The following is a 57671-nucleotide window of genomic DNA, read 5'->3' on the forward strand; positions in this document are numbered from 1 at the left end:
TTCGCAAACTTGGTAAATACGGAAGCTGTTGCGTTGTTGGTTGCCGGCTCAAAACCATGATTGTACATGCTTTCAGTTAAATTTTAGCAAACATGAAAGCGCAAACTTGTTGCGTAGGGCGAGCACTTCGTTTTGTTGCGCTCTGCCCCCCGGCGCTACGCAACACTTTTTCTAGAGTTCCGCCGTTACCTGTTCCCTTTTGTTGCGTTGCTCCTTTGTAGTAGCGCTCTCAGCGGCAGTTTCTTATCCTGATAGCGCCGCCGCTGCTCCCCATAAGCGTGGATCGCGTACATAGCAAGTGGTGATACGCATATGCCATCAGCACCCCTGTTATGCGTGCGGATGTATGTGATGTCAGTCACCCAGGCTTTATTCGGTGCCTCCACGGTGAACTGGCGCTGCAGGTGGTTCGGCGCCACCACTGCCGGGCGGCCACGGTAATGCCCCGGGCGTCGGTGGTAGTCCGTCTGCGAACGCAGCCCCTCCTGTTTCATCAATCGTGCCACACGATGTTTGCCGCAGCGCTCGCCCAGCGCCCGCAGGTCGTCATGCACTTTGCGGTAGCCATAGACACCGCCACTTTCTAGCCAGGCTTGTTTGATTTGCCCCAGTAAACGCTGGTCTTCGCGAGCGCGGAGTGAATGCGGGGACGCTTTCCAAGCGTAGTAGCCACTGGGATGCACCGACATGACACGACACAGGCGTCGGACTGGAAACAGCTGCTCGTAGGCCCGGATGAAGGCATACCTTACCCGGACTCCTTGGCAAAGTATGCGGCGGCCTTTTTTAGGATGTCGCGCTCCTCGGTGACCCGTTTCAGCTCTGCCTTGAGGCGGCGAATTTCGGCTTGCTGGTCATCTGATTCGGCCGGTTTGGCCTGCGTGGGGTCGTAGCGTTTCAGCCATTGATACAGGCTGTGGGCAGATACGCCGAGACGGCTGGCGACTTCGGCGACGGGATAGCCGCGTTCAGTGACCTGTTTGACGGCTTCAATCTTGAACTCTTCGGGGAAACGCTGCCTGCTCATGACATCTCCTTGTCGGGCCTAGTGTGAGGCTCTTGAGGTGTCTAGGAAAGGAGGGGCGATTCACTTGTCAGCATCTGCTGCTGGAGGAAACCTTACGTGCCGAAAGCCGGCTAGATTGGGTGACGGGAAAGATGATTGAGCAGTTTCAGTACTACGATGTGCACCACGATCTGAGTCAGGTTCTGCAGATGGGTTTGGGTGTGAGGCAAGTGCCCATGATCCCATTTCATGTCGTGCGGGGACCCGTGCCGGCCTTTGTGCGCAGGGAAGATGGAACTCCGTACCCTGTTCAGGAAATGCTTAGTATTGGACTGTGTGAGCCGTTGGCAGCGCTGGCCGAGCCTGCCTGCCGGTGTAGGTCCGGCAGCTAATGTGGTGTTTGTATCAGGTTTTTGACGGTTCAGAGTCGCCACAAAAAATAGATTGGGCACTTGAGCGCTTGCATCGTGCCATGGCCTGGTCGCCCAGTGGTCCCTGGATGGTTGAGCTCCACCCGAGAGGTCTGAAAATTATCCATATGTTAAACCATCCACGACGATTCCCTCCTTGGCGTTATCGTTATCCAAGTCTGGCGGTGCACCGTCATGCAGTTGCCGACCGAATCGATCGAATTGATGCACGCTTGGCGAGCTTTTGTAAACGATGAGAAAGCTCGGGCGGCCCAACTGATTATAGTGAAACTGATGTTGTTGGTCGCTGATAGCGTTGGCCAGCATCGGTTGTATTGCTGCACGTGAGCCCCTTGGCCCTGGTTGCCCATCACCTGTAACATGGGGATGCGTTGCCATGGCATAGTAATTACTGCGATGATATCACCCACATACCCTTTTCAGGAGGAAATTAAATAATGTAGTAAGGTGTGAATGCATAATTTTCAAACATGAGTATGGATTCTTTCAGACGCAAGCAAAATGGACTGGCTGAGCGGACTGGTATAGAAGGTTTTAAATTTGGCTTTCTAAGCATTAAATTAATTCATTAACATAATTTTTAATTAAACTGACGCTTGTTATGATGTGAAGCTAGTCAAGGTAAGGTTGGAGTAAGTCTTCTGCCCAGTTGATAAAAGCATTTAATCGTGGGGAGTGATGATGTTTCTTTGGATAAACAAACGAAATCTTCATGGGTTGTGCTCTCGCATGTGGCATGATTTCAACAAGCTCACCTGTTCGTAATAGATCCTGGACATCAAATTTGGGTATTTGAATAAGGCCAAGACCAGACAAACAACAGGCGATGTAGCTTTCCGCATTGTTAACAGTTACTTTGCTTGGCATGATCAGGGTATGAGCTTGATCTGATGAAACATATTCCCATGGTAGTTCAATTCCCGTGGTGGGTGATGCATATCCAACCGCAAGGTGATTCTGATGCAATATGTCAGTTGATTTGGGCATCCCATATTTATTTAAATACTCGGGGCTGCAACAATTAATTAGAAGCAAATGTCCAATTGGCTTGATTTCCAAGCTGCTGTCACATGAGTTTCCAACACGAATTGCGCAATCAACTCCATCTTGAAACAGATTAATAAAACGATCGGAAGATCCTAATGAAATGCTCAAGTTGGGGTACTGTTCAAATAAAATTGGAAGCGCTGGTGCGATTAGTCTTCTGGCTATCCTGGAGGGGGCTTCAATATTAAGGCGCCCTGAGACCTGTTGCTGATTGGTGCGAAATAAAGTATTAATTGTCTCTGCATTTTCCAGCAGTGTGCATACATGCTCAAGGAGCATGGCACCATCTGTAGTTAAGCTAACTCTTCTTGTGGTGCGATAAAATAGCTTAGTGCCGATGTTTGACTCAAGACTTTGAATGGCAATAGAAATTGTAGCCCTAGGCATGTTCAATATGTGAGCAGCCTTTGTAAAGCTACTCATCTCTGCAACTTTTGCGAATATTCGAAACTGGTCAAGAGTGTCCATGTGATTGTGGGTGTGGTTTGATGTGTTAGTTCGTTAAACGCTTTAATTTAAGTTGGCATGTAAGTTTTCAATTTGTCCTGAGGTTAACTTACTATAAATTTATTCCATTCTCCAAAGAACTATCGCGTGAGATATGATAACAGCCTACTGCTTGTATGTTCAGCTCTAGGTTTGACTTTGTCAACAATGTGATCTACCCCCGTCAGCGATACCAGCAATAATGAGGAGAGAGGCCCTAAGTTCGCATGGTGGTGGGACTGGTTGATCAATGCCTGAACGAGCATGTCTTTAGACTCTCTGGCGGAGGCCAGGCAGATCATCGCGGCATGGGGATACGATTGCAATCAGGTCCGCCCCCGCAGTTCGATTGGCCGAATACCTCCAGAGGAGTTTGCTGCGCGTTATCGATAGGAACAAGCAGCAGCCAATTCATCATGAAACCTGGCATTGAAGCTTTCGACGTAGCCATTCTGCATCGGCCGGCCCGTTTGAATCAAAATGTAACAGATGCCAAGGGCTTGCGCGGGCGTGTACTGAATTTTGTGTAAACGGACATTTGGCAGGAAACTGCTACCTAGTCTGGAGACACAATGAGCTCGAAGAAACACGACGTACCTGACGCACTACTGGACCGTTTGCTGGCCAACTACCAGAAACCAGAAGACCTCATCGGCGATAACGGCTTGCTCAAACAGCTCACCAAGCTGCTGGTCGAGAAAGCGCTGGATGCCGAGATGGCCGCACACCTCGGCCACAGCAAGCACGAGCCAGTACTCAACCCGGCGGGCAACACCCGGAACGGTAAGAGCAGTAAAACCCTCAAGGGCGAGTTCGGCGAATTACCTATCGAGGTGCCACGTGACCGCCAGGGCACTTTCGAGCCACAACTCATCCCCAAGCACCAAACCCGCTGGACCGGCTTCGACGACAAAGTCATCTCGCTTTACGCCCGGGGCATGACTGTTCGGGAAATCCAGGCCCATCTGGAAGAGATGTACGGTACCGAGATCTCACCCAGCCTGATTTCCTCCATCACCGATGCTGTCAGCGAAGAGGTCAAAGCTTGGCAGGCTCGCCCCCTGGATTCGCTCAACCCGATCATCTACCTCGACTGTATCCACGTGAAGGTGCGCGAGGGGGCTGTGCGCGTGAAGGCCGTCTATCTCGCCATCGGCGTTACCCTGGCTGGAGAGAAGGAGGTGCTGGGGATGTGGCTGGCTCAGACGGAGGGAGCCAAGTTCTGGCTTCAGGTTGTGACCGAGCTGCGTAACCGGGGTGTACAGGACATCTTTATTGCCTGCGTCGATGGCCTGAAGGGTTTCCCGGAGGCTATCGAGGCTGTCTTCCCGAAAGCAGCTGTGCAGTTGTGCATCGTGCACATGGTGCGGCACAGCCTGAACTACGTGTCGTGGAAGCGGCGTCCTGAAGTGGCCGCCGACCTGAAACAAATCTACCAATCGTCCACACTCGACGAGGCTGAGCAAAGGTTAGGAGAGTTCGAGGCAAAGTGGGATGGGGAGTATCTGCCAATTGGCCAGTCCTGGCGGCGAAACTGGGCCCGGCTGACACCATTCTTCGACTACCCACCGGAGATCAGGAAAGTGATCTACACCACCAACGCTATCGAGTCGGTGAATATGAGCCTGCGAAAGCTGAGCAAGAATCGGGGCTCGTTCCCGAGTGATGAGGCGTTGTTGAAACTGTTCTATCTGGCGCTGAGGAACATCAGTCAGAAGTGGACCATGCCGATTCGGTATTGGAAGGCAGCGCTGACCCGCTTTACCATTCAGTTCGAGGAACGTATTCCACAGGCCTAACCCAAATCCCGTTTACACAAAAATTCGGACAGGCCCGCTTGCGCTCAACGTACTCGAAATCTACCGCTTTTGCACTGCTTCGTCGTTAAAAAACCATCCGCTACTGTTGGACATTTCAGGCGCCGGCTATTGGGCAGCTGGCCGCTAACAAAATCCATGTTCCACACTTCATTCAACTGCATAGCCGCTAACTCACCGGTATCCAAAGCGGTAACGAGTCTCGGCGATATCGGCGATGCGCTCTGCCAGCCGATGCGTGAACGCACCGGTTTGCGGCGGATGCCGCCAGGCATCCCGGCAAAGCCCCACAAGTCGACAGGCACGCGTTCGGATAACACCAATTCGCTGGTCTGCATGGTGTAGATGGCCTGTCGTTTGGCCTGCGGGGCTAGCGCTTTTCCCCTAAGGCGACCTTGAGCCCTTCGATTTCGAGATGGGCTTCTACCAGCAACTTCTTCAGACTAGCGTTCTCAGCCTCGAGATCGCGGGCGCGCTGCAGCTCAGTGACATTCATACCACCATATTTGTTACGCCATTTGTAGAAGGTGGCCCCGGAGAAGCCTCCTTGGCGGCAGACTTCCTTGATGGCCACGTCAAGTTCGGCTTATTTGAGGGCGCCGATGATCTGCTCTTCGGTGGGTCTGCTCTGTTTCATATCCATCACTCTCCTTCAGTAGCGGGCTTTTCTCTAGTGTCGATTGGCATGTACAGAGGGGGTGGATAAGCAATACTCGCCAGTTATTAATACAGAATGCCACTGCTGAATTTAATTGATTACAATGCAGATATTGTACTCATGGAGTATTGTGTGATTAATTATATTTGCAATTGTTTGGGATATATAAACAAACTATTATTGTATTGATGGACAATAATTATCTTGCAACCGCATCGACCATAATCTAACAATGAATACGTGGCAGCTTTGTCATTGATGGTTGTGTGGCATCCGTTGTGTTAATTTATTGGCACCACTCTAAGTAGGGCTAAAAAGACCGCTCAAAAAACCTGAGCCAAAGTGCGTCGATACAGGCAATGCAAACTAGACTCATGCTGGGCCAGGTTTTTTGTTTGCGGGTCCATAAAATTCACTCCCATCAACACCCGCACTCCTCGTCGTGAGTGTTTTTAAAATTGACGCGTCTTGGTTGGTCACCGACGCGAAGGAGATGTCTCGTGGATCTGAAATTTGAGCTGAACTTTATTGATGATGAAGTTAGTGCTTGGTACCACAAGGCCGAGCTCACCGAATTCAAAACCGAGTCTGGCGGTAGTGTTGATATCAACAACAAGCTTGTGATGAGATTTTTGGCACCTGGGAGAATTGAGAAAGGGGATATCACAGCTACATTCATGCCCACGTGGCATGAATGGTTTCCCAGTATTGAGGTAGATGATATTGGTGATGGTGTTTTTGAGTACAAAATTACTCTGACACCGAAAACTGGCGACACATTTGAACATTCACTTAGTAAAGTTCATATCGGTGTGAATAAGTCTTCCGAGAAAGCTCCTGTATGGTCTGCTTTCCGCGACTCATTCGTTGCGGCAGCAGACGCTGAGCCTTCTGTTGAGGGAGAACTGGTCGTTACGTGTGCTTTCGCTCCATCAGGGCTTGAGGATGCAGAGATGGGGTTGCGTTGGCTTCGCGGCAGCAAATCTGAGCCTCTGTCGCTGACGTTTGGAGAGTCGAAGTCATTTCCGCTTCCCGCCGGGACCTATCAAATACATGCAGAAAGTGAATTGAAAGCAAAAAATGGCACTTTACGCTCGAAGGTAATGTTAAGTGACAAGGAAATAACGGTAAAGAAAGGACAGTCTACCAAGTTGGATATTAAATTCGGTTCGATTGAGCGTAGTTCTACGGTTGATGTTCTCCTAGATATTGGCGAGTACCCTGAATTGCGTGATGAAGAAATAAAGATGTACTTCAAGGAAGAGAAGGGAAGTCCAAATTATTTTTCGCTGCATTCCGGTGATGTCCAGCATATTGAAAACCTCCCACCCAAAGGTGCATTAATTATTCACGCAAACGATATCCGGCTGAACAATAAGCACTACAAGTTTAAAGATATCCCTATAAATCTAGCCAACGACTATCACAAGGTAATTTTTGACAAGAAGATTCTGCATGTGGAGGATGACTCGAAGGCCGACGCCTCACTCAATATTACAGTTTTGACCGAGAAATCTGTCAACAAATTTTTCACCTTGAATTTAATTGATGAGCATAATTCTGAGGCGCCGAGGCAATATAGGTTCAGCAACGTCCCCGCAAAAAATGGTGACTACAAACAAACTATTCAGCTCGCTGAAGGTAGTTATCGGGTGAAATCTGGCTCATTTGTCTATGAGGGGGTTGTTTATCACATTGATGTTAGTCCTAACCCTTTGCGTGTGGCAAGCAACGCGCCGGCACGCCTGGAAATTACTGTTGTCGAAGGGGCCAATCTGTTCGTGAAAGGCTTTCCCAAGTTTCTCAGTTTTGGTGGCTGCGCTGATATGGTGCCGAGTGATGTGGAGGATTTTGTCGAGGCTCGCATTTCCTCGCTGTTCAAGTATGCTGGAAACGATGGTGCTGGGGATGAGAACGTTTTCTTGGAGCGAGAAAAAGAACCAACATCCAGAGCTATCAAGTTGGCGCAAGGGGTATCTGCGAAACTGAAGGATTCAACACCTGTTCTTCCGGTTATGGTGTCGTACACTTGCAATTTTTCTGGAGGTGATGCCGTAGGTAAACTAGGCAATGAGAGTGCACACAAATTCAGTTTTGCAAACTTTATTCAGGCATTGAGTATGGCGGAAGACGAGTATCACGAAAAAGACCATCCCGTTCCTGCCGGATTTATTGTTAATCCTGACTTTCTAGGTGAGTGTCAAAAACATGGCTTTTTACCAGAGCAAGAAGTGAAGGTAAGAAAACCACTCGAAGAAGCACTTTCCTATCACAAGGGTCATCCAACGCACAAGGTAAGTAAAGCTGATATAGAGATACCTGATGACATTACCGACACTCTCAAAGGCTATATTAAGGCTGTAAACTGGTTGGCGCGTATTATCGCTCCCCATGTGGTCATTGGCTGGCAAGTCAATTTATGGGGGGTGGCAAGCTCGAGCTGGATTTACGGAGATACTGAGTACGCAGAAGTCTATGATCCACGGGGTGGTGGACTTAAAAAGCTCAAGATGACCATTAACCCTCAGTTGGCGGGTGAGTTGATCGCTAAATATGCGCTGTACTTAGGTGTTTTTGAGGATATCAAATTCACACGCAAAAACGGTTCACCCGAAGTAGCCGAAGGCGCGGATTTTATGGCTGTAGATCGTTATGAGGCAGACGATTTCACAGATCGGGGCTATGGCAATGGATATTGCTATTCACCTTATGAGTGGGATCGATTGTTCGAGTTTTGTGCCAGCCTAAGCCGTCACTTGCGTAAACCAGTCATGCCCTGGCAGATTCCAGCAAGCCATCTCGCCACGAAGATGGATAACGTTGCCCGTTTTAGCAAAGATCCCAGTGAACCATTTGAAAAACAACATTGGGGTAGTGGGGGCAGTTATCTGATGGGGCATCCGGAGATCGGTGCAGATGCCAATAAGATACATGATACGCTGCTTGCTGTTAAATTCACTGCGCACCCGGAAATGGGAGAAGATGCGAAGGCCTTGTTCTCCCGTCATAAGTGGGATCTGTCTAAGCCAAAATATTTGGATTTTCCCACATACGGTATTTTCCACGTGCAATTAGGAGGGGGGATGACCACTGGAGTCGTTAGCACTATTGGTGATCCTAGCGATTGGATGCGCAAACGCCTCCATGACTATCGCGATATGCCAGTAATGTTCGAACCAGATAAACCGGCTAATTTTTCCTAGTCGACTGAATCATGGGGGTTCTAAATTAATCGAGCAAGCTATTTGAAATGGGATATGGGTGCATCGGCTTGGAGTGATGCACCTATATCGCATGTTTTAAGGGATTTCCTGAATCGGCGTTAACTAGTGATTGGTTAGTTATCGGTTGGTCAAGTCATTACTTTGATACATTGGTTGGGCATTGCTTTATTTGACTTTGTTAAATGTATTTTGTGCTTTGGGGGTGTGCTGTTGGTTGTGGTAGCTAAGTGAAAGTGATTTTGGTTTTACTGTGATGTCATTAAGTAATTGAGTGGATATTAATGGATCGCCGCAATTACTCGTAGCGATCAAATTGAAGGTTTACTTAATTGGAAGGTTTGGTCATGAATATCTATGTTGGCGGGTTGCAGTGCGCAACTGGCCCAAATAAAGATTTTCCAGTCAGAAGCAAGCTGCAGAGTGTTGTTGAGTATGCTCAAGCATGCCTAAACGATTCATGTCGGGTTGTTATGAATGCTATTTCCATTGCCTTAAAAAATAAAGATCAGTCGTGCCCGCTCTTTTTTACGCTTCCTGAGTTTTTCTGGAATGTAAGGTGGTCTGATGTTTATGATATAAATGAAATCTCTCTGTTGTCTGATTTTTATCTCGACAAGCTTTCCGACAAGGTCGGTTTTATATTGAGAGGAATGCCTGTAGATGTTTTTGGTAAAGTTATTTTGTTGGCTGGAACTGTTGCCACTCTTATTAAAACAAAAGAAGGGCTCTATGAGCCAATCAATTATTGCCTTGTTGTCGATAACTTTAGTGATGTTGGAGGTGCTCCTTCTGCGGTGTCAGCATTGCCAAAAAGAAACACATCAACGATAGATTTTGGAAAGCCTGATGCTGTAGATGTTGATTACTACATTGCCAAACTATCCGATTCACTTCACATTCCTATTTTAAACAAGAGCATGGTTGCTTCAGAGCATAACTCAGCCGAAGGCTACGGAGAGCAACTAAATAACAAGCTTCTTGATGGTTGCCCATTCAGCATCGACATCTGTTTAGATTACGAGCGCTTGAATTTTGACGAGCAAAAGAAAAGTTTAATGAATGCCAATACCAAGATTGATTTCTTGTTGGCATGCGGCATGCCTATAAATGAAAAGCATCGATATCCCGACTCGGTTCAGTATGCGGTGCGTAATGATGGTGCCAGCGATGGAACGGTTGAGTTTTTTTCTGTATCGAAGAATCGCATTTTTCAGAAAATCACCCCAGAGAGCTTGATTTTCCCTGCCAATTTGGAGAAAAGCGCCCTTGTTATGGCGAAGTTGGAAATTCGATGAATATCAAATTGGGTAGCAAGTGTTCCTTCAATGGACAATGAAAATTTTGTCCTTTACACCAGCTTTCGCACGCGAAAATGTATGGAGCGACTCTTTAAGCTAGAACGGAAAAGTCGCTCGGATTCGGCAGGCGATGTATCACGGATGCGAGTGAATGGAACATTAATCGCGATACTCCCCCTTGTGCGCACGCTTGTAAATGAGTGTCTGCTTGAGCGCTATCGTCGAGAATGCGGCGTAGCTAAGTTGGTAATATTATAACTTTCAAAACAATTCGCACAGTTAATTATTTGATTGATTTTTCAAGATTGCTTATAGAGAGCGCTATGAAAAACTTTAAATTATGGTTGCTGCTTGTGGGAGTATTGGTGTCATATGGCTCCTTCGCCGGCAGCTCTATCTTGTTTACAGATGATAGTTATTTAAAGCGATGTGAAAATAATGCAAGCATATGCTCCTATGACAAGGGGCAGGCTATAAGAAACAAATTTTGGGTTTGGTCGCAATGTCTATATTCGCAACCCTATCACATAACTATCAAGAGTGGTAAAGGCGATTTGTTTTTGAAAATGAACGGCCGTGTGTGGGGGTTCGGATCAGAGCATACCAATCCGATTGTGGAATCGAGAGATCCTAGTGTGGTTGTTCCATTGGAGTGGCCAAATTGGACTGATATTGATATATCGCTCGCTACAGCAGGTATATATATATTGGAATTCAAGGTCGATGCAATTTATGCTGACGCGGGTAATAGGTTGTGTGAGGCGAATGTTTATAAATACGGCATTGAAATTAAGCCAACCATATCCAAGGTGAGGTTGGAAGTGAAGTTACCACAAGATCATGCAAAAGGGGGTGGAGCAGCTGGTCATGTGTCGATCCCATATGGGAATAGGTCTGCAATTAAGGTAATGGCAAATGCTTATGAAAATGAGATGGACTTAAACGAAAGCAATATGCGTTCTTGCAATATAAATGCAGGTACAAACTCAGAGAAAACCAAGCGAGAAAAGGATGGGGAGTACTTTAGTTATGCAATAGGCAACAAAGAGGCGACGGTTTTCCCTGAGTATGTGGAGAGGGGAAAGTCTGTTACCTTGAGTGGTACATGCGAATACTCGTTAAATGGGTATGTTAAAACAGTTCAGATTGAAAGTTTAACACTGACGCGAGAGACACCAAATTTTGGATCGCCGCGCTTGCAATGGAGTGATAGTGATCGTGTATTGAGGCAATTTGACTGGGCCCGTGGGGCGGGAGATGAGGCAAAGAACCTCAAAATAAAAGTGGTGTCAACACAGCTCAATCAAAAAAATTTGAGCTGGGACTATTGCCAGATTGCTGGGACAGGAGTAGATGGCCAGTCGTATTCCTTTTCGGAAAAGATTACCGCGCCGACCAGCGAAACTCAGAAACCTCTTGACGTGGAGAGGTTAGGAAAAGGGCAAACAGCTCCGGGGGGATCCGGTAAGAGCGGAAGTGCCACATTTTCGGGAACTTGCTACGAGGACGAGAAGCATTGGGATTATTATTCCCAGCCTCTTGATCCGATTGCACTGCAGCGGCTGGCGCCTCGAATTATCACGCAAATGGCGGTTAATCAAGGGGAGGTGAAGGGGAAACTTGCGAACAGCCCTCGTGAAGTTCACCCTGGCGAGGTCTTCTCTGTTGACGCAAGCGCTTCGCTTACCAATTTTTATCCCGGCGTCAAATTTTCGGTGGCTTTGTCAGACAATTCCTTGGCTGAGATTACAAGCTGCGAAAAATTTGGCATGAGAAGCAATAATATTTGCCTTCTGGCAATGCCGGCAACCAAAACGGAGAGCGGTAAGGTTACTGGACGGGCCGCCTCGAAAGACAAGGTCAAAGTAAAAAAACTACTGGCGGTTAAGATGAACGTGGAAAGCCAGGATCTTAACGATGTCAGCGATGTTATCACGCTTGCTTCGACGCAAATCGAAATCGTGCCGCAAATCACGGTTCGTGGTCGCTCTAATGCCCTTGATGTCAAGATTGGAGATCATTCGGTAAATGCCAAAAATATTGTGTTGCATCAGGGGCGTGAGCTGGAGGTTACGCTGTCGAATTACCGACTGATTGGTGACATGCCGGGAGGGCGGGAGAACGGCCAGACGAGCGGTGAACTGAAGGCGTTGACGGTGGCTTTGCCGCCAGAGCTGGATAAAACCGCCAGACCAAAATGGGCGATTGCCGCCGCGGCATTAACAGACGCCGATGCCGCGTGGACAGGGCACGACACGGCAACGAAGCTGAATTCGCAGGCAGTGAAGTATGGTGAGGATCAGCCCCTTAAGGTGATCGTTCCTATCAAGGTGACTGGAGATGCTACGAAAAAGGTGGAATTGAAAATTTCGGGTCAATATGGCACGCCCCAGGCGGAGGTATTGAACCCGCTAGGCTCCGATGAAACGATGGTGACGATTGATATTGGCGATAAATTACTGCCGGCAGATAAGGTATTTTCGATGAACGTCAACCAAGCGGAGGCGTTGCAGCTAAGTCACAACCCGCCAAATAATCTTAACTATGTCGAAGTTCACTTCAAGGCGGCTAAAGATGTTTCTGGTGTCGATTTGCGGGTGGATTTGCCAGAGGGACTTCAGCGCGGTGTCCACGGCGAGTTGCAGCTCCTGAAAAACAATGTGATCTTTAAGAGCGAGAATTGTCCTAATTCTTGCTTGGTCAATGAGTGGAGAAAATCGGGGGCGGTGGTCAGTAGTTTGTCCATGAGCAAGGACGACGCATTTAACCTGAAAATCCCAGTTGAGTTAACTGCCAGTGCGCTTGCGACGCTGCATCCGATAGCCATCGCCATTGAGCAAAATGACGAGAGAGTGAATCAGGATACGAAAGAGCGTGTGGTGGAGTGGAAAACCGCTAACTCGATGCTTGAGATGAGCAAGCCAGTGATCGTGAAGTCGCGGGAGCAGGTTGATGTGCATGAGATGGATCCTGAATTACAAGTCGCTGATGAGAATGGGAAAACCTTTAGAGCCGTGGTGGACGTGATGAACGTGGATGCGACGGACAAGGTAACATTGAAAGGTGGAAACCAGGAGTGGGAGATGAAAGCAGTTGCTGTCGATCATGCTCCTTCTAATCAGAAGCGCTATGAAGCAACAAATGTACCGATGTTGAAGAGGCTTTCGGATACTCTGACGGTCGTCGTGAAACCGGGTGGCGCCGATCCAGTATTAAAGCGGGTGGTTGCGGAAGAGGATGTGAATCGTGCGTTAACGTGCAGGGCAGTGGAGAGTGATTGTACGTTGATATGGCGAGGTGCAAGGGTGCCTTATTTCCACTCGGCTAAAGATAATGCGCTGGAATTTAATCTATCCAACCTAGGGAAAGAAACATGGTTTGACAAACTGTATCAGCTCTCTGTAAGGGCTGATCCATGGACTTCCGTGTCTTTGTTCTTACCCAAAAATTATACGCTACCATTGCTGAATGAGGATTCTGGAAATAAAACGCAGAGTTTTATGTTGGATGGGACGCTTCCACAGGAAGGTGATTTCCACTTTGATTATGTGCATTAATAATGTGAGTTGGGACGTGTCGGAATCCGTTGTATGGAAAGGTTGGTATGGAAAATTTGGTGAGTGGTTGCCGCGGCGACTTCTCGGCGTGATTGTCTAGAGACAGTATTTGAAGAGGGCCGAGGTGAGGATCTCTCTCCCCCGGATTTCGATTGGGTATTGAGTTAGGAGACTGACGATGGGCGCCGCTTTCGATATGGATACATTACTCCCCTTTCCTGCCGATGTTGCTGCAGTATTGCGGAGCCTGGGTTTCGAGTCGGTATATGACATCAATATGATGGAAGCCGACCGCTTCCGGCTGGATTTTGATGTGCGCCTGAATGGCTGCGCGGCGGCTATTTATACTTATGCCCAAAGACAGGTTGCATTGTTGGACAACCAGTTCCGCCAGAATCTGATTCCGTTGATGGGTTCGAGCGCTAACGATGTGCTTTCTTATTCCTCCGGGCAGGTCGAGCAACTGCAGCAGAATGCGGTACCGCGAGTGGCGCGTTATCACGAACCGCTCTACCAGCAATTGTTTGATGACAAGGAAGAACGCTGCGTGGAACCTGGAGCGTTGCAGTCGCTCGATTCGCCGGTGTGCTACCTCGTGTATCTGGTGACATTATTGCGGGGGGTAAGCGGCGGGGAAGCATTACGGCGGTTGGTAGCGCAACGGCCCGATCTGACGCAATTGTTGTTGGACGAGAGTGCGTTCAAAAGCACGCTGGCCAGTAGCGAACTGACGGGCGAAATTCTGATTGATACCCTGGACGCTATTCTCGCGGCATTGCCTCAATCTCGATATCACAGGGCGGGAGGGCACGTAGGGGCTGGCGAAGCGGTATACCGCTATCTGGCAACGCAGGCACGTTATCCGCTGACGATGCCATTTGACGAGGCGATGCGCCGTATCGAGCTGGTGCTTGCGCCCTCCGGGCATGTACTGGGCGATGTGATCAGTCAACTGGGGGTGGGTTATCGGCAAGCAAACCCAGTCGAGCTTTCGCTGGACGCCCGGCGCAGGGCCGAGGAGGTTTACAGTGGGCTGAGTCCCGAGCAGATTTCCATTATTACGGGGCCAGCGCCAGATAGTGCTGTGCCCTTTAACGTGGTGATCGATGAAAACGGCCGGTTCGAGGAAAGCATTACGCCGTCGTTGATTCTAGACGGGCTGTGGCCAACCTTACGCGTTAATAGCGTGAGTCTCGAGGCTCAGGTAAGCCAACCATTTGTATGTGCATCGAAAGACGGCTCTACAACGACGGTGACACTTAGATGGTCGAGCAATCAGGCGGACGGTGTTCGCCTTGACAAGCCTGAATTTGCTCAGACGGTCGATAACCGCAAAGTGTATTGGGGAACCAGCACGTGGTATGCACGGCACGATGGACTCACAGCTGACCAGGTCGCTATTACGATTGGCGTACTGGTGATAGGCAGTCAGGCTGAAGCGAGCGTTCGCAACGGTGCACTCTCATCCAGTCGAATGGCACTGGAGGCCGATTTTGGCGTCGATGTGAGTCAAGCCACGGCGGTGCCGATGCGCGTGCCGGTGCCGATGCTATGCCAGGCAGCGCAAATATCGCGGGAGGAGCTGGAGGCGTTTTACGCCATCGGTAACGACAGGCCATCGGTATCCGTCCACGTTCCTTGGAAACTCCCTGATCGAGAGGCCCTGCCAGGACTCTACGGCGCCAGCTTTTTGTGGGGCGGCCAGGCAATTTATGACCGTGCATACCGTCCCGGCACTATCGATGCCGATCAATTAATTTGTACTCCATTTCAACTGGATAACCTGCAACGTCTGATCAGGCTTAAGAATCACCTGAACCTGCCGGCGGGACAACTGGATATGCTGCTGAACGCGGCGTTGCATGCCGAACATGTCAAGGATGTCGGAACGTTGCCGGTGTGGTCACTGAGTTCAAGCACGTTGCGTGCGTTGGGCATGTTCTTGCGCTGGCGAGACGCCTATGGCCTGGACGCCGAGGGTGGCGCCGCGCTGCTATTTGAAATTTCTCCTTATGCGCGTGTCGGGCAGGCGTCATTGCTCGACAGGCTGTTACGGGAGGACGAGGCCTGGGAGTTAAACGACAAGGTGTTGAGCGATGGTGACAAGGCGATGCTGGCCCGCGCATTCCGGATACCGGGCAATAAGCTTGAGGACCTGGTCAAGCTGCTGAAGGCCGCAAAAAATGGGGCAGAGGTGATCCGCTCGCTGTCCATGTTGTCCGCGCTCTATCGGCCGGTCCTTGTCGCGCAATTACTAGGGATCACGGTGGACGATTTGCTGGCGTTGTTGCAACTGCTCGGCGGGGAGGCAGTGACATCGACCAGTCATACTCTGTTGGCGCTGCTGTTTACGCCAAGTATTCAGAAGGAACACTACGATACCCTGGATCTGCTGCTAACCCTGGATCAATGTGTGCAGTGGTGCCAACAGAGCCACTGTGCGTTGAGCGAGTGGGTGGCGGTGGCCCGTCCGGCCGATCAGGGTGTTGACCGCGATAAGAAGTTGCGTGAGGCGTTGAAGGGGGCAGTGGAGCCATATGACATCAAACAGGTGCTATTGCGGGCAGGTCAGGAGGGTGACGGGAGTGGCAATAATCTCGGCGAATCGGACAGGAATAATGACCAGCTTCTCGATGGGATTATTACGACGTTTAAGCTGGAGTCATTGGTTCCGGCAAAGCATGCCAGTCCCCGCGTGGATAACAAGATATCGGAATTTTTGGATTTGAATCCTGCGGTGGCTTCGCATCTTCAAGTCCGCTTCCAGGCGGCCGCTTCGGCGGTGGCGAGCCAGACTGGATTGTCGCAGGGAGCGGCCGCAATCCTGACCAGTCATCACGCCGATTTGCTGGACCAGGCGCTGAAGGACGACACAATATCGTTGACCCCGTTGTTTATCAGTGCAGCTGTCGTTGGTCGCAATACTCTGGATGAGATGCAGTTGCTGCCGCTGACTGTCGGGGTTGAGGGACTGGGTTTCGAGGCGGGCCATGCCCTGGCGGACTGGCAGCGGTTACTTGTGTTGTGCGATTACGCACAACTCGCGCAGGCGGATCCAAGGCTTTCGCCGCTAGCCTTGTGGACCTCTGGGAAGTATGTCACCGCTGATGTGTGCGAGCGGGTCGGTGCGGTGATTGGCGATACTTCCCTGGCCCGGGCACTGATTGTGAGCGGGTCGGAATCGGTCATTACCAAGGTTGCCCGCGTGCAACGTATGTTGGGTGTGAGCGAGTGGACCGGCTGGTCGGTGGCTGATCTGAATGCGTGGCTGTCGGGACAAGCGTTGCAATGGGACCGGCGGTGGCAATTGAGTCTGAATTGCGGCCCGCAGTCCGGGCCGGCGGCGGCGGAGCTGGATGCCCGCTTCAGCGAAATCAGGGCCGCTGCGTTGCTGGCGTTTTACAAGGCGATTTGTCGCCGCTTCACGATCCAGTACCGGCAACTGGGGTGGAGCCTGGCCTATCGGGAAAAACAGCCGGAAACGGTCGATGTGGCCAGTACCCTGTTGATCGATCCGGAGATGACGGCGAAAGTGCCGACCACGAGAGTGGCGGAAGCGATCGCAAGTTTTCAGACGTTCATCCAGCGGATTGCAGAGGGTGCCGAAACGGGATTGGCATTGACGCCTGCGGAGCTTGAGCGCTGGCAGACCAACGATAGCCGTTATGCGATCTGGGCGGCCAATGTCCAGTTGCGCTGGCACCCGGAGCAGTATGTGAATCCCGCCGCGCGGATGAACAAAACGGACTTGTTCCGGCAGTTCGAGACACGTCTCGCGCAATCGCATTTGGACCGGGACGCGGTTGAGGGGGCGCTGAGAGAATATCTGAATGGCTTCGAAAAGATCGTCAATTTGGATGTGATCGGCGGTTACCAGGATGGCCTGGATCAAGCCAGCAGCACGATGTATTTCCTGGGACGCAGCAAAAACGCACCTTATGAGTATTACAGTCGAAGTTGGGGAATCGACGGGGCGGGCATGCGCGTCTGGAGCGAGTGGAGCCGAATCGATTTGCCCAGTCTGACCAATGCTACTCCTGATGCCGACAGCGGGGCCGGGGGGGCGGAGGCAGCCTGGACGAAGCGGTTTGGCGATCTGCCCGCATGGCAAGCTGTCGGTGACGGGAAGCTGTGGTTACCCGTGCAAGCGCGGCTGGTGGTTACGAGCGGTCGCCTGTATTTCGTTTGGATCGAGTCGAGAGAGGTGAATGGCCATTCGCAGACCAGTATGTCGGAGAATATGAAGGCGACGACTTCGGTCAAGGCGTATCAGTATGTGGTGAGCGTGATGTATCGGCGCCTGGGAGGGGGCTGGAGTGCACCGGTCGAAGTATATAAAGGCATTCCGACCTTGAAACCGGATGCCTCTCCCCCTCATCTGGCGGCGTTTTCTATTCTCGAAAATGCGGCGGTGTTTCCGGAAGAAGTATTGAACCACCCAGCACCGACGGGGGACCTGCTGTTCATCGGGTTGCTCGGCGAACCATTTTCGTTGCCGCGCACGGAAGATTCTAAGCCAGATCCGCAGGTAGTGGCGTGGCAGGAGGCCGGATATAACATCAGCTTTCCAGCAGGCAAGCCGGCGAGTGTCCCGGAGCCGGTCGCCGAGAAAGTTAGTGGTGCGACCTACTTGTTGCTGGATTCCTTCCTGAGTGAGGTGACCCGGAATACGCTGTGGGGCGAGGCGGACTCCGCGAACCGACCAGGGGTGGCGAAATGGGGGGGCGATCACGTTCTCGGGCGCACGATCCAGGGGTTGATCCTCAATTCATATCGCTGGATTGTGCGAGGCAAAACAGAGGATCCGGCGAATCCCGATGAATACTTCTATTCGACCGGGGTGGCGACGCCCTGCGTGCCCAAATCGTGGCTGCTGGAGCGGCGTTACATGCAAAACCTTGGATCGTTGGTATTCGGTCCAGAGATGACGGTAACGCTAGACGTTGACGGTGCGGGCCAAACCGGCCGGGGTTCCTATGAAGTGATTTCGAAGGTGGCAGTATCGGCAACAATGTTGGCCAAGGTCCCATCGGACCGGAAGCTGGTTCATTTTCTGGAAATCAATGGCAATAGCCGCTATGCGGCAGTGAGTTCCGGCGACGATCGCCTGTCCATGTTCCTGGCCTTCGACAACGGCCTGTCGCCTTGCGTCTCGAGTATCAAGCATGGTTTGGTGCTGGTTGCTAAGGCGGCTAGCAACGTGGTGCTCACAGATGGCGTGGACGATGCATTGATCGAAACCGGTGTGTTGACGGTCGCGCGTGGCGAACTCCAGACAATGACGGCCGATATTCGCGAAAACCGGTTGGGCGTGCAATTTCTACTGACCCGAAAACCCGGTGCCCAGCACGTAGAGCCGTTGGAGTCCGATACCCCGGCGTCCGTGATTGGGATCAATGTCGCGCCGCAGGGCGTGGAAACTCGGTTGCTCACGGGGGGCAAGTTCAAGCTCCTGACAAATGTGTCGGATGCGAATTTCGGTCCGGCTCTGCAGGAAGAAAAAGACTGGATGGCGGCCACGTACTGTGACGGCATAGACGGCCAGCGGTTTTCACCGTGGGCCTATAACCTCACGCCAAAAGCAATCAAGGCGGGCGTACACCTTGCGACCAAGTGCACGAAGAAAGAGATCGCGGAGTTGAAATTGGGCGCGGGGCAAACTTTATATGCGAGCGATGCTACTACCCAAGTCCATAACGTAAAAGAAATTTCAGGCGACGCTGACACCGTCTACTTGGTTCAAGCCGTTGATCTGAGCAACTTGACGCGGGCGTCTTCGGAGCCTGAATACAAGAGTATCCCGCAGCCGACGGGAACGGGCGGGACCTTGTCGCCGATGCGCTTCGAGTTCCATGCGTTGTCGGAAGGCGAAAGCGGCCAACCATTTACCGTGCCTGGGGTCGGGCTCGCTATCTTGTCAAAATCGATGCTGAGCCGGTATCTGGCGAATTTGAAAGCGCAGACCCCTTTCGTGAAGGAGGATTGGGGCTGGCTGCCGGCGGAGTTCAGTCAGGATGTGACTCCGGCATTGCTGAATCGTAGTTTCAATCTGGCCTCCGCCGACGAAATGTACTTTGCTGTCAAGATCGATCAAGCGAAGATCAAGGGTGCACTCGACAGCAATACCAAACGATGGGTGGGTTGCAGTGTGTCGGTGTTGTCGATGTTGTCACCCGGCGATGGCTATGTACTGGGTTTGAAGTCTGGGGGGGCGGCGGAGAAGTTTTCGCTGACATCAGGCTCAGACGGATCGTCTTTGTCAACGGCCGGGTTTCATTGGGAAAATAACCGTATTTATCTGGATGCGCCAGATGATCAGGCATTGGATAAATTCCTGAAGGAATATTCTCACTTTTTCATCGTGCTGCCGTGGATTGCCAATGATTTCAAGACTGCCGCGGATACTGGCCTGTTGTTCACTCTGGCCAACGTATATACCAAGGTGGTGGTTGGCAAGATCAGTTGTAACGTCGCGCCGCTGGCCCGTAGTGTCGTGACTTCCTCATGTTCGCCGGCCGTCGTTCGGGTGGGAGAAAGCGCTCGGCTGAAGGTTACTGTGGATCTGAGCGCCGAGCCTGAGCTGAGTGACGCGGCGCATTTGACTATCGCATTGGGGAATGCATTTCAGGTTGGATCGCCGGCGGTGGTGCCGGCCGGAACCGTACTGCCGGCGGCGGGTGCCATCGGCGGTAACGTTACACTGAGCCATTTGCGCGATAAGGCCCGGGTGCTGGATTTCAACATTCCGGTTCAGGTGCGCAGTGTGCCACCTAGGAGCGCAGCCCTGCTGGCCACTGTGACGGTAGAAGATCGTCAATCGGCGCAGCGCATGACCATTGACACGCCCCAGGTATTGCCTGCGCAAGGTATGGAATGGCAGTGGCGCTTCGGGGCGAGCTTGGATCACCTCACCAACGTCGATTTCCAGCAAGCCATTAGCACTAACGATTTGCAGTCGACGTTCCTGTTGGCTGCATTCAATGTATGTCTGGGCAGCTCGGCGTACCAGCGAGGGAACAAAATCACCTTGACCCTGGTTTTACCAGACGGGTTGCTGGCCAATACGACGCAGTGGGGCGAGGTTAAGTCAAAGTTTCCGGATATCGTCAAGTTGACGAATGATTGGGACAAGTTGAATGACGGTAAGCTAGTCGTAGTCAAAGACCTGATGCTGACGGAGTCATTTCAGACGATCCTGGTGCCATTGACGTTGACGCCCGACGCCAAAGCCGCAATTGACAACAAAAAACCGTTATTCTGGAATGCCGTTGAGGCATGGGTGAGTTCGTCGGATAGCAGTCCGACGACACTGGAGAGCGCGTTTTTTAAACAACCCAAGGTTGGCCTCAAGGCTAATTTGAGCGCTGTTTGCAATCTGCCAGACCTGAAAAACGTACCGTTAGGCCAAGCTTTTACTGATGACTTAAGGATTCTGGTGGGTGATGCCGACACGAAGATCAAAGAAGTCACATTCGAATTTCCCAAGAGCTGCCAGTCCATATTTCAATCAGCCACATTGATTGATCCAAATGGGAACACCACTGCCTTAAGCGGTCAGTTGGAGAAATACCAATTTCTGACCTTTGATTTGAGTGGAATCAATTTGCTGGCGTCCCAACTCTACACCTTGCAGGTGCCACTGCTGGCTCAGCCGCTCGAGGCCAGTGCCAGTGTTCAACGGAAAAACAAGGATAACAGAACTCAGTTTTCCGTAACGTTCAGTGGCGAGTCTGCGCCCGTTATCGTCAAGCTGGACAGCATTCTCGAGGTTCAGCCCATTGTAGAAACGAGCATCGTTGTACAAAACGCCGATGGCACCCCGCTTGACGGAAGACAGCTCTCAGTCGGTTCAACGTACCGTTACCGGATCGACGTCCGTATGAGCGAGGAGGATCTGCGAAAACAGGTGGGACAAAGCGTGGACCTTACCCTTGTTCCGCTGGCAGGGTTGGTGATGACAATTAGCGTGTCGCCGACGCTGAAGATAATGACAACCCCAAAGCCAATCACTACCACTTTGCCGACTTTGACGCAAAGCGCATTCGACGCGATCAAAGCAAGATATCCGTCCGTCAAGGGGTACCCGCCGTTTGGAACAATGGCAAGCAAGGGTTTCTATGTGAACGACGTCGGGCAGCAATGCATCATCTTTACCTTGGTGCAAGCTGGCGGCCTCAATGGGACGGTGGAGCTGCCGTTCGACGTTGTGGCAGAGGGGGATTGCTGGGCGGCGGTGTCGGTAAAACCTCCAGCGCCTGGTCTGACAAGCGACGTAGCGAGTTATCACTGGCTGAGCCTGGCGCCGGCGACCCGATATTCGGCGCCCCTGCTATCCTTCGACAGCGCGAGACTGCCGTTTAGCGATCTACGTTTCTCGCACAACGAACTAGGCAACGCGTTTTCGGATCCGCTGCCGCTGCCGCGGCCGATTCCGATGGGGGACGGCAAGCCTGCCCGCCGGCCATTGGACACTCTGATTCGGCTCAACACCCAGTTTGGGAAGGACTTGGCGCGCATCGCGCAACGCGATGGCGAAGCGGTGTTTGAATCGGCCACGCAGGAACACCGTCAAGCGCCACTCGAAAGCAACGGCGAGCCTGAGCTGCTTGAAAAGGACAGCGCAAACCTGTTGTACTTTTGGGAGCTGTTTTTCCATGCCCCCTTCCTGATCGCCTATCGCCTGAATCTGGAAGGGCGTTATGAAGAAGCGCAGAACTGGCTGCGGCGGTTGTTCGAGCCTTTCCCGGTGAGCCGCGGTGTCACGAAGCCAACCGATTATTGGCGTTGCCGGCTGCTAACGGCGCAATTCCGTTTCGTACCGCTTGCCGAGACATCCGGTCCGGTGGACCCCGATGCGGTCGCTAGCTATCAACCGGTGTATTACCGCAAAGCATTGTTCTTTGCCTATGTGAAAAACCTGATCGACAAGGGCGACAGCTATTTCAGGGAGCTCACGCGAGATGGTGTGAACGAAGCCAGGCAATGCTACCTGCTGGCGATGAGCCTGATGGGCGAACCTCAACTGGTGAGCGACGCACGGATGTGGCAGCCCTGCACGCTGGACGAGGCAAGTAAAAGGTACGGGCGAGGCACTGCCGACCAGCCGTGGCAACTGTTTTACATTCCGCGCAGCCATCTATCTCAGCAGCTTTGGGAAAAATTGACGACGCGTCTGTACAACTTGCGTAACGGCTTGACGTTGGATGGCAAGCCGCTGTCCTTGCCGCTGTACGACCAGCCGTTGAATCCGTCGGAGTTGCTGGCCGCGCGTAGCGCAACGGCAGGAGGCGGCGCTGCGGCGTTGCGAGGCAAGGTCAACGTGCCGCCGTTCCGCTATGGAGTGATGTATGCGCATGCCTCAAGCGCTGTCGACACGCTGGTGCAGTTCGGCACGACACTGCTGACGGTGATCGATAGGCAGCAGGATCTCCAGTTACAGAGCTTACTGTTGCGCCAGCAGCAGGAAATCACCCAGTTTCTGGTCGATATTCAGGCCGATACCGTGCGCTTGAGTGCGGCGAACCGTAAAGCGATGCAGGCTGCGCATGATGCCGCAGAGACGCGTGCGGAGAAGTTGAAAGCGTTAATCGAAACGGATGTGTCCAGTGATGAAATGCATGCGTTGCAGTTGCGCAGCAATGCCCAAATCGTCAGTGCGACGAGCAGTTCTTTACGGGCCGTGGCGTCGGGGCTGGACGTGGTTCCGAGAATTTTCGGGTTTTCCAATGGCGGAGGGAGGATAGGGGCCATTCCCGATGCGCTAGCGCAGGGATTGCTGGTAGCTGGCGACATTCTATTGTCTGACGCCGCGAATGCCGAGATAAGAGAGCAGTATCGCCGACGCAAACAAGAGTGGGAGCTGGCCAAGCAACAGGTTGATGGCGAAATCGATCAGTTGAAATTGCAGCTCGATGCCGACGCGATCCAGGCGCGGATCTATGAAAAACAACTGGCTCAAACGAAGGTGCAATTGCGCCAGTTTAGCGAGCAGGCTGCGTTCATGCGGGCGCGCTTTACGAGTGAAGCGCTTTTTCAATGGATGATCGGGCAGGTTTCAGCACTCTATTATCAGGCTTATGACACGGTGTCGTCTCTTTGCCTGTTGGCACAGGAGGCTTGGCGCTACGAGATGGGCGAGTATGATGGGAGCAGGAATTTCTTCCAGACCGGTGGCTGGAATGATGTGCGCCGTGGCTTGCTTGCGGGCGAGACATTGCGGTTAGGGTTGTTGAGAATGCAGCGCGAGTATCTCAGCCGGGCCGAGCGGCAATTGGAGTTGACGCATACCTTTTCGGTGAAAAATGCGTATGACGGATCGAAAGGGCGCCAGGATGGGGATTGGCGCAAAGAACGCCTTGAGGCGCCATTGAAGGGGTATAAGAAAAGAAAACCAAAAGAAAATCAGGGAGGCATCGAGGTTCAGTGGAATGGTGACGATTTCAAGAATGCGCTGGCTTTGACCATCCCATTCGCGGTCACGGAAGAGGACCTGGCGAAGCGTTACCCGGGACACTACATGCGGCAACTGGTGGCCGTGTCGGTGACTTTACCTGGCTTGGTAGGGCCTTACGAAGACGTGTGTGTAATGCTGGTGCAGAAAAAAAGTCGATTCGCGTTGAAGCCGACCGAGGCAACATTCCAGGCAATGTGTAGCGGTAGCCAAACGGCGCCAGAGATCGTTGAAAATGTGCGCCCAGGTCAGGTGGTCGCGTTGTCTTCAGGTCTGGATGACAGTGGTCTCTTTGTGCTCAATTTTGGTGATGACAGGTTATTGCCTTTTGAAGGCAATGGCGTGGTCGGCGAGTGGGAATTGAAATTTTTCAATCCCTACAACCCGTCGCAATGGCGTTTGCTGGATTCACTTTCCGATGTGATCGTCCGGTTCCACTACCGCGCCAGGGACGGCGGTGAGGCTTATGCGGCCATGGTTTCTAAATACTTGTTGACCAAGGGCATATTCGGATTTACTGCAACAGAAAATTCGTAATGATCGTACCCCAGGAGGGGCTCGCAAGGTTCACCTGCTCCCCGGAGCAGGACCATACCAGTGGAGTTAGACATGCGTTATTTTGAATCAAACAAGGTTGTTTCGAAGCTGTCGGGAGCTTTGGGGGCGCGTCGCTGGTATGGGAGGGCGCGCAGGGTAGCTGGCACGCTGCTATGCAGCGTGGCGATGATAGTAACCATGATGCCGGTCCGGGCCGATCCGTTGGAGGGTAGCGAATATGAGATAAAGACGCTGCCAATGCGGACGTTTACGTTTTTTCAACGTCAACAGGTGGTGTTTTTTCTAATTAAGAAATTGACTGACAGGAACGATGCATATCCGAGTTTCTTAAAAGTGTGTGATGGTGAGCGGTACGTGGTAGGTTATAAAGAAGAGGGGGGCTATGCCGTTGCGGCGAACAGGGATAGGCCACTTATCTCGGTCTCGCCCAAAGGGGATACCGTAGGTGATGGATACGCTTCCGGTGTTTACCGTTCGATTAAAAAAGGCGACGAATTAATAGTGCGTGTGCCAGTCAGATTGACAACGCCTGAGCTGACTACCACTTCGGGGAATAAATTCTCCTTGGGTATTAATGATATCCATCCGTTTGATAGAACCTGCCGAGTCGCAGGTAATCTGCCAACGGTTTTGGAACAGATTAAGTACGATACCCTATCTGATGAGGACGCCACGCCTATCATCGTTCCGCTTGACTGGAAGGAGCAGAGGGTCGCATCTGACTCGAGCTTCATTGCCAGCGTCAGGATACTGGGCGCGCTGAAGGACGATGTCGTCAAATGGAAAGGCAGTGATGGTGCTGATGTCTTGATGACAATAGGGGATCCTATTTTGGATCGGGTCGATCACAGCAATATCGGCTATAGCTATACGGCCAAGATAGCGATGCCGACTAGGTTGGATTACCATGCTTCCGTCGAATTGTCGCGCAAGAATAAGATAAAATCGCAGGAGCAGGTAATTAGCAGTGTTAATGATGAGAGTGCCGATTCCATTGGCAAGAAGCCGATGCTGGACGTTCATGATTGCAATCCGAAACAACGCTGTACGCTGACCTGGCGTGCAACCATCCCTTACCGCGTGACGCCCGATCTCGGTGTGAGCTTGTCGGCATTCAGAAAGAATGCTGAGCTCGCGAAGAAGCTGCCGGAAGAAATTTTTAGCCTGGATCATCGTAGTGCATGGCAAAATCATCATGACTTTGGCATGACGGGCCCCGGATTGCTTCCGGCAATCAACCGCGTGTATTACCGGGGTAATAATGATTCGTTATTGACGCATGATACGGTGATGCCGCACTCAGGCGACTTTACCCTGATGTTCGAACCGGTTGGTGGTCTATGACCATGTTTGCCGGCAGTTCGAGAGGCGAATAATTGGGAGCCGTGCATGAGTCCAAAAATATGAGCTATCCGATTTGAACATACATCTATCGGTTCACGGTAACTGAGAGAGACGTTGTTTTACCTGTGTCAAGGTTGAAAACCCGATTTCAATTCAGAGAGGCATTATGGCCACCTCGGAAAACATCGCTGAGCTGTGTCAACGTACCCCTCTGCTGCAGGTGATTGGCAACCGGGGCCAAGTTGTACGCGTGCTGCAATACAACCGCTCGCCTGGCCAAGGCGTGGAGCTGGATGAGCGGGTGACGCGGCAAACGGTGAGCGCTCTCGGTTATCTTGATAGCCAGATTGACCCGCGGTTATTCGACACTCATGGTGCAACACCCAATCTGCGCTATGGCTTGTCCTTGTCGGGTCAGACGCTGCGTACGGATAGCGTGGATGCAGGTCAACGTTATCAGTTGCCGGATATCGAAGGCCGTCCGTATTGGAGTCGTGACAGTCGCGGCCAACAACATCAGTTTCATTATGATCAGCTAGGTCGTGCCAGCTTTCTCATAGAGCAGCAATCAGGGCAGATGGAACGGGTTTGCGAGCGTTGGCAGTATGGCGAAGAGGTTAATGCGGCAGGTTGCAATTTGCGTGGTCAGGTGGCGGTGCACTACGACACGGCCGGCATGCGGCGAGCGACGGCCTACAGCCTGCAAGGCCAGCCTTTGTGCATCAGCCTGCAATTGTTGTCGTCCGATAGGCAGGACAGTGATTGGCCGCAGTCAAAGCAGGACCAGTGGCCGCGGCAATTGGCGGGACCGGCGTATGTCACCACATGGGGTTACGACGCGTTGGGAGGGCCGATCACGCAGCAAGATGCGCAAGGCAATATCCAACAGTCACACTATAACGTGGCCGGGCAGGCGGCAAAGCTCACATTGCTACGCGCCGGCGCCAGCACACCTATTGTGCTACAAGCGATCGATTACACCGCATCGGGACAAAAGCTGCGCGACACCACGGGCAACCAGGTGGTGACTGACTACCAATACGAAGCGCAAACGCAACGTTTGCAGCGAGTAACAACCCATCGGCCAGCGGGAAATGGCCCGACGCTGCTGCAAGATTTGGTGTATGTCTACGACCCAGTGGGCAATATCCTGAGCGTGACCGATGAATCCAAAACCATCCGTTATTTTGCCAATCAACAAGTGGCACCCATCAGTCGCTATGACTATGACGCCTTATATCAATTGGTGTCGGCCACTGGACGGGAAAGTACCGGCACTCAAGACTTGGGGGGGCGGCTGCCGGCTTGGCAACGCTTTCCGACCGATCCTGGCCAACTGGTCAATTACCACGAGAGCTATGTGTACGACCGCGGCGGCAATTTGACGGATCTGCATCATCAAGGCGCGGTGAGCTATCACCGCCGTCTGTCGGTGGCCCATGACAGCAACCGAGCGGTGTTGAGCCAAGGGGGCGGAGATTTGGCCGGGGAATTCGACGCCTGCGGTAATCTGCTTCGCTTGTCGCCAGCCGGGCAAGGCTTGCAATGGGATGGCCGGAATCAATTACGCGAAGTAATGCTGGTGGAACGGCCGGAAGAAGCGACGGATCATGAAAGCTACCAATATGACGGTGACGGTATGCGGGTGCGCAAGCAACGCAGCCGACTGGCGAGTGGCGTCAATAGGCGGGAAGAAGTGATTTATCTGCCAGGATTGGAGTTGCGTACCCGTTATGCGAATGAAGAGGTTCAGGAGCGATTGGTGGTGATCGTGTCGACTGGAGCGCGGGTGTTGTGTTGGGAGCAGGGATGGCCCGAATCGATACCAAACAACAGCATCCGTTACAGCCTAGATAATCACCTGGGCTCAAGCATATTGGAGCTGGACGAGCAAGCCAGGTTGATCACGGCAGAAGAATACTACCCCTACGGCGGTACAGCGTGCTGGCTGGCCAGGAGTGAAATCGAGGCGAAGTACAAAATGGTGAGGTACTCGGGGAAAGAGCGGGACGAGACGGGCTTGTATTATTACGGGTATCGCTATTACGCCCCGTGGCTGGGGCGTTGGCTGAATCCGGACCCTGCGGGGACGGTGGATGGGTTCAACCTATATTGGATGGTGAGAAATAACCCAATAAAATATATTGACACTATGGGTTTGCTTACCGATACGGCAAAAGCCGCAATTGAGATAAAGTATAATGAAAAGTCAAAAAAACGCGGGTACTTTTCAAAAAAAGAAAAAGTGAGAAAATTTAGTAAATGGGCATATGAGAAACATGGCGAGGGGAAGGAGGATTTTTTTCGAGCGATGGTGGAGCTGTTTGTCGAAAAGAGAGAGTGGTATGCCCCCCCAACTTCCTATCGCCCTCCGGATCCGAGGGCAGTGGCTGAAGCTAAAGCTCAGTCCATCAAGAGGGATGCGGAGCTTAATGAGGATCGTGCTGCCGTGCTTTTTTATCAGTATGCATCTCCTTCAGTTAATGCGGGAGCGAGGGAGGTTACTGGGAATTCATTGAAATCGGAGCCGAATAAACTTTCGGGAGCTATTGGTAAGGTTGAAGTGGAAAACACCCAAACCACAGGGGTAATTAATGCGATGCGCGATTTGGCCGGCGGTGGCCGGCAGCGTATTGCGAGGAGGCTGCAAGATGTAATTGGAAAGAATGCAAAAAGTAAACAGTCCGCAGGAGTTGGTCCTGCAATAACGTGGTCCGGTCAAAGAATGACACCTGATGCATTACACAAATTAAAAATGGGAGGGCAATATAAGTTGCCTAACTTTTTGTCGACCTCAGGTGAGAAGGATTTGGCTATCCGCTTCTTGCGCGGAGATTATAATCGCGACGACTTTAATCGCACAACCGTACCGGCTCTTTTTCGTATAGAGGGTATTACTGGAATGTCATTAAATTCGTCGGAGAGGGGAGAGCGTGAGACGTTATATTCATACAATGCTGCCTTCGATTTTTCTTATCAGGGATGTGTCGAGGGGGTGGATTTATTTCACCTGACGGAGAGAAGCTCGCATGGTGTTGCGGGATATTTAAGGTATTCTTGAGTGGAATTAACTTATGTGTTCGCTGAAAAGCCGTTGTTGTCTAAATTGGATTTGAAGTCAAAGGTACTCAATGATCTTGCGTTCAATCAACGCAAAGGGATTGCGCGCGTGGGAGAACCGGGGTGTCCGCTGGCACTTCCATTCATAGCGACTGCTCTTAGAGATGGCTTCGATGGCGGTATGGCACCAAGTGGGGCTGGGCGAGGCATCACGTTTTACTGGCGTTGCTCGCGTAGCAGCGATGGCTTTGCCCAACGCTTTGGACCTCGTTTGGCACCAATGTTTCTCCGGGTCGGCCGTGGCCGCCAAGGCACACGTGACTCACCTCACGGCATGCTTGATTCCGCTGGAGTCTAGTGCGATCCGTCTAACCAGCTTCGAAAAATCGGACGCGGTATTGCTTATTGAGACCGGAGACGCACTACAAGCTTCCTTACGATTGCCGTGTCAATGCAAGGCATATCGACATGGCAATCGTAAGGAGGAAGAGATTTGTACCTTGGCACCGGCCGACTGATGAGTGTCAAGTGATTCGGCAGAAACGCAAGTGAGGATAGCGGGAATCGGCACCTGTCGTCGTGCATCGGCGGTATGGATGCATGACGCCGGTTTCCAGGCCGCAATGGCTTGGTGTGCCTCGCGCCTGTGCCGCGCGTTGCGGGGGATTTTATAAGGATACCGAAACACTTCCGGCACCACTCCGGTTATCGTCTGCAAGTTGATCATGCCCGGATCTGTGCTGCTGACCTTCGAGGAGTCATTTGATCATGCAAAAGGACACGTCAGTTGCAGTCCAGAGCCTGGCGCTACCCAAAGGCGGGGGCGCGATTGTTGGACTTGGCGACAATCTGAGTCCAATTGGACCGAGCGGCATGGCGGAGCTGACCTTGCCGTTGCCGGTATCCGCCGGCAGGGGGTACGCACCGGCACTTATGCTTAGCTACAATAGCGGTGCTGGTAACGGTTCCTTCGGCCTTGGCTGGCAATTGGGCCTTATGACAATCCAGCGCCGCACCAACCAAGGCGTGCCGCGCTACGACGGCGGCCCGGAGGACGAGTTTGTCGGCCCCGATGGTGAGATCCTCGTCAGCGAACGCGATGCACAAGGCAAGACCGTGACGACCACTGTCACACAATACGGCGCGAAGGATCTCGGAAAGACCTATCAGGTCACACGGTATTTCCCGCGGATCGAAAGCGCTTTTCACCGGATCGAGCGCTGGCAGGGCGCGGACGGCCCCAACAACCCCACCGGCGACTTCTGGCTGATTCACGACGCCGACGGGCAACTCCACTGCCTAGGCAAGACGGCGGCGGCTCGCATCGCCAACCCGGCGCGCCCCGAGCAGGTCGCAGAATGGCTAATCGAAGAATCGGTCAATCCGGTGTGTGAGCATATCTATTATCGTTATGTTGCCGAGAATGATGAAAACGTCAAGGCAGCGAACGAAACGACACGCGATCACATAGCGAATCGCTATCTTGCGGAGGTGTATTACGGCAATCAGACTGCGGTGGCCGATCTATACCTGTGGGATACGCTAGATGCCAGCGGTCAGGGTTGGTTATTTAGCATGGTGCTCGACTACGGTGAACGTGGCATCGCGCTCGATATCGTCCCACCCTACGCGGTGCTGAGCGGCGGTGTCTGGCTGCTGCGAGCTGATAGCTTTTCGCGCTACCAGTACGGATTTGAGCTGCGTACGCACCGGTTGTGCCGGCAGGTCCTGATGTTTCATCACTTCGCCAACGAGCTGCAGCGGGATCATACATTGGTGCAACGCCTACTGCTGACGTATAGGGAGTCGCCCGTCGTCAGCCAGCTCACTCAGGTCCGCACGCTCGCCTATGAGCCCGACAACACGGTGCAGAGCCTGCCGCCATTGGAGTTCGCCCACAGCGAATTCGATCCTCGCACGCAAGCTGGTAGCCATCAAGTGTTCGATGGCGTCCCCGAACTGAACAACCTGACGCATTACCAGATGGTCGACTTATTTGGCGAGGGCTTGCCGGGGGTGCTGTTCCGTCATGGCACGGGTTGGCGTTATCGACCGCCGATCCGTGGCAAAGCGGACCCCGATGAGGTGGCGTATGGTGATTGGCAGACGCTCCCTGTCGTACCCGCGATGCAGCCTGTGCGTCTCGCGCTGATGGACATCGACGGCGATGGCCGACTTGATTGGCTTGTGACCCAATCAGGCATAAGCGGTTGCTTCTCACTCAGGGAAGGGAATCAGTGGTCCGGCTTTACCCCGTTCAACGCACTGCCGGTTGAGTTCTTCCACCCGCAGGCGCAACTCGCTGATTTGGTCGGCGCGGGCCTGTCTGACCTAGCACTCATCGGGCCCAAGAGCGTGAGGCTCTACGCGAATCAGCGTGACGGTTATGCAAAGCCAATCGACGTTAGTTATCGAGACGACGAACCCGGGCTGCCGATTGTCGGGCGAGACGCGCGTGAGCTGGTTGCGTTCAGCGACATGCTCGGCTCCGGCCAGCCCCATTTGGTCAGCATCAGACATGATGGCATCACTTGTTGGCCAAACCTTGGTCGCGGCGGTTTCGGCAAGCCGTTCAAACTGGCACCTCTCGACTTCGATTGGACCACGTTCAATCCGGACCAGGTTTTCCTGGCCGACCTGGACGGCAGCGGCGCCACCGATTTGATCTATATCGAGCGCGATTGCCTGACTATCTATTTGAATCAATCAGGCAACAGCCTCGCGGTGCCTATCAGGCTGCCTCTGCCTGAAGGACTCATTTTCGACAGGTTATGCCGCGTAAGTTTTGCAGATTTGCAGGGCTTGGGTGTTGCAAGCTTGGTGATTTCTCATCCGCATATGGTGCCGAGCCATTGGCGGCTAGATTTTGCTCGGGTGAAGCCGTATCTGATTGTTTCGGTCAACAACAACATGGGCGCGAGTACAACATTTAAGTACCGCAGCTCGGCCCAGTATTGGCTCGATGACAAATTTGCCGACCCGCGCCTCACATCTGCGTTGCCGATGCCGGTTCACACGCTCGCGCAGGTGGTGACGCTAGATGAAATCACTGGCAATTCGGTGACACAGCAATATGGCTATCACCACGGGGTGTACGATGGAGTCGAGCGGGAGTTCCGAGGCTTTGGACTCGTTACGGCGCAAGATGCCAAATGCATTGTTGAGGCAGACCACTCAATCCAAGCGGATGCGCCGCCACTGCTCACCAAGACCTGGTACCACACTGGTCGGGAAACTGACGAATCCACGCTTCCCGGTTCGCCGTATCACGACGCGAACGCGGTGATGGTTAAGGCGACTCGCCTCACACGATACGACACGACGCAAAAACAGGATGTGGAGTTTGACCCGAAAGGTGATGCAACAACCCGTTATTGGCTTTTTCGCGCGCTCAAGGGGATGCCGCTGCGCCAGGAGGTGTACGGGCTTGATGGTAGTGACAAAGAAGCTATCCCATACTCGGTGTCGACATCGCGTTACCAGGTTCGTCTCGTCCAAGCCGCATCCGGTTGCCCAGCCCCGGTTGTGTTGCCGAGTGCACTCGAACAAGTGGCCTACACTTACGAGCGGATCGCGGTTGACCCGATGGTCAGCCAACAGGTTCAGCTCCAGCGTGACCAATATGGTGCCGTGATTTGGCAGGTAGGCATTAACTACCCTCGCCGTCCCAAGGGTTCCAGTAATCCGTATCCGGATTCCCTGCCGTCCACCAGTTGGAGTAGCAGTTATGACGACCAGCAAACCGGCCTGATTCTGAACGAGCAGCGCAGTGCGCCGCTTCATCTCGAGAACCCACACGCTTGGTTACTGGGCCTGCCTTTTCAGCAGCGCGGCAATGTGCTGACTTATGAGGCCAGTCAGGTGCCGAGCGGCGGCCTGAACTTCGAGTTACTGAGTCAGGCGGATGGGCTACTTGGTCCGGCTCAACCTCGTGTCTACGCCGGACAGCAGCGGATCGTCTATACCCTTATGTGGCCGGCACTGGTCGACCATGTCGAGTCTGCTGAATTCGACGATGAAGCTCTTAAGGCGTTCGACGGAGTACTCGACGGCACGGCACGAGGGGACTTGTTGAAGCAAGCAGGCTATCAACTGGTGGATCGCGTTCTATCGCCCGGTTCGGAGCTGGAACGCCAAGTCTGGATTGCCTCTCGGGGTTATACCGATTATCTCCCGGCTTCCGGATTCTATCGCCCGAGCAGCCAGCGTTCGAGTCAGCTGACTGGGGCCGTTAAGTACGGCTACGACGGGAACACCTGCATGCTGACGAAGACGACGGACGCACTGGGTAACGAGACTGTCGCCCAATACGACTATCGGTTCTTGCAGCCCAGGCACATCGTGGATTTGAATGCGAACATGCAGGAGGTGCGGCTGGATGCACTTGGCCGCGTCGTGACTGGCTGGTTTTACGGCACTGAGGGAGGGCAAGAGGTAGGCTTCCTCCACGGGATGGAGTACTCACCTACGGGGCTCACTGTCGCTCTGGCGATCGAGAATGCTGGCAAAGCACGACAGCAGGTTGCCAGCATCCAGCTCGTAGATCCATTCAGCTGGATGGGACAGCTCACTCAGGAGGTACTCGAGCCTGTATCGGGCGACATACTATCGCTCTGGAGCACGTTGCAGGCGCGTGGGTTCATAACGGCCGATGGTTGGATACTCTCGGCGGGCCATCGGTGGGCAACAGAGGCGGTTACACCCCCTGACGGTCTGGACAAACTTCGCGCCTTGATCCAAGAGACTGCGCGTAATCCGGTGCGATCAGCAATTCTGGTCGCCGATCGCTATCCGTCCGACCCCGAACAACAGGTACGGGTCAGTATGACATATTTCGATGGTTGGGGCCGCACGCTGCAGGCAGTCCAGAAAGTACCCCCGGGCGCAGCGTGGCAACGTGATGCACATGGAGAACTCGTCGTCGATCGGGATCAAAAGCCCGTCACCGTCGATACCCCAACCCGTTGGGCCGTATCGGGCAAGGTCGAATATAACAACAAGGGCCAGCCAGTGCGCAGTTATCAGCCTTACTTCATCAACGATTGGCGTTATGTCGTCGATACAGCGATGCGCACGTGCGGATTTGCGGACACACACTTCTATGATGCAACCGGCCGCGAGGTCCGCGTGGTAACCGCCAAGGGCTATGTGCGCCGCACCGGATTTTACCCATGGTTTACTGTCATGGAAGACGAAAACGATACCTGGCAACCAACCGCTTGAGTTGGGTTACAGGCGAGACGGCCAATCTAGCAGGCTACTGAAGTACCGGCGGCAATGTCATCGCGGAAGGCTCCTGAAGCGCAGATGGAGGGCTCCCAGGTGTCTTCTGGAGTCATATGTGGTGCCAGCACATTCGCCGAGAGATTGTTTCCCATGCGCAAGCTGGACGACTTCGTTGTGGGAGTCGATCCAGGCGATGCTGGCGGGGGAGGGCGTGAGCACCGCAGGTCGGCCACGGTTTTCGGTCCACTTGATGGTCGATCTGTTCTACCTGAAGCACGCTTACCTCGCTCGGATCGCTTAAATTTGGAAATGCATTTTGCAGGGGAGGCTACAGAGTGCTTAGCGCGACAGACTCCAATGGAGAGCTATGATGAACCCCGCTTTTGGCACACCGTTGCTTGTTGTACGGAACAGCCGCGGCCTACAAGTACGGACGCTGACCTACAACCGTTCGTTGCCTGACGCAGAGCTCGACGAGCGCATCGAGAGGACCGTCCACGCTGCGCTGGGACACGTTGCATCCCGTATCGATGCCCGCCTGTTTAGCGCTGACGTGGAACCCAACTTCACTTATACGTCGTCGCTCTCCGGTCAACTATTGCTCACCACGAGCGTGGACGCCGGAGTTCAGCTAACGTTGGCCAATGTCGACGGCCGGCCTGTCTGGTCCCGCGATGCTCACGGCACTGTCTCCATCTTCGACTACGACCCGCTTGGTCGCCCGCTGTCGGTCACCGAGACCACCCACGGCGCAGCTATCGTGCGCGATGTCTGGCAATATGGCGAAACCGAACCGGATCCGGTGTCGCACAACCTGCGCGGCCAGTGTGTGCGCCATTACGACTCCGCTGGAAGCCTTGCCTGGTCCGGATTTGTTCTGACCGGGCAACCATTAACCGAGACCCGGACGTTGCTCGCCACTTCCGACACCGAACCTGATTGGTCGGGCGCCGAAACAGGCTGGTCAATGGTGCTCGAATCGCAAAGCTATCAGACTGACTGGGTTCGCGACGTAATGGGCTCGTGGCACACGCAGACTGATGCGAAAGGCAACGTACAGGTACAGCATTTTGATGTTGCCGGCCGGCTTGCGGCTAGTTCGCTGACGCTGACCGGCGTTGTCAGCTGCTCGGTGCTTGCGGCGATCGACTATAGCGCGGCTGGTCAGGTATTGAGCGAAACTGGTGGCAACGGGATGTTCAGCGCGTACGCGTACGAACCCGAGACCCAGCGGTTGGTACGATCGACCATCACACGTTCAGTCCAGGCCGGCCGCTCAACGGTGCTGCAGGATCTGCATTACGACTATGATCCGGTAGGCAACGTGATCGGCATGCGCGACGCTGCTCAACTGCCTACCTACTGGTGTAACCAGCGCGTGGAACCCGCGCGCACATATTCTTACGACGCCCTTTATCAACTGAGTAGCACGACTGGCCGCGAAATGGCCAACCGTGGTCAGCAGGGCACAACTCTGCCACCGGTCTGCCCGATGCAGAATGACGACACCGCTTACACGGGCTACACCCGTCGTTACACCTATGATCGGGGTGGCAATCTGACGCACATCCAGCATCAGGGCTCGCAAAGCTACACACAGTCCATCGTGGTGTCCGACCGTAGCAACCACGCGGTACTGCAGGATGTGCACGGCAGCCTAATGCCGGCCATTGTCGACGCAGACGGTTGGTTCGACGCTGCCGGCAACCAGCAGCAGTTGCTGTCGGACCGGCTGCAGCCGCTCGCGTGGAGTCGCAACCGGTTGAGCCGGGTCACGCTGGTGAGGCGCGACAGCGGCACCGATGATCGAGAGGTATATCAGTACGGCGGTAATGGCATGCGGGTGCGCAAGCAGTTGCGTCAGCAGACATCGGGGAGCACCCGTACAAGTGAGGCGATCACGCTGCCGGGGCTGACCTTACGGGTGACGAAAAGTGACAACGGGCAGGCGGTACAGGTGGTCGAGGCACTGCAGGATATCCGGCTGGAAGCGGGCCGAACTTACGCACGGGTGCTGCATTGGGATGTGGGCCGGCCCGGCGGGCTCGCTGATAACCCGATCCGCTACGGCACCAGTGACCTAATTGGCTCGGTGGGGCTGGAACTCGATGGGCAGGCGGAACTGATTAGCCGGGAGGAGTATTACCCGTATGGCGGGACCGCAGTGTGGGCGGCGCGCAGCGCCGTGGAAGCGGACACCAAGTACGTGCGTTACTCGGGCAAGGAGCGCGATGCAACTGGGCTGTACGACTACGGCTGGCGTAGCTACCAGCCGTGGCTCGGCCGCTGGCTTAATCCAGACCCAGCCGGCACCATTGATGGGCTCAACCTCTATCGCATGGTAGGGAATAATCCGGTCAGATTGAGGGATGTGGATGGTCTCGCCCCCCGAACAAATACAATAAGAAGAGACATTAAATCTCTATTGGTGGATATTGATAAAATCATTATAACGGATTTGGATTTGTTGAAAAATAATCACAAGGCTGTAAGGGAAACCATGAGTGTGTTGTTTGGGGACAATTCAGACGAGAGAAAAAATAGATGGGAGAAGGATCTTAAACATCTACAGCAATTGGTCTTGAGGCTTGATGTGGATAGAAATATAGGCAAAATGACAAACGATGAGCTTGAGACGTATGGCAGCAAAAAACCAATTGCTATCGCTGACAGCGATGAATATGCCCGATACAGCAGATATTCGTTCGCCATTGAAAATTTAAACAAAAACAAGGAATTCATTTCCTCTGGCTATTTCAAAAAACAACTCAACGAGAAAAAGAAAGATTATAGCGATGAGAGGGATGCAAAGTTTTTTAGAGTAAACAAGGAGGAATGGGGAAAGCTAGATAAGAGCAAATGGCAAATAACCCATATAACTATTCATGAACTATCACATTTGACTGCCAACACAGAAGATTACGCTTATGGCAATAGCTCACTTTCAGAGGAGGCTCTATTGCCAATTTATCAACTATCAATAGGCGAGCTACCTGAGGCCAAGAAAGGAAAAGGATTTTCCAAGATACACACCTACACACCAAGTACTTTCAAAGATATACCTTATAAAAATGCTGACACATTTGCTCATGCAACAATTTTACTTTCATATGCAGTAGCTAAAAACAATGAAAAACTAGAAAAATATAAAACCCTTATATCAAACAAAAGCTTTCAGAGAACTGTTTAGACCAATAAGAAAGTAGTGTAGCTTTATTGTACAAATCAGTCTGAGAGTGCGGAGTAGTGTGAGGGCATGGGTGATCTAGTCCCGAAAAGTACAAAACCACGAACTAAAAGCCTCCAATGCTGCGCTCAAGGTTCGTGGGTCATTGAGACCTGAACTGGTGCGGCACGCCAAGCAGCAAGCATAGGCAGGCCTTCACTCCACTTTAAAGACGTAGCAGCAAAAGAAGATATTTCTGGCAAATTTTAAGCTCATTTAGGTAGGAGATTTGTCATTGATAAATCATGGCTCACCAAAGAGCAGGCACCTGCACGTGGCAGAGTGCAGAGTCATGGTTTTGCAACCGCATTCATGCAAAGGTTGGTGTTTTTCGTACTAAAAACTGTTTTAGAGCACAGGTTAGGAGCATTAAAAGATGGTGACGAAAAAACAAATACAACTATTGCAGCGATCATGGGATATGCTGGGAATGCAAAACCAGGAGATGATGGAGCGTGTTTATTTGAATCTATTTGCAGCTCATCCGGAATACAGAAAACTCTTTATAAAATCACCGCATGACATGAGTATATCATTGGTGCGAACTTTTAATGTGGTACTGACAAGCCTGGAAGATCTTGAGCAGCTCAGGCCTATAATATTTGGAATGGGAATATATCATCATAAATTCAAGCTGTCCGAATCACATTTCATAAGTCTGAGGAAGGCCATTTTGGATGCTATGGCGGTTCAACTTGGTGACTTGATGACCCCTGATATCGAAGATGCATGGGGAATGGCTTTTGATGAAATTGCAAAAATTATGCTAGATGGCATTCAATCGGCATAAAAATTTGCCCCCCTCCCAACTAACCAAGCAGTTTTCACCCAGCTGTTTGAAACAATGCATCTTAATTTCCACCAAGCTGCTACTCAGCCAAGTCGTTTGGGGGCCCGCAGAATTGGTAGGTAATTTGGACCATCAGCGTCTACTTTAGCGACCTACGACCTAGGCATTGATTGAAGATATTTCCACGCGGCTTCGTGATAGACTTGATTCTTCCTTTAGGCATGTAACGATCCCATAGCTTAGAGCTAGCCTCCCAAGGAGCTTGAGCTTCTTTCCCATCCCGATAGAAATGCAGCTTCCCATTTAGCCGCTCTTTATTTCGAAAAGCATACCTCAACTCGCTAGCTGTGATTGAGCGTCCCTCTTTTAGCCCCCCTTCTTTTAAAACAACAGATTCCATATTTATCTCATCCAGTATAAAGTGAATTTTCATATCATCACTGCGAGCCGCCATTTCAATACCCAGTTTGCTTCCTCGCTTCCACAACAACTTATTAGATAGATAGCTGCCCGAAAACATCAATTCGTGCCAATCATACTTTCCATAATTATTAATCGTATGGCTATACACACTATTTATATTGAAATTATTTTTGTCATGACCGATTGAAAAATACTCTTCCCAATGGTGGCCTTTGCTTCCGCCAATGGATTCTGCGGAAAGTGTTTCTATGCCTCCTGGTATCCTTATTTTTTTCATTTGTTTTTTAAATTCAGACGTCACCTTCCCCCCAGGGCTAGGAATTTTAGAAATCAAATTGGGGAGAATTTTTAAGTTTGCCTTTGTTATTTCAGTTGCAATTGAGTTATTATAAACATCGATTACCACCGCTGGACGATCCTGCTCTTGCTTCTGATAATAGTCAGGATAAATATTTGATATGTAAGGGCCACGCGGCCCAGATAGGCCATATATCAGATCGCCTTCTTTAAAATTCCTTTTAATATTTTCCTCAGCGTTCATCCCCAACGAATCCCTAAACCTCACTGGATTATTCCGGCACATCCGATACACATTCAACCCATCCACCACCTTGGCAGGGTCCGCACTCAACCACCGCCCCAGCCAAGGCTGGTAATACCGATACCCGTAGTAATACAACCCGCTTGCATCCCGCTCCTTACCCGAATATCGCACATACTTGTACTTCACCCCGCTCTCCGACTTCGCCGACCGCACAGCCGTCCCTCCATACGGGTAATACTCCTCTCGCGTCAGCACGTTACCCTCCTGCGTCAACTCCAGCAGGCTCGAACCCAAATGCTCATCCATACTGTAACGATATTGATCATTTTCAATCCCTCCCGGCTTACCACACACCCAGTGCAACACCCGCACCTGGTTACACCCCGCCGCCCCCACACAAATTACTTCCAACTGCTCGCTCGGACCGCCCTGCGGTCCGTTCATCCGCAACTCTAGACCCGGCAAATAGATCACCTCCTGGCACGGAATCACCCCTTTAGCCTGCGCCTGTTGAATCTTGCGCACCCGCATACCGTCACCGTTGTAAACATAGCTTTCTCCATCCAACGTGCCACCCCCTCGCGCAATAAGCGTCACACGCTGTAGCTGGTTTAGCCCATTCCAGCTCAGCGCCTGTCCAGTATCCAGGGTCTGCTGGTTGCCACAGCCATCGAAGAGGCTACGCACGTCGTCTGCCGTCAACCCTGACCCACTGCGCACGGCATGGTTGCTGCGGCTAGATACCGTCAACGACCGGGTGTAATTCGCCGCCCCCTGGTGCCGGATCATCGTCAGGTTGCCTCCCACGTCATAGGCATAGTGCCGGGTGTAACGAACGTAATGGGCCGTATTGACCACCTCCGGCGCATCGATGCCGTCGCCGGTGGTGGCATTCTCCCGACCGCTCGCGGCAATCAGTTGATACAGGCTGTCGTAGGTATAAGTTTTGCTGCCATCGGTTTTGCTGTTGTTGAAGTAGTGGGGGAGGACCGCTCCATCAGCAATCGCCGTAATATTGCCTACCGGATCATATTGATAGTGCAGATCCTGCAAGACTGGTCCCACAGCTTTTCGGGCTTGTACTGACACCAGTCGCTGTGTTTGTGGCTCGTAACCGTAGGTGGTCACTACACCATTGCCCGCCGTCTCGCTCAGCCTCTGCCCTGCCGCGCTATAACGTAGTTCAGTCAGCACCTCGGTAGCGTGGGACGCGCCAGCCAACGTTACCGCGCAAGTCTTTAAGCGGCCTGCCACATCGTAGCCGTAGTGTTGTTGGTGGCCCCGAGCATCGCACTGCCATAGTGGTTGATCGTTCACGTCGGCTCGCCAGGCAGTGGTATAAGAGTCAATCTCCAGCATCGACTCCCAGCTGCGGTGCAGGCCACCTGCCCAATCCACTTCCGTGTCTGGTCGCAACAGTCGCCGCTCCTCGAGCAGTGGCCTCCCTTGAAGACTATAACCCTGCGCTGAGAAATCGCACCGGCCTGCCGGGTCATAATGTTGCAGCAGTTGGCCGCGCAAATTACGGCCATCTCTCTCATCTACCGCGATAGCAGGATCGTCGCAGTAGCGCCAACGCTCACACACCCGAGTTGGGCCACCAGCCAAAGTTTCCTCGCGGGCTTTCGGTCGTCCCAGAACATCATAGTCAAAGCGCTGTTCTGTACCGCGCGCATCTCGCTGCCATACGGGGCGACCTTCGATATCGATTAGCACCCAGCTGTCGCCAGCATCGATACTTTCTGTATGCAGCGCCTGGCCGCTTAGCGAACTATGGTATTGAAAGTTCAGCGTCCTGCCACCAAAGAAACGGGCATCGACACTGCTCTGCGCCCCCCCCCGCTCGTCATAGAGGACTCGCAAGATATGCTCAGTGGCATCCACACTCGCAGTGGATCGATAGTAGCTCAGTTGCCGAATCGCCAAGCCGCGGTTATCGAGCACCATGACTTCTGGGGTGTTGGCACAAACCTTGTGGACGCTCATTGGGTATCTCAGAGGGAAGGTAAATTATCGTCTTCTGCCACCTCACACCATGGGAGGTGATGGGGCCGACGTTGATAGTCCTACGCCGTCCCCACTTGTATTTCCCGACTAAGCGGATCATAAAAGTGGCAATCGGAACACCTGTTGCTGTGTAAGTTGATTTATGCTGTTTTTCTCATATATTCCTGCCAACCCTCACCATTGCTCACATTGGCATTTCAACCGGAGGCATTCAACGCCGCCAGGTCCCGCCCTGACGCATGCGGTAGACAAACTCATCTAGCGGCATCGGCCGGGCAATGTAAAAGCCCTGCAGCCAACCAACTCCTAGCCGACTCAGATAGTCAAACTGTTCGGCTGTCTCCACGCCTTCGGCCACTGTCGTCAGGCCCAGCTTGCCCGCCAACTGTGCCACGCTGTCAACTATGTGAGCGGATAGGCCGTCACTGCCGATGCCGGCGACGAAACTCTGGTCTATCTTTAGCCCGCCCACAGTCAACTGCTGCAGGTAAACCAAGCTGGAATGACCAGTACCGAAATCATCCAGCGCCACTTTGACGCCCAAAGCATCCAAGCGATCAAACAACGCCTCTACTTCAGGCGTGATTGCTACCATCTCGCGCTCGGTAAGCTCCAGCGCCAACACTGCGCCGCAAGTGGCCAGTAGCCCCGCCCAATGAAGGCAGTCGCGGTAAAGGCCCCCCTCCTGTAAATGGGCACGGCTGATGTTGACAGCCAAATGGAAATCCGGTGGAAGCGACAATTTACCCACCTTGGCCAACACGGTGTCCATCATCTGCCGCGTCATCTCGACGATCAAGCCACTCTCCTCCGCGTGCGGGATGAAGAGATCGGGCCGAATCAGGCCCTCGCGCGGATGCCGCCAACGCATCAGTACCTCGGCACCGCGCCAGTCCGGCAGCCCGGGCCTTACGATGGGCTGTAGATACCCTTTGAATTCATCATTCGCCAGTCCCCGCCGCAGCTCATCGGTGAAGGAGGCCGGCCGACCTAGCAACCAGTAAAGTGTGGCGCCGGCAAACCCTCCCAGTAGCAGCAGAGTTACTGTCAGCGGCGCGTGTCGCGACCACAGTTGCCGGTACCAAGGTGGCAGATCGTAGCTGGAGCTTACGGTGAATGGGTAACGGCTGGAGCGGCGGACCTCCACCATCTGTCCGCCCACCGGAGGCGGGGCCTTGCCATATCGATGCGGCCCCAGCCACTGTTCACCCACCTGCAGAATTACCTGAATACTGTCGCTAACATCCTGTAGAGCCAGCTGCAGATAACGCCCATCCACCGTTACCACCGCCGCGTCGGTGCCGCGATGCAGTCGGTAGTACAATAGCGATACATTGGGTGTGATCGCATTCCCCGGCAATAATTGCATTCTACCCTGCACAAAATCGCGCTCCGGCATTGCCCAATGAACTCTACCGCTCAACGATGAACAATAGACGTTATTGCCGGCCAATAGCATAGTGCTGCGGATGAAAGGCGTGATAGCCACCTGACGACGCAAGGGGTAAACGACCTTGCCACATGGGCCGCCCGCCAGTGGTAGTAGAACGCGCGCAGCTTCGTCGGCCTGTCCGAGTATGCCCTCTACTAAGCTCAAGCCCTGGTCCACCTGATGCTGCACAAGTGTTTGCAGATCCTGCCGCTCCTGCCATAGCAGCGCTGGCGCAGTCGCCGCAAGCGGCAAGGCAGTGACCAGCAGGGCGAACAAAAGATGTGATAACCGATGGTGACGGCGTAGCTGTAGGGAATTCATCGACTCTCCCCATAATTAATTTCCATACAAAGCCAGCCACGTGGTCTTTGATGATATATTTAAAAAAATAAAAACCTTTAGGATTTGCACGAGACTCAACAGGGTTATATCAAATGGCAGCAATTGCGAGTGACCACACTCTCACCTAAGCCGGTGTTGTGCTTGCTGCATTGTACGGCCGGCACAGTTACACTGTGGATACTCAATTACTCCTTTATTTCAGGTGCTACGCCCGCATATATATATCGCAATATATACATTTTGAATGTCAATGCTTTCTCTCCTGCGCTTCTTTGTTTTAGCTTAGGGCTAGAGCCTCCATCAAGGTGCTCAGCTCGTTGGCAATAGTGAGCAACTCTTCTATGGGCACTTCTTTTCGGCTCGTAATATGATTAAATGTGCCCCCAGCAACAGCCTCTAAGCATTACCGCGTGGTGGTCAGGTCGCCGAGTGCCCGGGAGGAAGGCTTGCGGATGGTCTAGTGGCGTTCATTGAATCTTTCCAGAACTGGCCTTCAGGCGCTTGATAAAGCGAAGGTTGGTCAATATGGCCTTTCTTGACGAGTCCGATGGCCGGCGACAGCCTTTGGGTTGCGCCACATGACCCCGCCAGTCGTTGTTCTTGTCATGTATGATCACTACCGCCACGCTCTTCCACAGCGGGCCGCCCATCAGTTGAAGCACAGAAGACCCTCGACCGTGTGATAACCTAATGAGGGGTTCTCCTCGATCATCGCTTTGATCGGTGTTACCAAGTGCTACTGGAGCATGGATACAGCCTTCTGCAAACGGTAATATACCGTGCGCCGCGGCACGTCAAACCAGCGGCACAACTTGCTGATCGACACCTGAATACCATCTTCTTCCTGTCCCTGCTGGACAGACTCGATTACTTGTCGCCCTCACCCAACAGGCGATTATAATTTTTCCCTGGCGCGGAGCTCCAGCATGGCTTCGCCGTAGGCTTCTTGTAGGTCCTTGATCTGTTTCTTGTACTACTCACGGATCTCCATCGGCTTGTACCGCCACGCATTTGCCATGCCACGCTATGCCCTCATATACCTATTCCTCGACTTCTGATGGTGTCTGATCGAAGGCTCGAGAAGCCTCAGCTACAGTGTTTGCACTGAATAATTTCAGTCACCAGATCGGCTTTACGCTTGGCAGACCAGCGCTTGATTTCGTCTTTCATGGTCATGCTCATCACATGCTCTTGTATGAATTATGATCTTAGCAGAGATTCAGTGGGTCATTGCAATATCCGCCTGTTATTAATACAGAATACCACCACTGAAGTTAATTCATTTCAATGCTGACATTTTGCCCCGGATAGTATTGCACAATTAAGTTTGTTTGCAATTGTTTGGAATGTGCAAACAAACTGTTATTGTATTGATAGGCAATAAGCATCTTGCAGCTGTATCGGACATAGTCTAACTATAAATACACGATAACTTTGTCATTGATGGTTGTGTGGCATCCGTTGTGTTAATTCATTAGAGCTACTCTAAGGTAGGGCTAAAAGGACCGCTCAGAAAATCTGAGCCAAAGTGCATCGATGCAGGCAATGCAAACTGTACAATAAGGAGATGCATGCAAGTCAGGTGTGTTTTTTGCGGGTCCATACAATCTAATTCCAACAACACCCGCATGTCTCGTCGTGAGTGTTTTTAAAATTAATACGCTTTCGTTAGTCGCCGACGCGAAGGATATTTATCGTGGATCTGAAATTTAAGCTGGATTTTTTTGATGATAAAGTTAATGCTTGGCACCACAAGACCGAGTTCGCCGAATTCAAAACCGAGTCTGGCGGTAGCGTTGATATTAAGGGCAAGCTTGTGATGAGATTTTTGCCCACAGACAAGATTGAGAAAGGGGGCATTACATTTGCATTCATTTCCGCGTGGCATGAATGTTTTACCGGCATTGAGGTAGATGATATTGGTGATAGTGTTTTTGAGTGCAAACTTACTCTGACGCCGAAAATTGGTGACTCATTTGAACGTTCACTTAGTAAAGTTCATATCTGTGTGAGCAAGTCTTCCGAGAAGGCTATTGTATGGTCTACTTTCCGCGACTCATTCGCTGCGGCCGCAGACGCGGAGCCCTCTGTTGAGGGGGAGCTGGTCGTTACGTGTGCTCTCGCTCCATCAGGGCTTGAGGCTGCAGAGATGGGGTTGCGTTGGGTTTGCGGCAGCAAATCTGAGTCTCTGTCGCTGAAGTTTGGAGAGTCGAAGTCATTCCCACAGTCCGGCGGGAGCTATCAAATTCAAGCAGCAAGTGAATTGAAAGCAAAAAATGGTGATTTACGTTCGACAGTAGTGTTAAGTGCCAAGGAAATAACTGTAAAGAAAGGGCAATCTACCGAGCCTGATATTGAATTTGGTTCAATTGAGCATAGTTCTACGATCGACACTCTCCCGGGTATCGGCGAGTATCCTGAATTGCATGGTGAAGAAATAAAGATGTACACAAAGGAAGGAGAGGGGGGTTCAAATTGTTTTTTGCTGCATTCCAGCGATGTCCAGTATGACTACCACAAGGTGGTATTTGACAAAAATATAATGCATGTAAAGGATGGCTCGAAGGACGATGTCTCGCTCAACATTACCGGTTTGGCCTCGAGGGCTGTCAAAAAAATTTTTACCTTAAATCTTATTATTTCTGGTTTTGCATTTAATATAGGTTAATATGTTTTGTGTTTTTGGGTGCGTTGTTGATTGTGACAGCCAAGTGCATGTGATTTTTATTTTATTGTAATGCCATTTATTCATCAAGTGGAAGTTGATGGATCGCAACAAATTGCTCGTGGCGATTAAATTGAAGACATACTTAACTTAAGGATATTGTCATGAATATCTATATTGGTGGATTGCAGTGCGCATCTGGCCAAAATAAAGACTTCCCAGTCAGAAACAAGCTACAGAGTGTTGTTGAGTACGCTCAAGCATGTCTGAGCGATTCATGCCGAATTGTTATGGATGCTATTTCTATTGCCTTAAAAAATAAAGATCGGTCATGCCCGATGTTCTTTACGCTTCCTGAGTTTTTCTGGAATATAAAGTGGTCTGATGTTTATAGCGCAAATGAAATTTCACAATTGTCGGACTTCTATCTCGACAACCTTTCCGATAAGGTTGGTTTGATATTGAGAGAAATGCCCGCAGATGTTTTTGGTAAAGTAATTTTATTGGCTGGAACTGCTGCCACTCTTATTCAAACGAAAGAAGGACTCTATGAGCCAATCAATTATTGCCTTATTGTAGACAACTTCAGTGGGGTTGGAGGCACTCCTTCTACGGTGTCGGCATTACCAAAAAGAAACACATCAACGATAGATTTTGGAAAGCCAGATGCTGTGGATGTTGATTATTACATTGCCAATTTATCCAATTCACTCCACATTCCTATTTTAAACAAAAGCATGGTTGCTTCAGAGCATAACTCAGCCGAAAGCTACGGAGAGCAACTAAATAACAGATTGCTTGATGGCTGCCCCTTCAGCATTGATATCTGCTTAGATTACGAACGCTTGGATTTTGACGAGCAAAAGAAAAGTTTAATGAATGCCAATACCAAGATTGATTTCTTATTGGCGTGCGGCATGCCTATAAATGAAAATCATAGATATCCCGACTCAGTTCAGTACGCGGCGCGCAATGATGGTGCCAGCGATGGAAAAATTGAGTTTTTTTCTGTATCGAAGAATCGTATTTTCCAGAAAATCACCCCTGAGGTCTTGATTCCCCCTGTCAACTTAGGGAAAAGCGCCCTTGTTATGGCGAAGTTGGATATCCGATGAATGACAATTGGATGGCAGGTATTCCTTCAATAAGGAGCGCTCAAAGCGCGCGGATCGTTAATGATCTGGCACGGTACTTCGTGTGGCAAGCGTGGGCGTACCCCAGGATTTAGCGATGCTGCCATTCAAGTCTGTCTGGCGATCAAATGCCTGTTCAACCTTGCGCTCCGTCAAGCTGTGGACGTGGAGCAAAGCCTGTTCAGCTTGGCGGGGTGGGTTGGCCTACGCTGGACTACAGCACAGTCAGCAAGCGACAGCAGTCACTGCAAGTGGTGATTCCATGCCGGCCGACCACGACGGGTTTGCATCTGCAGATCGACAGCACCAGCATCAAAGTGCGGGGTGAAGGCGAGTAGAAAACAAAGAAGCTTAATGCGTATGACAGTTAGCATTTCGATAACGTCTTCGATGGCTATCCGTTCGAAGCGTAAGAAGCTCTGCTTCAGCGGAATGGACTCCAGCACCGGATTCAGCGCAAGGGGTAGATAAAAAACCGCTATCGAATATCTGCGGCGACATGACCAGCATATCGTGATTGAGCTGATGGGGTACAAAATAGTTCACCTTAAGTAAATTTACGCTTTTTTTGCTAGTGGTGGTGAGCATGGTCTAATATTATTTATAAGCCATAGTAAGGAGCAAAGTCATGAGTTATTACCAAGCAACAATTCAATTTGGACACTTTCCTCACTTGGAAAGAATCGAGGTATTACTTTCCAGTGGAAAACATTTCATTGGTGACTCCGCGGGCATCGGCCCACCCGATGGATGCATGTCGACTGGCGGTATTATGGTGAAAGGCCCCGACCAATCACTTCAAGCCACTATTTTTTTTCATGCACAAACATCGGCTACGTCTGTAATAGTTTATTTTTTAGATAAAAATAAAGAAATTATTGCAACATTCAATGGCGACTCAATAGCATATAAAACTGAGTTTGATGGAGTTGGCATGTGGAACTGAGGAGTTGCCATCCGCTTATCAACGAATTGATGCGGACCCCTCACGAAATCAATCCTGGCGGGTGGGTTGCAAACATTTATCCTACTCACTCTGAATCACCGGCAAGCTTCACGCTGAATTCGTGGCTGCCTTGAACTTGTGCTTCTGTCGGCTCCGAATACTCATCTCGTGTCTTCCATAATCCCATCGCAACCAAATCCAGTTGCAAACTGGCGCATACCATAGATTTTCCTCATCTTGCCCGTCGAGGGGAAAACGAACAATCATTGGGCAGTCTCGGCACGGGTGTAGCACGACAACAAGGGCCAGGTGATGAGGGCCTTCCAATCTTACTTCATCAATGCTGGCAATACGTTGCCGATCGCAGCCTGCCGATATGCGGAAGAGCATTTTTATGACCCGCTGGGTCGGGAACGCTTGGTGAAAACTGCCAAAGGCGGTCATAGACAAGTGCATTGCTACCCCTAGTTTCGGCTATCGGAGGAGGAGAATGATCTCGCTCTCCCATGTATAATCTAAGCACAGCCGCTTAAAAGGAGAGGGAGAGATTGCCTCCTCCCCAGTTAGGTATCAGAAGTTGAGGAAAAGCATCATGGCGACTACTCCTAATCTGTGTGTGAACACACCAGACCTCACAGTGCTGGGCCCGCAGGGTCAGACTATCCGCCAGTTGCGCTACCATCGGGCCGAGGCTGATCAAGCTGCAACAGAGCGCATCGAGCGGCACGCCTTCCACACACTAGGCCACCTGCTTAGCAGCCAAGATGCACGCTTTTTCGCAGAGGCGGCGGGGACCTGCAACTTCCGTTATCACTCTTCGTTGAGCGGTCAGGTGTTGTATACGCAAAGCACGGACGCCGGCGAAAGTTGGCTGTTCTGCGACATCGAAGGCCGACCGGTGTGGCAACACGATGCCCGAGGGACTGTCCAGCGCTATCTATATGATGTTTTGGGGCGGCTCACGTCGCGTCAGGAAACCATCGCAGGGGCAGAAACCATCGCCGAATGTAGGGTGTATGGTGAGGCTGAAACCGAAGCCAAGCTGCACAATCTGCGCGGTCAGCTGACCCGGCATTACGACACCGTGGGGCTGCTAGATAACAGCCAGTCAGGCTACGCGCTGAGTGGCAGCCTGCTGGGGCAACAGCGTCGTCTTCTCGAGATCAAAAGCGATTGGCGAGGAGCATGCGAGTCAGAGTGGGAGCAGGCGCTGACTCGCGAGTGTTATGCCACAGTGTGGCAGTATGACTTGAATGGCCAGATACTGATGCAAACTGATGCTGGTGGCCATCATCAGCGCTTTGCTTATGATGTGACTGGCAGGCTGAAAGCCAGTTGGGTGAAGCTCAATGGTGGTCTGGAACGAGAAGTGCTACGTAGTAGCAGTTACAGTGCCGCTGGTCAGAAGCTACGCGAAGAAGCGGGCAACGGTGTGATTACTTCCTACCGTTACGAAGCGGAAACTCAACGTCTGCTTGAAGTCGAAACCACACGGACAGCGGAGGGCGGCCGCAAAACGCTGCTGCAGCGGCTGCGCTATGGCTACGACTCAGTTGGCAACATCCTGTCCATTCATAGCGATGCCGAAACGGCGCGCTACTTCAAGAACCAACAGGTCGCGCCTGACCAAATCTATCGTTACGACTCTCTGTATCAATTGATAGCCGCTAGTGGTCGAGAACACGCTGCCGCCCCCAACCCTACCGATGATCCCGCCTCCCCGCGACAAGATAGCGCAAACTACGTTAACTACAGCCGGACTTATCAATATGATGTCGGTGGCAATCTGACCTCCATCGCCCATCGGGGTGCCGCCAGTTACACCCGCCATTTCACCGTATCCGCGAGTAGTAATCACGCCGTTCCCTCCCGTGCCGGGCTATTGCCAGAGCAAGTGCGCAGCCTGTTTGATGCGGCAGGCAACCAGAAACAGTTGGATACCGGCCAAGTGTTGCAATGGAATGGTCTGAATCAACTGCGCCAAGTGATTACCTCCTTCCGTTCCATCGGTCATGATCGAGAACGTTACCTATATGGCGCAGACGGCATGCGGGTACGTAAGACCAGCTACTCATTGGTCGAGGGAAAAATCGTTCAGCAACAGGATGTGATTTACCTGCCGGGATTGGAGCTACGAACGACAGGTCAGGTGCGGCTACAAGTACTGACTATAGGTGTGGCGGGGCGTAGCCAAGTGCGGCTGCTGAACTGGTTGTCGGAACCGCCTAAGGAAATCGCCAACCAGCAACTGCGTTACAGCCTGGACGACCATCAGGGTTCTAGTCAACTGGAACTAGATAGCCAAGGCGATGTGCTGACGCAGGAAGAGTATTACGCGTATGGCGGCACGGCAATACGCGCGGGCAAGTCAGCATGCGAAGTGAAATTCAAGGCGGTGCGTTATTCGGGAAAGGAACGTGATGCCAGCGGCTTGTATTACTACGGGCTTCGTTATTACCAACCGTGGCTGGGGCGGTGGTTGAATCCGGATCCAGCGGGAACTATAGATGGATTAAACCTATTTAGAATGGCGAGAAACAATCCAGTATCTTTGGTCGATAAAAAAGGACTTATGCCCAAAAATTCGATCAAAAACGAAGATAACACTACACCCAAGAATCGTGCACTTAAGTTACCGGATAACCTGCAGGACCTTCTTACGAAAGAATATTGGATAGACCAACTTGACTCAAAGCAAAAAATAGAAATAGCAAGCCCTAAATTTTGGAATGACAAGTCTAAAAAGACAAAAGAAAGAAGGCTGGAGGATATATTGGGAGGCATTGGCTCGACGCTGTTAGAAAAACTGGACAACCTTAATTTAGAGAGTGGCAAAGGTTTGAGTTTGTTTAGATCCATGTCTAACGAGGAGGCCGCCGCTATCTTGGCTTGGAGTCAGGGTAAGAAAGATGACACTGAGCGTTTGATTAGACGGGGAGGGGTAAGTGCTAAGGAATTTCGCGGAAAAAGTACACGCGATGGAGTCGTTGGTATAATTCCTGTGAGAAACCATTTTGGTGACAAGGGCCAAGCAGAGAATTATTATAATAAAGGCGAGAATAAAATGCTGGAGTTCAAGCTTAAATCAGGGGCGGAAAAGCTTATTTTTTCTACGGAGTATTTGGCAATAGCGAGGGCGGGGAGAGGCGCTTCAAGAGCAATGATCAGCACCCTGGGGGCGGCATTTCCTGAGGCAAGTAAGAATGAGGGGGTGTTGTCTGGATATATAGGGGTAAAGTCAGAAGACCATGGCCCATTTAGCCTGGGGGTTGGAGAGTCGGATCCATCGCGCCTATTGCTTCAATTAATGATAGAGAGTGTTCGTGAGGCGTATTAGAGTCGCTAACAAAACCTGTCGATAATCGTAGGCGGATCAATGAGAAAGTCAGCTTGAGCAAAGCGTAATGCGTATATATCAGCGAGGCAAGAGGTTGCTCTTACCGCTGCTTGGCGTTGTCAGCTTGCCGGCTGCGGTCAGTATCTTCGACAACACTTAGCCACTGGGCGTAGTGGCAATTACAGTTATTTTGCTCATATCGTGGCGTCGTCTCCTGATGGTCCGTGAGGGTGCGCTGCGTCCTCGGCAACGCTGGCCAAAACGAGATTGCCAAAGAAGCCCTGAGAAAAAAGAAGTAAGCGCACCGTCACGGCGGGAGCTGGTGCGCCACCTCGTGGGCAAAGGGTCAATCACAAGCGGGTAGACCGGCTCTATGCCGAGGCGGGTCTGCAAATTCGCAGGCGTAAGCGCAAGAAAATCCCTGTGGCCGACCGTCACCCACTGGCCCGTCCTTTGGCCGCCAATCAGGTCTGGTCGATGGACTTTGTGTTCGACCGGACGGCGGAGAGGCGTGTCATCAAGAGTCTCACGGTAGTCGATGATGCCACGCATGAGGCAGTCGCCATTGTTCCGGAAGGTGCGATGGGAGGTCTGCATCTGACCCGCCTCCTCGACCAACTGGCTAAGACACGTGGCTTGCCCAAAGCCATCCGAACCGATAACGTACTAACTCCAAGTGGTTTGTCCATCGTTAGGCAACACTGATCCTCAGACGAGCAATCGTCTGTAAAAACACTTTTCGACGCACACAGTGCCCCCCCGTGCTTCCACCCTTTGACGGGAATCCCGCTGACCATAATAAACATAGGATCCAGCCAGCGGCTGGCCCTGACCTAACCTAAAACAGCATAGAAGTCCCGGTGGAAGGCCCAAGCATTATCTACGAGGTCATAGTTGCCTCAATGGCCAGCGCGAGAGAGGTCGATCCACCGGGTAAAGCGTGTTCGAAATAGCCTTGATACATGTGGTCCATAAGCCACCCTCGCCATTTTGGCGGCAACGGCGGTCAGCGCCATCCGTTTCCGATCCGCGTCATGGGGTGCCGATGCAAGATAGCGTTCATACTTGCCCCGGAACGAGTTCTCGGTCATACGTACCGCCACTAAAGCCGCCATCCAGAAAGCGTAACGCAGGCGCGCATTGCCCCGCTTGGAAAGCCGCTCCTTTCCTTTCGACTGCCCCGACTGGGACTTCGCTAAGTCCAGGCCACAATATTTGAGGAACTGTCGGTGGTGGCCAAAACGACGGATATCCCCAACCTCAGCCAGAATAATCAGGGCCAAGATGGTTGCGACGCAAGGCAGAGACGACAGGCAACGAAATTCCCAGCGGTCCTGGAGAAGGACCTGCGCCTACTGTTCCAAAGTCCGACGCAGTGCCCTTTCCCGTCTTGTTCACCTTGCGGCCCAGCAATGGCCCTGCGGCTTGCACAAATTCGCTTTCATTCAACGTCAGAATGGCCCCTGGCGTGGGAAATCGTTGCAGAAAGGCAATGAACCATTCGGCGCGCGTCGCTTCCCAATAACGCGCCATTTCGGGAAAGTAGAGAGGCCGGTAGTGATTCAGCAGCGTATCGGCCAGCCGCTTGCGGGCCAAGGCGACCTGGCGATAGGTCTTGGACAGCTCCTGCAAGTCATGGCATCCCGTCAGCAAGGGCTCATGGTAAAACTGCGTCAGGCCCTGTTTGAGCATTTCCAGAATGACTTGAGCATCTTTAGGGTCATTCTTATCCCAAGAGTTGAAACGCGCTTCCCGATAGCGGGCGGCAGCCACCGTCGAAACGGTTGCCACGTCAAAGCCGGCAGCTAGCAAGCGCCATGCTAATGTCCGGTGGAAATTACCAGTCGGTTCGAAGGCAATGCGGCACGGCTGCGGCAATGAGGATAGCAACGCAATGAGTCGATCATGCTCACAGGCTGTCGAAGCCATCTTGAAGCGCTGGCGTCGGCCTTGCGAGGTTTCAATCAATACTGCATGAAATTGTTTGGCGATATCAATTGCCACCCAGGTTTGCGGGCGCACATCATGGATTGGGTCAGCCATCTCAAGCTCCTCCATCGGTTCAAGTCGCTCGGAAAGGATGTGGATCTTGACGATGGTTGACCACTATTCTGCAGGTACTACGGCAAGGAATTCTGCAGCCGCGCGATGTTGACCTGGGCACACGCCCGTGGGGTGCAGCTCTTTTTAATCGAGCCAGGCATGCCGAATCAGAACGCTTACATCGAATCATTTAACGGGCGCTTCCGGGACGAGTGCCTGAACGAACACTGGTTCACCAGCCTGCTCTAGCCAAGAACTGGAACGGCGTTTCAAAACTACATGGCTGTGATTGACGTGATTTTAGCATCGCTCTTCGGGTCCACATATCCAGGAGCTAAATGAGCACTGCTCGCGCCATAGAGCGATAGAGGATCTCTTAGCCACAGCGCAAATTCAATGCCTTCCAAACGATGGTCAGGTGAGCAATCGATAGTCCAGCGGCGCAACAAGTACCCAGCGTTGGCTGCACGCACCTTTACTCGCAGAACGCCGTCGGGCATGCCGTAGTCCATCATCACCACCTCATGCCGTGGGTGCCTGGGATGGGGGACAAGCTCTAGTTCAATAATCCGGTTCCATTGAACGTCTTGATCAACCTTTTCTTTTTCTAATATTGGGCTGTTCTCGAGGAGGACGGGAGTTTCCACCCTGGTAAGGACGAAGTCGCGAAATCCATTGCGTCGCCGGTCGTAAGCTCGAACGTGCCAGCGACTGCCATTGTTCACAAGCGCGATAGGCACAATCTCCCGTTCAGTACATCCGCTTTCAATGGACGTATATGTTGTGCGCAAGGCTTTTCCGCGGTGAATTGCTCGCGTAATGGGGGCAAGGGTTGACATCTGAGGTGTTGTTAGCTCAATGGGAAATTCGCATCGCACCATGGAGCCCAGCTCTTCGCCAATGCCTTCGCCAAACCCGCTTGAGAGGGCCGTCAGTACTCGTTGTGGCGCGTGGTCGAACAGCGGAACGAACTCTTCCGTTGGGCGATATGCCTTATCTGAATTGTCTAATTCTAGGTTTTCCGATGCTATATCGCGATATTGCGCGATGTCCCGCGTAGCGGCCGCAGGTCCTGTGCCGAATCGGTCCGCAACGTCAGCTCGTCGAAGTTCGCCGAGGAAATAGAGTCTGAAATCGATATAAGCAAGCCGTTCTCGCTGGGCTTGAGGCAAGGCAGAGAGGACTTGGTCCCGAACAATGGCTGAGGTATTCATGTAGCAATGATACTTTAAAACATGACAAATTGAAAAATATCGCTTTACGTAACCAAAATGATTATGTAATATGATCTTTAGTGTGACATTAAGATCTCGACTAGATGGGTAGAGATGGCCTCTTTGTAAGGAACTGCAATGATCCGCGAACTAGTTAAGCCCCTTCCTCAACGCAGGGCCTCCACACAATCGTCTGTGCGCTTCTTTCACCTAGTCGATGCAATTGCGCAGGCGCACGAGCCCACGGAGTCACAGTTGGCGGCACTTGAGCGTTCCTATAACAGCACGGGTGACTTTCTTTCTGAATGCCCTGAGCTCAGCGGGCAGCTGGTCCAGATCCATTCTCATGGTTCGCGCCGACTCGGGACGATTGTTCGGCCACTAGACGGCTCCCGCGAAGGTTTCGATATTGACCTGATCGCACGACTTGCCCCGAGTGCGTGGCGCAAGTACGAAGGTGATCGGGGGGCCGCACTTCTACTTGACCATCTACATAGTGCTCTCTCTCGATATGCTTCCGCGCACGGTTTACGGTTACATCGTTGGGAGCGATGTGCCACCCTAGAGTACGCAGGGGGGATGTGTGCTGACATTGCCCCTGTCATCGACGCACCGCTGCTCTACGGTCCTTATGGGGAGACGCACGGTCTGATCCCCGACCGTGAACGACGGCTTTTCAACTCGACAAATCCTCGTGGGTACGCAAAACACTTTGATCTTGCCGCGATGATTTCTCCGAACTTTCATCTCTCGGAGATTTCCACGAAGGCCTTTGATTCTGCAAAACGCGCAGACGTCGTTCCACTGCCTGATGCACAGGAAGTCTTCGGCAGACTGCTGTGTCGGCTGGTTCAGCTTCTTAAGCTACACAGAAATGTTGCCTTTGGAAGCATAAAGGACAAGGATCTAGCTCCGACATCGGTCTTTCTAACGACTCTGGCTGCGATAGCCTACACGACTGAGGCCCCCTTGCCACACGCCAGCCCGCTAGAGTTGCTTTTCGACATTGTTGAACGCATGCCATTGCACTTCGTGCGCCGCAGATTGCCAGATGGATCCGAGGAGTGGGAATTACCCAATCCGTCAGCCCCGACTGACAACCTCGCTGCCAGCATGAACAATTCATCGCGACAAGCTGCGTTCTTCGAGTGGCACCGCCGCTTATTGGAGGATCTCAAACGTATCCTTGACGTGATTGAAAACCACCAAGGGATGGACTTGCTGCTCAAGGCCGTTCAAGTTGCGTTCGGGCCCAAAGGGTTCGCCGCAGTCCAGCAAATGGAAATAGGCCGTCAAGAAAGTAGCCGACAGGCCGGGCGAGCCATCTTGCTCGCCTCGCCGGCAGCCATGCCCATCAGTATTGCAGCCCGCCCGCACACGTTTTTCGGGGGGTGACACCATGTGCAAGCATCCGTTCATTTCGATTCCAACACTACCCGAGCGGGTGATGGAGCTTCGTAACCTCCAACTTGGGGGAGCAAGTCTGATGTTCCTGTCAGGCCGCGGATTGCATTACAGGTTTTATTTGACGCCAAGCGAATACAGTCGGACCTACGAGTGTGAATTGCGCATAAAGCCAGGAGCAATCGCGCCGGAAATGTATGTGCTGAGACCGGATTTGATCGCATTGGCAGGTGATGCGCCGATACCCCACATTTATCCAGGGAAGGGATCTGGCATTCACCTGTGCCTATGGAACCCAAAAAAACGGGAGTGGTCACCGCAGATGCGATTAGCTGAAACGTATCTTGCTTGGACCACACAATGGCTGTGGTACTTTGAAGATTGGCTCGCAACCGGTGTATGGAATGGCGGCGGCGACCACCCCGCACCAAGAAAGAACCGTAGGGATTCGCGAGCTAGAAAGACAAACTTCGGACAGGTTGATCAGTCGTGTCCACGCTACAGCAGCATAGAGCAGCACAGAAACAAAACCTAATAATTCATCAGGGTTCAACATGCCCTATACCGTGCAGGCAGCTTTCAACCAGTTTTTTAACGAGATCAATCTCAGTTGGATCCATCGGACGATTGCCAGCTCCCGACGGAACCACCTTATCGAACTACTTGGGAGAAAATTCCACTCTTAGTCGTCGAATCATTCCAGCAGCATGCCGAAATACACCAATAAGTGGGGACTACCTAAGTCAATCTGATCGGCAAGAAGTGATGAAGCGCTTTGTAACCGCTCGCGACCTCACTGGGACCGCGCGGTATCACACCTATGGCTACAAGAACGATCACCCAACTACCATTAAATACTGGTACCAAGTTTTTGGAGGCACGTTCCCTACTTATGACTAACCCACAAGCTCAACGACTAGACCCTATCCGGGAAAAATATTTCGGGCCCTTGGAACGTACGGAGGTGCTCGGAAGCTGGATTTTTGGCGGGGCCGCGATTCTATCGATCATTGTTGTTGTAGTTGAAAAAACCAGCTTCCCACGCGGCTACAATCTAATTCAGGGAGCTTTTGTTTTGCTCGTCCTAGGCCTTTTTGTGGTTGGACAGGTTAGCCGTCTTTATTTTTCCCCCCGCGCAGAAGACAAGCGCCGAGAGGATTTTCTTTCCAATGCGCTCAATGTCAACCTTACTCATGAGCGTACCATTGGCTACTACAACAATAATGAGTCCATTCTAATCCGGAAAATGGGGCTTAATGTCCTGGAAAATACACATTTTACGAAGGCAATTGCCCTTGAGATGGTGAAGATAGTGCGACTTGTGAGTGGAGTTTACATTGCCATATGGCTTATTCTCATTTTCAACAGAGATACTGACCTTGGCTTAATCTCGGCTGCTGCGCAGGCTGTATTCAGTGAGCAGGTTATCTCCCGCTGGCTGCGCATGGAATGGTTGCGCATTCGGTCGGAAAATATCTTCCGGGAGTTGCATAGAGCTTTCCTATCCAATCCGGCATCACATGTTTTGGATGCTCAAATTTTGGAAGCATTTTCTACCTACGAGGCGTCAAAATTGAGCGCCAGCATCGTGCTATCGACTAGAATTTTCGACCGTCTCAACCCCTCGCTATCCCAGGAGTGGGAGGATATCAAGGTCTCCCTGACACCTTAGTTGGCCATTTAATCGCCCCAGCTTCTCTGTAGTGCTTCGTTGTCAGGCGGGCGTGGGGCCGCTAGCCGTTTGCTGCGTGATGTGATCGGTTATGGCTGGCACTTCTGGAACGACAGGCCGAAAGTGTGAAGCCACCAGATTATGAGGGGTCGTACGCTGATCGTACCTGCGCCACTAGCCCAAGAGCCGCCCGGACAGTAGGAAAGAAAATTTAAAAATGGCTAAAAATGGAACCAAAGTTATTACCGCCCATGTTCCCCTTCCGCAGGCCGAGAAGGTGGACCAAATGGCCGATCGTTTGGAGAGATCGCGTGGCTGGATCATCAAGCAG

The 57671-nt window shown here is 52.1% G+C and carries 25 protein-coding genes and 7 pseudogenes (1 of these 32 running past the window's edge); 22 read left to right on the forward strand and 10 right to left on the reverse strand.

Annotated features, from left to right (window positions below; translation table 11 throughout):
* Positions 1–332: 332 nt before the first annotated feature.
* The 3 genes and pseudogenes from HA052_RS18745 to HA052_RS18755 form a co-directional block, all read right to left on the reverse strand.
* Positions 333–1027 (reverse strand): annotated as a pseudogene (locus tag HA052_RS18745) (IS3 family transposase); the annotation flags it as partial.
* Positions 1028–1536: 509 nt separating this feature from the next.
* Positions 1537–1743, reverse strand: coding sequence for a hypothetical protein (locus HA052_RS18750; RefSeq protein WP_166453070.1), 207 nt, complete (start codon positions 1741–1743; stop codon positions 1537–1539).
* 306 nt (positions 1744–2049) lie between these two features.
* Positions 2050–2952, reverse strand: a complete 903-nt coding sequence (locus HA052_RS18755) for a LysR family transcriptional regulator (RefSeq protein ID WP_166453071.1) — start codon at positions 2950–2952, stop codon at positions 2050–2052.
* Between the two features lie 263 nt (positions 2953–3215).
* On the opposite strand from HA052_RS18755, the pseudogene HA052_RS18760 reads away from it, so the two are divergent.
* Positions 3216–3363, forward strand: a pseudogene (locus HA052_RS18760) (integrase core domain-containing protein); the annotation flags it as partial.
* A gap of 17 nt (positions 3364–3380) precedes the next feature.
* On the opposite strand, the pseudogene HA052_RS28360 reads toward HA052_RS18760, so the two are convergent.
* A pseudogene (locus HA052_RS28360) lies at positions 3381–3482 on the reverse strand (integrase core domain-containing protein); the annotation flags it as partial.
* A gap of 60 nt (positions 3483–3542) precedes the next feature.
* Between HA052_RS28360 and HA052_RS18770 the strand changes: the two are divergent.
* Positions 3543–4769, forward strand: coding sequence for an IS256 family transposase (locus tag HA052_RS18770; RefSeq protein ID WP_166453074.1), 1227 nt, complete (start codon positions 3543–3545; stop codon positions 4767–4769).
* A gap of 44 nt (positions 4770–4813) precedes the next feature.
* Here HA052_RS18770 and HA052_RS18775 read toward each other — a convergent pair whose 3' ends face one another.
* Positions 4814–5125, reverse strand: a complete 312-nt coding sequence (locus tag HA052_RS18775; RefSeq protein ID WP_166453075.1) for a hypothetical protein — start codon at positions 5123–5125, stop codon at positions 4814–4816.
* Between the two features lie 32 nt (positions 5126–5157).
* Complete coding sequence (locus HA052_RS18780; protein ID WP_166453076.1) at positions 5158–5361, reverse strand: transposase; 204 nt, start codon at positions 5359–5361, stop codon at positions 5158–5160.
* Positions 5362–5945: 584 nt separating this feature from the next.
* Here HA052_RS18780 and HA052_RS18785 point away from each other — a divergent pair.
* From HA052_RS18785 to HA052_RS18825, 9 genes are all read left to right on the forward strand, one after another.
* Positions 5946–8648: a hypothetical protein gene (locus HA052_RS18785; protein WP_166453077.1), complete on the forward strand. Its 2703-nt coding sequence runs from the start codon at positions 5946–5948 to the stop codon at positions 8646–8648.
* 365 nt (positions 8649–9013) lie between these two features.
* A complete protein-coding gene (locus tag HA052_RS18790) occupies positions 9014–9964 on the forward strand; it encodes a hypothetical protein (protein ID WP_166453078.1) in 951 nt (316 codons plus the stop codon).
* 326 nt (positions 9965–10290) lie between these two features.
* Positions 10291–13524: a hypothetical protein gene (locus tag HA052_RS18795; RefSeq protein WP_166453079.1), complete on the forward strand. Its 3234-nt coding sequence runs from the start codon at positions 10291–10293 to the stop codon at positions 13522–13524.
* A gap of 178 nt (positions 13525–13702) precedes the next feature.
* Positions 13703–24511 carry a Tc toxin subunit A-related protein gene (locus HA052_RS18800; protein ID WP_166453080.1) on the forward strand — a complete coding sequence of 3603 codons (10809 nt, stop codon included), beginning with the start codon at positions 13703–13705 and terminating at the stop codon, positions 24509–24511.
* A gap of 72 nt (positions 24512–24583) precedes the next feature.
* Positions 24584–25876 carry a hypothetical protein gene (locus tag HA052_RS18805; RefSeq protein WP_166453081.1) on the forward strand — a complete coding sequence of 431 codons (1293 nt, stop codon included), beginning with the start codon at positions 24584–24586 and terminating at the stop codon, positions 25874–25876.
* A 166-nt stretch (positions 25877–26042) separates the two neighbouring features.
* On the forward strand, positions 26043–28937 hold the full coding sequence (locus HA052_RS18810) for an RHS repeat domain-containing protein (protein ID WP_166453082.1): 2895 nt from the start codon (positions 26043–26045) through the stop codon (positions 28935–28937).
* 767 nt (positions 28938–29704) lie between these two features.
* Positions 29705–34159 carry a SpvB/TcaC N-terminal domain-containing protein gene (locus HA052_RS18815; RefSeq protein ID WP_166453083.1) on the forward strand — a complete coding sequence of 1485 codons (4455 nt, stop codon included), beginning with the start codon at positions 29705–29707 and terminating at the stop codon, positions 34157–34159.
* A gap of 373 nt (positions 34160–34532) precedes the next feature.
* Positions 34533–37352 (forward strand): RHS repeat-associated core domain-containing protein, encoded by a 2820-nt coding sequence (locus HA052_RS18820; RefSeq protein ID WP_166453084.1) that lies wholly within the window; start codon positions 34533–34535, stop codon positions 37350–37352.
* A 412-nt stretch (positions 37353–37764) separates the two neighbouring features.
* A complete protein-coding gene (locus tag HA052_RS18825) occupies positions 37765–38178 on the forward strand; it encodes a globin domain-containing protein (protein ID WP_166453085.1) in 414 nt (137 codons plus the stop codon).
* A 139-nt stretch (positions 38179–38317) separates the two neighbouring features.
* On the opposite strand, the gene HA052_RS18830 is transcribed toward HA052_RS18825, so the two are convergent.
* Entirely contained in the window at positions 38318–41131 is a 2814-nt protein-coding gene (locus HA052_RS18830; RefSeq protein ID WP_166453086.1) for an RHS repeat-associated core domain-containing protein, read from the reverse strand.
* 232 nt (positions 41132–41363) lie between these two features.
* A complete protein-coding gene (locus HA052_RS18835; protein ID WP_166453087.1) occupies positions 41364–42905 on the reverse strand; it encodes an EAL domain-containing protein in 1542 nt (513 codons plus the stop codon).
* Positions 42906–44622: 1717 nt separating this feature from the next.
* Between HA052_RS18835 and HA052_RS18850 the strand changes: the two genes are divergently transcribed.
* The 6 genes and pseudogenes from HA052_RS18850 to HA052_RS18875 all read left to right on the forward strand — a co-directional run.
* A complete protein-coding gene (locus HA052_RS18850) occupies positions 44623–45594 on the forward strand; it encodes a hypothetical protein (RefSeq protein ID WP_166453089.1) in 972 nt (323 codons plus the stop codon).
* A 161-nt stretch (positions 45595–45755) separates the two neighbouring features.
* Positions 45756–46706: a hypothetical protein gene (locus HA052_RS18855; RefSeq protein ID WP_166453090.1), complete on the forward strand. Its 951-nt coding sequence runs from the start codon at positions 45756–45758 to the stop codon at positions 46704–46706.
* Positions 46707–46742: 36 nt separating this feature from the next.
* Positions 46743–47059: pseudogene (locus HA052_RS27725) on the forward strand (transposase); the annotation flags it as partial.
* A 293-nt stretch (positions 47060–47352) separates the two neighbouring features.
* Positions 47353–47670 carry a VapA/VapB family virulence-associated protein gene (locus tag HA052_RS18865; protein WP_166453092.1) on the forward strand — a complete coding sequence of 106 codons (318 nt, stop codon included), beginning with the start codon at positions 47353–47355 and terminating at the stop codon, positions 47668–47670.
* Between the two features lie 592 nt (positions 47671–48262).
* A complete protein-coding gene (locus tag HA052_RS18870; protein ID WP_166453093.1) occupies positions 48263–51007 on the forward strand; it encodes an RHS repeat-associated core domain-containing protein in 2745 nt (914 codons plus the stop codon).
* Positions 51008–51343: 336 nt separating this feature from the next.
* Positions 51344–51670, forward strand: a pseudogene (locus tag HA052_RS18875) (DDE-type integrase/transposase/recombinase); the annotation flags it as partial.
* A 217-nt stretch (positions 51671–51887) separates the two neighbouring features.
* Here HA052_RS18875 and HA052_RS18880 read toward each other — a convergent pair.
* Positions 51888–53050, reverse strand: a pseudogene (locus HA052_RS18880) (IS110 family RNA-guided transposase).
* Positions 53051–53131: 81 nt separating this feature from the next.
* Here HA052_RS18880 and HA052_RS28365 point away from each other — a divergent pair.
* A pseudogene (locus tag HA052_RS28365) lies at positions 53132–53296 on the forward strand (integrase core domain-containing protein); the annotation flags it as partial.
* 29 nt (positions 53297–53325) lie between these two features.
* Here the strand turns inward: HA052_RS28365 and HA052_RS18890 are convergent.
* Positions 53326–54264, reverse strand: a complete 939-nt coding sequence (locus HA052_RS18890) for a WYL domain-containing protein (protein WP_166453094.1) — start codon at positions 54262–54264, stop codon at positions 53326–53328.
* A 138-nt stretch (positions 54265–54402) separates the two neighbouring features.
* On the opposite strand from HA052_RS18890, the gene HA052_RS18895 reads away from it, so the two are divergent.
* The 4 genes from HA052_RS18895 to HA052_RS18905 form a co-directional block, all read left to right on the forward strand.
* Entirely contained in the window at positions 54403–55659 is a 1257-nt protein-coding gene (locus HA052_RS18895; protein WP_166453095.1) for a nucleotidyltransferase domain-containing protein, read from the forward strand.
* A gap of 91 nt (positions 55660–55750) precedes the next feature.
* Positions 55751–56203 carry a type II CBASS E2 protein gene (locus HA052_RS28395; protein WP_501037521.1) on the forward strand — a complete coding sequence of 151 codons (453 nt, stop codon included), beginning with the start codon at positions 55751–55753 and terminating at the stop codon, positions 56201–56203.
* A gap of 357 nt (positions 56204–56560) precedes the next feature.
* A complete protein-coding gene (locus tag HA052_RS18900; RefSeq protein ID WP_166453096.1) occupies positions 56561–57340 on the forward strand; it encodes a hypothetical protein in 780 nt (259 codons plus the stop codon).
* Positions 57341–57557: 217 nt separating this feature from the next.
* A protein-coding gene (locus HA052_RS18905; protein WP_166453097.1) for a CopG family ribbon-helix-helix protein crosses the window boundary here: on the forward strand, positions 57558–57671 show its beginning. The gene runs 156 nt beyond the window's last position; the window shows 114 of its 270 coding nt (coding positions 1–114); it begins with the start codon at positions 57558–57560; the stop codon falls past the right edge of the window.

Origin of the sequence: Chromobacterium fluminis, assembly GCF_011602385.1 — a bacterium.
Classification (GTDB): Bacteria; Pseudomonadota; Gammaproteobacteria; order Burkholderiales; family Chromobacteriaceae; genus Chromobacterium; species Chromobacterium fluminis.

Bases quoted from the DNA above. Each gene is read 5' to 3' on its own strand.
- HA052_RS18750 (WP_166453070.1), bottom strand. From the start codon at position 1,743: ATGCTGGCCAACGCTATCAGCGACCAACAACATCAGTTTCACTATAAT.
- HA052_RS18755 (WP_166453071.1), bottom strand. From the start codon at position 2,952: ATGGACACTCTTGACCAGTTTCGAATATTCGCAAAAGTTGCAGAGATG.
- HA052_RS18770 (WP_166453074.1), top strand. From the start codon at position 3,543: ATGAGCTCGAAGAAACACGACGTACCTGACGCACTACTGGACCGTTTG.
- HA052_RS18775 (WP_166453075.1), bottom strand. From the start codon at position 5,125: ATGCAGACCAGCGAATTGGTGTTATCCGAACGCGTGCCTGTCGACTTG.
- HA052_RS18790 (WP_166453078.1), top strand. From the start codon at position 9,014: ATGAATATCTATGTTGGCGGGTTGCAGTGCGCAACTGGCCCAAATAAA.
- HA052_RS18795 (WP_166453079.1), top strand. From the start codon at position 10,291: ATGAAAAACTTTAAATTATGGTTGCTGCTTGTGGGAGTATTGGTGTCA.
- HA052_RS18800 (WP_166453080.1), top strand. From the start codon at position 13,703: ATGGGCGCCGCTTTCGATATGGATACATTACTCCCCTTTCCTGCCGAT.
- HA052_RS18805 (WP_166453081.1), top strand. From the start codon at position 24,584: ATGCGTTATTTTGAATCAAACAAGGTTGTTTCGAAGCTGTCGGGAGCT.
- HA052_RS18810 (WP_166453082.1), top strand. From the start codon at position 26,043: ATGGCCACCTCGGAAAACATCGCTGAGCTGTGTCAACGTACCCCTCTG.
- HA052_RS18815 (WP_166453083.1), top strand. From the start codon at position 29,705: ATGCAAAAGGACACGTCAGTTGCAGTCCAGAGCCTGGCGCTACCCAAA.
- HA052_RS18820 (WP_166453084.1), top strand. From the start codon at position 34,533: ATGAACCCCGCTTTTGGCACACCGTTGCTTGTTGTACGGAACAGCCGC.
- HA052_RS18825 (WP_166453085.1), top strand. From the start codon at position 37,765: ATGGTGACGAAAAAACAAATACAACTATTGCAGCGATCATGGGATATG.
- HA052_RS18830 (WP_166453086.1), bottom strand. From the start codon at position 41,131: ATGAGCGTCCACAAGGTTTGTGCCAACACCCCAGAAGTCATGGTGCTC.
- HA052_RS18835 (WP_166453087.1), bottom strand. From the start codon at position 42,905: ATGAATTCCCTACAGCTACGCCGTCACCATCGGTTATCACATCTTTTG.
- HA052_RS18855 (WP_166453090.1), top strand. From the start codon at position 45,756: ATGAATATCTATATTGGTGGATTGCAGTGCGCATCTGGCCAAAATAAA.
- HA052_RS18865 (WP_166453092.1), top strand. From the start codon at position 47,353: ATGAGTTATTACCAAGCAACAATTCAATTTGGACACTTTCCTCACTTG.
- HA052_RS18870 (WP_166453093.1), top strand. From the start codon at position 48,263: ATGGCGACTACTCCTAATCTGTGTGTGAACACACCAGACCTCACAGTG.
- HA052_RS18890 (WP_166453094.1), bottom strand. From the start codon at position 54,264: ATGAATACCTCAGCCATTGTTCGGGACCAAGTCCTCTCTGCCTTGCCT.
- HA052_RS18895 (WP_166453095.1), top strand. From the start codon at position 54,403: ATGATCCGCGAACTAGTTAAGCCCCTTCCTCAACGCAGGGCCTCCACA.
- HA052_RS28395 (WP_501037521.1), top strand. From the start codon at position 55,751: ATGTTCCTGTCAGGCCGCGGATTGCATTACAGGTTTTATTTGACGCCA.
- HA052_RS18900 (WP_166453096.1), top strand. From the start codon at position 56,561: ATGACTAACCCACAAGCTCAACGACTAGACCCTATCCGGGAAAAATAT.